The following is a 57,671-nucleotide window of genomic DNA, read 5'->3' on the forward strand; positions in this document are numbered from 1 at the left end:
GCTTTCATTATAGTTTATTTTTTTAGAAAGGTGAAATCGTAGGGTAGCATAACAAAATAGGAAACGGTAAAATAAGAAAGAATAGGAAGGAATTTGCCAAAGAATAGCGAAAATAAATCGTTAAGATATAAGAAGCTTTAAATCTTGTACTTACACAGAAAGGTTGGGAATTATGGAAGGTAAAATTTTAATCGTTGATGATCAATATGGGATTCGTGTGCTATTACATGAAGTGTTCCAAAAAGAAGGTTATCAGACATTCCAAGCAGCAAATGGATTTCAAGCTTTAGATATCGTGAAAAAAGATAATCCAGATTTAGTAGTGTTAGATATGAAAATTCCAGGCATGGATGGTATAGAGATTTTAAAGCATGTAAAAGAAATTGATGAGAGTATTAAAGTAATTTTAATGACTGCTTATGGAGAGCTTGATATGATCCAAGAAGCAAAAGATTTAGGTGCTTTAATGCATTTTGCTAAACCATTTGATATTGATGAAATTCGTCAAGCTGTGAGAAATGAGCTCGCTGTAGAGGCGTAAAAATGAATTTTTTATAAAAAATATGGAAAAAAGCGTTTACATGGACTATTGTGCAGGTGAATACGGTTGAGTTTTTGAGTACAAGTTGTTATCCTATTGAGTGTAGAAAAAAGTCCGGTATGTAGATATACATATTTTACCTTATTCTGGTCATACTACCAGCGATAAGAACTTATCGGATACAAAAAACGTTTTTTAGGAGGATTCACCATGCCTTTAGTTTCTATGAAAGAAATGCTAAACAAAGCACTAGAAGGAAAATACGCAGTTGGTCAATTCAACATGAACAACTTAGAGTGGACTCAAGCTATCTTAGCTGCTGCGGAAGAAGAAAAATCTCCTGTAATCCTAGGTGTATCTGAGGGTGCAGCTCGTCATATGACTGGTTTCAAAACAGTTGTAGCTATGGTTAAAGCTTTAATCGAAGAAATGAACATCACTGTTCCTGTAGCGATTCACCTTGATCATGGTTCAAGCTTCGAAAAATGTAAAGAAGCAATCGATGCAGGTTTCACATCTGTAATGATCGACGCTTCTCACCACCCATTCGAAGAAAACGTTGAAACTACTAAACAAGTAGTAGAATACGCACACGCTCGTAACGTATCTGTTGAAGCTGAGCTTGGAACAGTTGGCGGACAAGAAGACGACGTAATCGCTGAAGGCGTAATTTACGCTGACCCAGCAGAGTGTAAGCACCTTGTTGAAGCAACAGGTATCGATTGCCTAGCTCCAGCTTTAGGTTCTGTACACGGTCCTTACAAAGGTGAGCCTAACTTAGGATTCGCTGAAATGGAACAAGTTCGTGACTTCACTGGCGTACCTTTAGTATTACATGGTGGTACTGGTATCCCAACTGCTGATATCGAAAAAGCTATCTCTTTAGGTACTTCAAAAATCAACGTAAACACTGAGAACCAAATCGAGTTTACAAAAGCTGTTCGTGAAGTATTAAACAAAGACCAAGAAGTTTACGATCCTCGTAAATTTATCGGACCTGGCCGCGACGCTATCAAAGCAACTGTTATTGGTAAAATTCGCGAATTCGGTTCTAACGGTAAAGCGTAAGAATAAAATTCCGTTTTGGAAACCGTCTAGTCTTTTAGACGGTTTCCTTTCGTTGTATAATGAAAGCGTGAACAAGTCTAAAGATTTTATCATTTTTGTTTTTAAATAGAAAATAATGTGCATAGTCCTATTAATAAATGTGATAACGTATCTAAATTGATAAAGTGAATTCGATGAATAGTTGATCTTTATCTATTCGTGCTATAGGAGAAATGAAGATAATGGTTTCCTATTTATTGAGTTTTGGGATGGAAAGAGTAATTGAGATTCTTAAGGGGAGCTTTCTATAAAAAGATAGAAAGTAAATACATTCACAAGAAGGGAGCTCAATATGGAAAAATTGCTAATTGAAGGCGGAAGAGCTTTAAATGGAACAATTCGAGTAAGTGGTGCAAAGAACAGCGCCGTTGCATTAATTCCAGCGACAATTTTAGCAGATACTCCAGTAACTATTGGTGGTGTCCCTAATATTTCGGACGTAAAAATGTTAGGAGACTTACTAGAGGAAATTGGAGGGAAAGTAACTTATGGACAGGAGGAAGAGATGGTAGTCGATCCTTCTAACATGGTTGCAATGCCTTTGCCAAATGGAAAAGTGAAAAAATTGCGCGCTTCTTATTATTTAATGGGTGCAATGCTTGGCCGTTTTAAAAAAGCTGTTATTGGGCTTCCGGGTGGATGTCATTTAGGACCGAGGCCGATTGATCAGCATATTAAAGGGTTTGAAGCGCTAGGTGCACATGTTACGAATGAACAAGGTGCCATCTATTTAAGAGCAGATGAGCTACGCGGGGCACGTATTTATTTAGATGTTGTTAGTGTAGGAGCTACGATTAATATTATGCTAGCAGCTGTACGAGCAAAAGGTAGAACTGTTATTGAAAATGCAGCGAAAGAGCCCGAGATTATTGATGTAGCTACATTGTTAACAAGCATGGGGGCACGTATTAAAGGTGCTGGTACAGATGTAATCCGAATAGATGGTGTGGACTCTTTACATGGTTGTCACCATACTATCATCCCAGATCGTATTGAAGCTGGTACGTATATGATTCTAGGAGCTGCATCAGGAGGAGAAGTAACGGTTGATAACGTTATTCCTCAGCATTTAGAATCAGTTACTGCAAAGCTAAGAGAAGCTGGTGTTCAAGTTGAAACGAACGATGATCAAATTACGGTGAACGGTAATAGAAAGTTAAAAGTAGTTGATATCAAAACGCTTGTATATCCAGGTTTTCCAACGGATTTACAACAGCCGTTTACGACGCTTTTAACAAAGGCGCACGGGACGGGAGTTGTAACAGATACAATTTACGGTGCCCGTTTCAAACACATTGATGAATTACGTCGTATGAATGCTCAAATTAAAGTAGAGGGTCGTTCGGCAATTGTAACTGGTCCTGTGTTACTGCAAGGTGCAAAAGTGAAGGCGAGTGATTTACGAGCGGGAGCGGCACTTGTTATTGCAGGATTAATGGCAGATGGAATTACAGAAGTAACAGGACTTGAGCATATTGATCGAGGTTATGAGAATATAGTGGACAAGCTTAAAGGGCTTGGAGCAAACATTTGGCGAGAACAAATGACAAAGCAAGAAATTGAAGAAATGAAGAACGCATAAGTGATACTTCCGCAAGGGGGAAGCGAAGCATCACTACTTGCGGAAGTACACTTTATAGAAAAACACGGTTCACAAAATACGGCAGAAATATAAAGACTTAAAGGAGAGGGATTATCGTGGAGAGAAGTTTATCTATGGAGTTAGTACGTGTAACAGAGGCTGCAGCTTTATCATCAGCGCGTTGGATGGGGCGCGGGAAAAAGGACGAGGCAGACGGTGCAGCAACATCAGCTATGCGTGATGTATTTGATACAATTCCGATGAAAGGTACAGTTGTAATTGGTGAAGGTGAGATGGATGAAGCACCAATGCTATATATCGGAGAGAAATTAGGTACAGGATATGGACCACGTGTAGACGTTGCGGTTGATCCTTTAGAAGGGACAAACATCGTAGCAGCTGGTGGCTGGAATGCTCTTGCTGTTATTGCAATTGCAGACCACGGTAATTTGTTACATGCCCCTGACATGTACATGGATAAAATCGCGGTTGGCCCAGAAGCAGTCGGGGCGGTCGACATTGATGCGCCTATTATTGATAACTTACGTGCAGTTGCGAAAGCAAAAAATAAAGATATTGAAGATGTTGTAGCGACAGTTTTAAATCGTCCACGTCATCAAGAAATTATCGAAGAAATTCGTAAAGCTGGTGCTCGCATTAAATTAATTAATGATGGAGATGTAGCTGGAGCGATTAATACAGCGTTTGATCGTACAGGTGTAGATATTTTATTTGGATCTGGTGGAGCACCTGAAGGTGTATTAGCAGCAGTTGCTTTAAAATGTTTAGGTGGAGAAATTCACGGAAAACTATTGCCACAAAACGAAGCTGAATTAGCACGTTGTAAAAAAATGGGCATAGAAGACATTAATCGTATCCTTCGTATGGAGGACTTAGTAAAAGGTGACGATGCAATCTTTGCAGCAACAGGCGTAACAGATGGAGAACTATTACGCGGTGTTCAATTTAAAGGTAGCGTAGGAACAACGCAATCCCTTGTTATGCGCGCAAAATCAGGCACAGTTCGCTTCGTGGATGGACGTCATAGCTTGAATAAAAAACCAAACTTGGTTATTAAATAAAAAGCGTAAGCAGCTCGTTCAGAAAGGTTAAAATGGTCGACTTTTCTAACTATCGGAGCTGGAACTAAATTAAATAAGAAGCGAAGACAAATTTTCTTGTCTTCGCTTCTTGTATTTGTGTTCCAACGTATTGATTAAAACTAGATAAAAGGGTTACAATAGTGAATATTACCCTACTTGAACTTATTGCCTTTCATTATTAATTATTTGCCTTCCGTATTTTTTCCCTTTACCCATGAAAAAAGAGAATAACGTTAAAGTGTGGTGTCTGAATGAATTTGTCAATTGCAGCATTAGAAAACATGAAATTAAAAGAGTTATACGAGCTTGCGAAAGAATTTAAGATTTCGTATTATAGCAAATTAACGAAAAAAGAGTTAATTTTTTCTATTTTGAAAGCTCGAGCAGAAAAAGAAGGTTTCTTTTTCATGGAAGGCGTATTAGAAATTATTCAATCAGAAGGATTTGGATTCCTACGTCCTATCAACTATTCTCCAAGCTCAGAAGATATTTATATCTCAGCTTCGCAAATTCGTCGTTTCGATTTACGTAATGGAGATAAGGTTTCTGGTAAAGTACGACCTCCGAAAGAAAATGAACGCTATTTTGGGTTATTACAAGTTGAAGCTGTAAACGGAGATGATCCAGATTCAGCAAAAGAGCGTGTGCATTTCCCTGCATTAACACCATTATACCCAGATCGCCAAATGAAATTGGAAACGGAACCTAAAAAGTTACCGACACGCATCATGGATTTAATCGCACCAGTTGGATTTGGACAACGTGGTTTAATTGTTGCGCCTCCAAAGGCTGGTAAAACAAGTCTATTAAAAGAAATCGCGCATAGTGTTACAACAAATCATCCGGAAGCAGAATTAATTGTACTTTTAATTGATGAGCGTCCAGAGGAAGTAACAGACATTGAACGTTCTGTTAAAGGAGATGTTGTAAGTTCTACTTTTGATGAAGTGCCAGAAAATCATATTAAAGTAGCTGAGCTTGTGTTAGAACGTGCGATGCGTCTTGTAGAGCACAAGAAAGATGTTATCATTTTAATGGATAGTATTACCCGTTTAGCTCGAGCTTACAACCTCGTTATTCCACCAAGTGGTAGAACATTATCAGGTGGTATCGATCCAGCTGCCTTCCATAGACCGAAGCGTTTCTTTGGAGCTGCGCGTAATATTGAAGAAGGCGGTAGCTTAACAATTTTAGCGACAGCCCTTGTTGATACAGGATCACGTATGGACGATGTTATTTACGAGGAATTTAAAGGAACTGGAAATATGGAACTTCACTTAGATCGTTCATTAGCTGAACGTCGTATCTTCCCGGCGATCGATATTCGTCGTTCTGGTACACGTAAAGAAGATCTATTAATTCCAAAAGAACATTTAGACAAGTTATGGGGCATTCGTAAAACAATGCGTGATACACCAGACTTCGTTGAAAGTTTCTTACGTAAGCTTCGTCAAACGAAGACAAATGAAGAGTTTTTACAAAACATTGTTGCAGACTCAAAAAGGTATGTAACAACTAAGTAAAGGGAAAAAATCAGGACTCGCTTATTTTATAGTAAGCGAGTTTTTTATGCTGTTTAGGTGATATTAAAGAGAGAAATAAGTGAGAGAACCTTAGCCAGTCAGAGCTAAACGAGCCGCGTGCGCTTTAAGGTGATATCCAGCTCCAGCGGTTAGAATCTCCGGTCATTTCACTCTCTCGCTCGAAGCAAAAAGCGCTTCAAGGTCGAGAGCTCCAAATAGCCTGCGATTTTGAACGAGCCGTCTCCACTTTAAGATAATATCCAGTTCCGGTGGCTAGCTCTTCGCATCTAAGAACCTTCCGCCCAAAAGGTAAAAAGCACCTTTAGGGCGAAAGAACCTTAGCTGGTCAGAGCTGAGCGAGCCACCTCCACTTTCAATTTAATATCCAGCTCCAGCGGCTAGAATGGTCGGTGGCTTCGCGTCTTCCTACGAGGCAAAAAGCGCCTCTACGTCAGAAGCTCCATCCCCCTCCCATTCTGAACGAGCCGCGTGCGCTTTAAGGTGATATCGAGCTCTAGCGGCTAAAATCTCCGGTCATTTTGCTCTCTCGCATGAAGCAAAAAGCGCTTCAGGGTCGAGAGCTCCAAATAGCCTGCGATTTTGAAAGAGCCGTCTCCACTTTAAGATAATATCCAGTTCCGGTGGCTAGCTCTTCGCATCTAAGAACCTTCCGCCCGAAAGGTAAAAAGCACCTCTACGTCAGAAGCTCCATCCCCCTCCCATTCTGAAAGAGCCGCTTGCGCTTTTAAAATTAAAAAGACAAAAACAGGTAGTTGCAAAATGAAGTTAGCCTTGTTATAATTTCATCATATGTGTTTCATCAATATAGTTGTGTATGCAGCTGAAGATGAAAAACTCTGTTTCGAAAATGATTCAGGGCGGAAGGAGATGAAAAGAATGAAAGCAGGAATTCACCCAGATTACAAGAAAGTTGTATTCATGGACACAAACACAGGCTTCAAATTCTTAAGCGGATCTACTAAAGGATCTAACGAAACTGTTGAGTGGGAAGATGGTAACACTTATCCATTACTAAAAGTTGAGATCAGTTCTGATTCTCACCCATTCTACACTGGACGTCAGAAGTTTGCTACTGCAGACGGACGCGTTGACCGCTTCAATAAGAAATACGGTCTTAAGTAATAAAAACATAAAACAGGCAAGTGTATGTATTCGCTTGTCTGTTTTTTTTGCGAAAATATTATACCTTTACCCTACTTTTAACTGAAAAGTAGATGAAAGGAGAGCTTCATGTACTTAATAAATCAAAATGGCTGGATTGAAGTGATTTGCGGTAGTATGTTTTCTGGCAAGTCAGAAGAGCTAATCCGCCGTGTGCGCCGTACACAATTTGCAAAACAACATGCAATTGTATTTAAACCATGTATTGATAATCGATATAGTGAAGAAGATGTAGTATCACATAACGGATTAAAGGTAAAAGCAGTTCCTGTTTCAGCTTCAAAGGATATATTTGAACATATTACAGAAGAGCTGGATGTTATTGCAATCGATGAGGTGCAATTTTTTGATGGGGACATTGTGGAAGTGGTGCAAGTATTGGCAAATCGTGGCTATCGTGTCATTGTAGCTGGTTTAGACCAAGATTTCCGTGGTCTACCATTTGGACAAGTTCCTCAGCTGATGGCGATTGCTGAACATGTGACAAAACTACAAGCAGTATGTTCTGTATGTGGATCTCCAGCAAGTCGTACACAACGATTAATTGATGGAGAACCAGCGGCATTTGATGATCCAATTATTTTAGTTGGAGCTTCAGAATCGTATGAACCGCGTTGTCGTCATTGTCATGCAGTACCTGCAAACAAAGATAAGTAAAACTCGCTGCGCAAGGCGGGTTTTTTTCAAAATAGAGAGAATGAGCGGTGTGATCCGCTTACGCTTTTAAATATATCTAGTTCTGGTGGCTAGCTCTTTGCATCTAAGAACCTTCCGCCCGAAAGGTAAAAAGCACCTTTAGGTCGAAAGAACCTTAGCTGGTCAGAGCTGAAAGAGCCACCGCCACTTTTAAATATAATTTGCGTTTTTTTGAGTAAGTACCATATACTATTTGTATTAGATACTAGGATGTAGAGGTGAATGATGTGTTAGATCGTTTGCAAGCTGTAGAAAATCGTTATGAGAAGTTAAATGAATTGTTAAGTGATCCAGCGATTATTAGTGATTCAAATAAGCTTCGTGAATATTCAAAGGAACAGTCTGATATACAGGAAACGGTAGAGGTGTATCGTGAGTATAAGGATGTTCGTGAGCAATTAAAAGATGCGAAAGCAATGTTAGAAGATAAGTTAGACGCAGAAATGCGTGAAATGGTAAAAGAAGAAGTTTCTGAGTTAGAATCACAAGATAAAACATTATCAGAGCGTCTGAAAATTTTACTTGTTCCAAAAGACCCTAATGATGATAAGAACGTTATCGTTGAGGTTCGTGGAGCTGCTGGTGGAGACGAGGCAGCTTTATTTGCTGGTGACTTATACCGTATGTATAGCCGTTACGCTGAGGTACAGGGCTGGAAAACGGAGATTATTGAGGCTAGCTATACAGAGTTAGGTGGATATAAAGAGATTATCTTTATGATTAATGGTAAAGGTGCTTTCGCGAAGCTGAAATTCGAGAATGGTGCTCACCGTGTACAACGTGTTCCTGAAACGGAATCTGGTGGACGTATTCATACATCTACAGCAACTGTAGCTGTATTACCAGAGGCAGAAGAAGTAGAAATTGATATTCACGAGAAAGATGTTCGTGTTGATACATTCGCTTCTAGTGGACCTGGTGGACAGAGCGTTAATACAACGATGTCAGCGGTGCGTTTAACGCATTTACCGACTGGTGTAGTTGTATCTTGTCAGGATGAGAAATCACAGATCAAGAATAAAGAAAAAGCGATGAAAGTATTACGCGCACGTGTTTATGATAAGTTTAGACAAGAAGCGCAAGCTGAGTATGATCAAAACCGTAAACAAGCTGTTGGTACGGGAGATCGTTCAGAGCGTATTCGTACGTATAACTTCCCGCAAAACCGTGTTACAGACCATCGAATCGGTTTAACGATTCAAAAGCTAGATCAAATCTTACAAGGTAAGTTAGATGATTTCATCAATGCCTTAGTGATGGAAGATCAGGCTCAAAAGATGGAGGCAGCTGAGTAATGCGTGTCTATGAAGCCCTGAAATGGGCTTCTTCTTTTTTACAGGAAAATGGACGAGATGAAAATGCGGGAGAAATTGTCCTTTGTCATGTATTAAAGGTGAACAGAACAGGATTACTTATGAATATGCGTGAAGAAATAACTGAGGATCAAGAGAAAAGCTTTACGGAGTTTATCCACAAGCATGTAGAAGGTATTCCTATTCAATATATGATTGGTTATGAAATGTTTTATGGACGGTCTTTCTTTGTGAATGAAGAAGTATTAATACCAAGGCCGGAAACAGAAGAGCTTATAGTGGGAGTATTAGAAAGAATCGAGCGCCATTTTGGTGATGAGAAACTACATGTAGCAGATATAGGTACAGGTAGTGGAGCGATTTCTATTACGCTTGCTTTAGAAAATGAAAATCTTCATGTGTATACAGTAGATATTGCACAAGAGTCGATTGAAGTTGCAAAAGAAAATGCAAAAGCTTTAGGTGCAGAAGTAACGTTCTATCACGGTGATTTATTGTCACCATTTCATAAAACGGGTCAAAAGCTAGATGTTGTTGTTTCAAATCCTCCATATATACCGGAAGAGGATTGGCGTGGTCTTTCTCCTGTTGTGAAAGAGCATGAGCCGAAGAGAGCACTTGTTGGTGGTGAAGACGGATTAGATTTCTATCGCCGTTTTATGGAAGAATTGCCGAATGTGTTGCAGAAGAAAGCGATTGTGGCGTTTGAAATTGGAGTAGGACAAGGTGAGGATGTAAAAAGATTGTTACAACAAGCTTTTCCACATGCTCATGTTGAGGTTGTTTTCGATATTAACGGAAAAGATCGTATGGTATTTGCAGAGATGGAGTAAGGTTCACACCTTACTCTATTTTTTTGTGGAAAAATTCATATAGATTTTGAATTTAATAGTTTAGAAAGATGAAAGTCTGTCCACACTGTTTGTAGAAGGGACGGTGGAGGAAATGAAAAAACAAGTTATTGCTTATCTTCTTATACTATTAATTGGTGCACAGTTACTTGTGCAGTTTGGATATATGAAAGCTGATGCGAAAGGGCCTTCAGTTATTCCGAAAGAGGCCGTTCGATTACGAATTTTAGCAAATAGTGATTCAGATAAAGACCAGGCATTAAAGCGTAAAGTGCGTGATGAAGTAAAAGCACAAATTGATGGGTGGGTAGCGGATTTAACTTCATTTGAAGAGGCACGCAAAGTAATTCAAAGTCATATTCCAGAAATCGAGAAAACGGTGGAAAATACGTTAAAAAGAGAAGGAAGTAAAGATTCATTTCAAGTGAAATTTAGTAAGAATGTAAAGTTTCCTACAAAGGTATACGGGAATTTTATTTATCCAGCAGGAGAATATGAAGCAGTATTAATCACAATTGGAGAAGGTGAAGGGGCGAACTGGTGGTGTGTATTATTTCCACCAATGTGTTTCTTAGATTTTTCGAGCGGGACAGCTGTAAGAAAAGAAGAGCACGTTGTGAAGGCGGAATCTCCTGAAGAGGAGCAGGTGAAACAACTAGATGAGGAAGTAATAGATAAAGAAGAGAAGAAAGTAGATAAGGTAAAAGAAACGAAAGCTGTAAAGCAGGAAGTAGTAAAAAAAGTAACAGCTTCTGAAAAGAAAGTAGTAAAAAATGAAACAAAAGTCGAAGAGCAGCCTGTAAGTAAAGAAGAAATAAAAACTGTGGAAAAAGTGGAGAAACCTGTGGAGAAAAAACAAGAAAAGCAAAATGAGTATGTAAAAGTAGAAGAGGAAGAAGAAAAGCCAGAAGTTAAATTGTTTATTGTAGAAGCTTTTACATCTTTATTCTCTAAATAGTACTATTAATAAATCCCTCTTCATATATAAAAATGAGGAGGGATTTATTATGAAGAAAGTGTATTTTGCTACGAAAGCAGATGTGGAAAGATTACATTCTTTTTTCGGACAAGCTAATAAAAAAGATGATAAAATAAATGAGTTGTACGCACAATTTATGATTTTGGAAGAGGCGGAAGAAATACGAGCTGTAATTGGTTATGAACAAAGTGGGGAAGATGTGCTTATTCGTTCTTGTTTATTCACACCTCATGTGGATAAACAGACTTTCTTATATTTTTTTGAAATGTTTTTGCAGTATATGAAAGAAAAAAGTGTTCAACAATTGTACTTACTAACAAATCATCCACAATCTGTACCGATCTTTCAGTTTTTTGACTTTTTTACTATAGAAAAGGATGAGGTTCCAGAGGGAATTCAACAACTAGAACATTTTTGTAAAAATATAAAAGAGCAGAATGCAATAATACTAAATTGTCAGCTATTCACAAAGTTATCCACGGATTAATTAGGTTTATCCACATTTTGTGGATAAACCTTGTTTGTCTTTTGGATAAATCTCATAGTAAACTAAAAATATACAAGTATTTAAGGGTAGAAAAGGACGTGGAAAAAAATGCATACAAACATGTGGGTTGTGGATAATGTTGTGGAAAGAAAAAAATATTATCCACAGTTACAAGAAGCAGCAAAATTATTAAGAGAAAATGAGGCGGTTGCTTTCCCTACGGAAACAGTATATGGGTTAGGTGCAAATGCGATGGATGATGAAGCAATCGCGAAAATTTTCCAAGCGAAAGGAAGACCGAGTGATAATCCACTTATTGTCCATATAGGTACAAAATCTCAGTTAGATGGGATTGTGAAAGAAATTCCACCAGTTGCAGAGAAGTTAATGGCGCATTTTTGGCCAGGACCATTAACAATTATTTTGCCGAGAAAAGAAGGGATTTCAGAGAAGGTGACGGCAGGACTTAATACGGTTGGAGTAAGAATGCCTGATCATCCAATTGCACTTGCTCTTATTGAAGAGGCGAATGTACCTGTTGCGGCACCAAGTGCGAATCGTTCAGGGCGTCCAAGTCCAACATTAGCTTCTCACGTATATGAAGATTTGAATGGGAAGATTGCAGGTATTGTTGATGGTGGTGCAACTGGAGTAGGCGTTGAATCAACTGTAATTGATTGTACAAGCGCGGTTCCAACAATATTACGTCCAGGTGGGATTACGAAAGAACAATTAGAAGCGGTGATAGGTACTGTTTCTTTAGATCCAGCTTTAAAGGATGAGAAGGAAAAACCGAAATCGCCTGGAATGAAATACACACATTATGCCCCGAAAGCACCACTTAGTATTGTTGAGGGCTCACGTGAGTTTATTCAGCATCTTGTGGATGAGAAAAAGGAAGAAGGATTTAAAGTAGGCGTATTAACGACAGAAGAGTATCAGAATGTATATAGTGCTGATGTTATATTATCTTGTGGTGTTAGAAGTGACTTAGCTAGTGTTGCGACTAAATTATATGATGTACTTAGAACATTTGATGCAAGTGAAGTGGATGTTATTTTTAGTGAGTCATTCCCTAATGAAGGAATAGGGAATGCAATTATGAATCGTTTAACAAAAGCGGCAGGACATCATATTATTATTGAATGATAAGGTAAGATTAGCAAACAGAATATTTCTCCTTGGATAAGCATATTGTGAAGTAGCACGTCCAAGGAGGGGCATGAATGACGTTTGAACAGCTAATACCTTTAATAATTATGGCATTCGCCTTAGGGATGGATGCGTTCTCGGTGAGTCTTGGTATGGGGATGATACCCCTAAAGTTAAGACAAATCCTGTATATTGGTATGACGATAGGGATATTTCATATTATTATGCCGTTTATAGGAATGGTACTAGGTCGTTTTTTATCAGAGAAGTATGGAGATATCGCACATTTTGCGGGTGCTATTTTATTAATCGGACTAGGGTTTTATATCGTATATTCGAGCATTTTACAAAATGAAGAGACTAGAACAGCCCCTATTGGAATTAGTTTATTCGTATTTGCATTTGGCGTCAGTATAGATAGTTTCTCAGTAGGACTTAGTCTTGGTATTTATGGAGCACAAACAATTATTACGATTTTACTTTTTGGATTTGTTAGCATGTTATTAGCGTGGATGGGTTTATTAATTGGGAGACATGCGAAAGATATGCTCGGTACATATGGTGAGATAGTAGGGGGTATCATTTTAGTTGGGTTTGGATTATATATCCTTTTTCCTATATAATTTTATGGAGGAGGGAATTATGAACAAGCTATTGGAATGGTATGTTAAATTTTTAACCTTCTATCCTCGATGGCTAAGAAGACTTATAATTTGGGGTATTATTTTGCAAATTTTGATGTTAGGTTGGATTAAGTTAATTCGTGAATGGTGAGATAGTTCCTTTCTGTGAATATTTTGTTTGTACTATATTTATTGCGCTAAAAATTACAGATATAGAAAGGATGAGATGAATGACGAGATTGAAGCAAGTTTTTGGTATTATTATTAGTTTTTTTGTTTTTTGGTTTAGTATGCTCGGTGTACAAATGTTTGCTGAGTTTTTAGATATTGAGTCATTGAAATTTGTTGCGGGAAAGACTGAGGCGGCGCGTGCCTTTTACTCTCCGTACCCGTTTTTAATTGTTTTTCTTATTACATTGCTTTCCCTATACTTCTTCGTAATTAAGCTAGGGAAGCCGAAAAAAGAGAAAATGCCTACTTTAGAGGAAAAGAAGGAAGAATTACAATGAGAAAATCCCCTGCTAAAAAGCAGGGGATTTTATATTTGAGTGATGGGAGGAATCTAGCCGCCTTGTTTTTAAATATATCCAGCTCCAGCGACAAGCTCACTCGCATGAAGCAAAAAGCGCTTCAAGGTCGAGAGCTTGAAGTGTCCTGCGATTCTGAACGAGCCGCTTCCGCTTTTAGATATTATCCAGTTCCAGTGGCCAGCTCTTCGCATCTAAGAACCTCCCGCACGAAAGGTAAAAAGCACCTTTTGTGCGAGAGAACCTTAGCTGGTCAGAGCTAAACGGGCCACTTCCACTTTTAGATATTATCCAGCTTCAGCGGCTAGAATCTCCGGTCATTTCGCTCTCTCGCATGAAGCAAAAAGCGCTTTCAGGTCGAGAGCTTGAAGTGCCCTGCGATTCTGAACGAGCCGCTTCCGCTTTTAGATTGGCCTAACCAATTCAAATTGTTCTCCTAATTTTGCATAGTTGTGTCCTGCTAGGCGGCTTATTGGTTTGAGTCCTTCGGCGTGAATGCGCCCTTTTTCATATAGATGTTCGGCAACGTGGAAACGAACGACGCGTCCAATTAGTAGATCACAAGCTGGTGAGTCTTCCGTTCCGCCAAGTGGAATTGCACGTTCTAATACGCATTCCATTCGAATATTTGCTTCTTTTACACCTGGAACAGAGATGACTTCACTTTCAATTGGTGTTAGTTTTGCTAGTTCAATTTCACTTTCATTTGGCGGGAGGTTAGCTGCTGTTTCGTTAATTGCTGCTACATATGATTCGTCAGAAATATGTACGACAAATTCTCCTTTTTCAATTGCGTTTCGGGAAGTGTCCTTTCTTTCTCCGGCTTTTCGTTGTACAGATACTGAGATAAGTGGTGGATTAGCAGCGACAATATTGAAATAACTATATGGTGCTCCGTTTAGTACGCCTTCTTTTGTTACAGAAGTAACGAATGCGACAGGACGAGGGATGATACTTCCAGTAAGTAATTTGTAATTATCTTTTTCAGTTTGTTCATTTGGATTAATGGATAACATGCTTGTAATCCCCTTTCTAAATATGAATACTTATTGTTTGTTTACAAGATAACGATGAGAAAATCCTGCTGGAAATAATATTTTGTTTCATAAAAAGAACTTACTTCAATTGTAATGAAGTAAGTTCTTTTTTCAAGAATCTCAAATTTGAGATAAAAACTAAAGTAAAACGTATGCCCCAGGTCCGATTAAAGCTACACCAACAGCGACAGCGATTAACATTAAGTTATATTCATATCCGTTTTGTGTTACCCAGTAACCATTTTTTCCGTGAACAGTGAAGATAGCCATTAACATTGTTCCAACGATAAATAATGAACCAACTACAATGAAAATACCTGATGCAAATAAGAAACCACCTAGTAATTCAGTTGCGCCAGCCATAAATGCCATAAATACACCAGGACGTAAACCGATTGACTCCATCCAGCCACCTGTTCCTTTTAAACCGTAACCGCCGAACCAACCAAATAATTTTTGAGCGCCATGACCCATGAATGTAATTCCTATAATAAGACGAATAATAAGTAGACCGAAATCCATCATTTTTAAAAACCTCCTGAAAGTTATTAACTTATCTTACGTAAGTAATAATAAAATAGTTACTTACTTTAGTCAAGTGGATTTTGAAAAAAGTTTGAATTAAATTTTACAAATTAACAACAAAAAATAAAATGTAGTAAAGACCTCTAGACAAGTTGGGCAAAAAAAGAGAAAATATAAATAGAAGTTAACTTCTAATTGTTATTCAGACAATCAGAATTGACTGGAATTTTGTGAAGCGCTACAATAAGAGTCTATTAGTAATGACGTAATTTATTTCGAAAGCGTTTTTACAGTATAATATTCGAAGTATGAAGTCTTACATGTATCCCGAGCTTTACTAGGGATTGCCCTATAAACTTTTAGGTAAATTATAAGGAGGACTATCCTATGTTTAAAAAATTATTCGGTCTTGGTTCAAAAACAAATGAAGAAACAATCGTAGCTCCATTAACTGGAGCAGTGAAAAATATTGAAGAAGTACCAGATCCAGTATTTGCTGGTCGTATGATGGGTGACGGTGTTGCAATCGATCCTACTGAAGGTGTAGTTGTATCTCCAGTTGATGGTGAAATCGTACAATTATTCCACACAAAACATGCTATCGGAATTAAAGCGAAAAACGGTACAGAAATTTTAATCCACGTTGGATTAGAAACTGTAAAAATGGAAGGCGAAGGTTTCGAAGCTCACGTTTCTGAAGGCCAAGCTGTAAAAGCTGGAGATAAATTAATCTCATTCGACTTAGAATTAATCCGTGAAAAAGCGAAAAGCACAATTACTCCAATTGTTATTACAAACACAGATGCAGCTGAGTCTATTAAGACAACTGTAGGCGTAGCAGCTACAAAAGGTTCAACAGAAGTAATGAAAGTTACAATGAAATAATTGCAATATAAGAGGGATCCGTTTCGTATGAAATGGATTCCTTATTTTTGTTGCATGTTCAGCATGTATGTTAAAATACTCTAGGCACTTGGAAATAGGGTTTCACATATATGTGGATAAGGCGCATTTTTCTTAGAAAAAATATAAGAGAAGTGCGCCTTTTGTATATTCACATTTCTTTTGTTCTATTCTAATGTAAGTTATGATGAATGGTAAGAAATCGAATATAGGGGTGGGTTTGAATGAAACGAGTGTTATTTGTTTGTACTGGCAATACATGTCGTAGTCCAATGGCTGAGGCGTTGCTTCGTCATCACGGAGGAGATAAGTTTGAAGTGCAATCTGCTGGTGTTTTCGCCTATCCTGGGAGCGATGCATCGGTACATGCGAAGGAAGCTTTAGCTGAAAAAGGAATTTTAATTGATCATGCGGCGCAGCAAATAAATGAAACTTTGCTTGATTGGGCTGATATTGTCGTAACGATGACAGAAAACCATAAGCAAATTGTACTTGGGCATTATCCGAGCGTTGAAAAGAAATTAAATACGTTATATGGATTAACTGAAGGTATAGGCAAGGACATTTCAGATCCATTTGGAGGCTCGCTTTCTATTTATAAAGAAACGTTAGATGAGATGGAAAAACTTGTACAAACTTTACTGAAAAAACATTCAGTAGGTTGATGTTTCGTGTATAATACGATATTGGAGATCACTTCTTCCTATGTGAGGTAGCGAGTGTGAAATGAAGATAATTGATTGAAACTTTGGAGGGGTAAAAATGAAAGTAGTAATAGCATCTGATCACGGCGGTATGAATATCCGCAAAGAACTTGTAAGTTTATTAGAAGAGTTAAATATTGAATATATTGATTTAGGTTGTGAATGTGAAGCTGGTTCTGTTGATTACCCTGACTTTGCGTTTCCAGCAGCTGAAATGGTAGCGAATGGTGAAGTAGATCGTGGTATTTTAGTTTGTGGGACAGGCATTGGTATGTCAATCGCAGCAAACAAAGTAAATGGTATCCGTTGTGCGTTAGTTCATGATACTTTCAGCGCGAGAGCAACGAGAGAGCATAATGACACTAACATGCTAGCGATGGGTGAGCGTGTAATTGGTGCTGGTCTAGCGCGTGATATCGCGAAAATCTGGTTAACAACTGACTATGAAGGTGGTCGTCACGAAAACCGCGTAGGAAAAATTAAAACATACGAAACAAAGTAATAGATTCTAACTATCAGTAGTGTGAAATATAATTTGGTGAACCAACCTGTGAAAGGAAGAGGCGTAATGACAGAAATCGTAAAGGTAAGAGAACAGCTACAAATGTCGCTTTCTGATTTCCAAGAACAAGCTTCATTACAAAGCGGTCAAATTTTTGTAGTGGGTTGTAGCACGAGCGAAGTGCTAGGCGAAAGAATTGGAACATCAGGAACGATGGAAGTAGCAGAGGCGATTTTCTCTGAGTTAAAACAATTTCAAGAGCAAACAGGTATTGAATTAGCGTTTCAATGTTGTGAGCATTTAAACCGTGCTTTAGTAGTTGAGAGAGAAGTAGCGATAAAATATCAATTTGAAATTGTAACAGTTACGCCTGTTAGATCAGCAGGTGGTGCATTGGGGACATACGCGTATCACAATTTGAAAGATCCGGTAGTAGTTGAGTTTATTAAAGCTGATGCAGGAATGGATATTGGTGATACATTTATCGGTATGCATTTAAAGCATGTAGCTGTTCCGGTTCGTACAAGTGTGAAGGCAATTGGAAGTGCGCATGTAACGATGGCCAAAACACGTGGAAAACTAATTGGTGGAGCGCGTGCTGTCTATGCGGCAGTGGAAGAGACTACCACTTGCCGTTAAATATGAGAAATTAGGAAGTCATATAGTAACTGTTTATCATAAGATAAAAGGTATGTTGTCTGACTTTATAATAGAAGAAAGAAAAGACCGATTTTCGGTCTTTTTTTTCTTTTATGATATAGAAAGTCATGTTAGAATGTAGTTGAAAACATGAAGGTTCGAAAGAATTACAACCTGAATTTTCGTTTTTTCTGAATAAATAAGAAAAAACTGTTGGGAATCGATGTAATTCGTTCAGAAAAGGGGGATTTTGGTGGATCATTTAAAACGTCAAGATGAAAAGGTATTTGCTGCAATTGAGGCAGAACTAGGAAGACAGCGTTCAAAGATTGAGTTAATTGCTTCGGAAAACTTCGTAAGTGAAGCAGTAATGGAGGCACAAGGTTCTGTTTTAACGAATAAGTATGCTGAAGGATATCCTGGAAAACGTTACTATGGTGGCTGTGAACACGTAGACGTAGTAGAAGATATCGCACGTGATCGCGTGAAAGAAATTTTCGGCGCAGAGCACGTAAATGTTCAACCACACTCTGGTGCACAAGCGAACATGGCAGTATACTTCACGATTTTAGAGCAAGGCGATACAGTACTTGGTATGAACTTATCTCATGGTGGTCACTTAACACACGGAAGCCCTGTTAACTTCAGTGGAGTACAATATAATTTCGTAGAATATGGCGTGGATGCTGACTCTCACCGTATTAATTACGATGATGTATTAGCAAAAGCGAAAGAACATAAACCAAAATTAATCGTTGCAGGTGCAAGTGCATACCCTCGTGTTATCGATTTCAAGCGATTCCGTGAGATTGCAGATGAAGTGGGCGCTTATTTAATGGTTGATATGGCACATATCGCTGGTTTAGTAGCTGCTGGTTTACACCCAAATCCAGTACCACATGCACATTTCGTTACAACGACAACACATAAAACGTTACGTGGTCCGCGTGGTGGTATGATTTTATGTGAAGAGCAATTTGCAAAACAAATTGATAAATCAATCTTCCCTGGTATTCAAGGTGGTCCACTTATGCATGTAATCGCTGCAAAAGCTGTTGCATTTGGTGAAGCACTTCAAGATGATTTCAAAACATATGCACAAAATATCATTAACAATGCGAACCGCTTAGCTGAAGGTCTTCAAAAAGAAGGACTTACACTTGTTTCTGGAGGAACAGACAATCACTTAATCTTGATTGATGTTCGTAACTTAGAAATCACAGGTAAAGTAGCAGAGCACGTATTAGATGAAGTTGGTATTACAGTGAACAAAAATACAATTCCATTTGAAACAGCAAGCCCATTTGTAACAAGTGGTGTACGTATCGGTACAGCAGCTGTAACATCTCGTGGTTTCGGTTTAGAAGAAATGGATGAAATTGCGTCACTTATTGCTTATACATTAAAAAATCATGAAAATGAAGCTGCATTAGAAGAAGTACGTAAGCGTGTAGAAGCGTTAACTAGCAAATTCACAATGTATCCAAATCTATAATAGATTGAAGAAGACTGCCGAGACTTAATTGTTTTGGCGGTCTTTTTTGTGGACATATATTATTTTTAAAGTATGTATACAAATGATGAATAAATTTTGGCGATATAATGAAGGATACAGCTCCCATAATTGGTAAAGATACTAGATAGATTCATCGTAAAATCATGATTTTGCCAAATTTGCCCTTGAATATTAGTAGCGTTTTCTTTACAATCGTAAATAGTGTAAAAAAGCGTGCAAACGCATGAATATCATCTAAAGGAGAGATTCACATGGGAAAACTGTATGTATTTGATCACCCGTTAATTCAACATAAGATTACATATATTCGCGATAAGAATACAGGTACGAAAGATTTTCGTGAATTAGTGGACGAAGTAGCAAGTTTAATGGCTTTCGAAATTACTCGCGACCTTCCACTTAAGGACATTGAAATTGAAACACCTGTAAGCAAAGCGACAACAAAAGTGATCGCTGGTAAAAAACTTGGTTTAATTCCGATTTTACGTGCAGGTTTAGGAATGGTTGATGGAATTCTGAAATTAATTCCAGCAGCAAAAGTAGGACACGTTGGTTTATACCGTGACCCTAAAACATTGCAACCGGTAGAATACTATGTGAAACTTCCAACGGATGTAGAAGAGCGTGACTTTATCGTACTAGATCCGATGCTAGCAACAGGTGGTTCTGCGGCTGAAGCAATTAACTCTCTGAAAAAGCGCGGTGCGAAACAAATTAAATTAATGTGTATCGTTGCAGCTCCAGAAGGGGTAAAAGTAGTACAAGAAGAACATCCTGATGTTGATATTTATGTAGCAGCATTAGATGAGAAATTAAATGACCACGGATATGTAGTACCAGGTCTTGGTGATGCTGGTGACCGTTTATTCGGAACGAAGTAAGACAACTGACGAGCAGGGGAGATTCCCCAGCTCGTCTTTTTTGTTGTAAGCAAGTAGGGGAGGGGGAGAGGATAAATATACATCGTATATACAACATAAGTTGCATACACCTCACATATAATATAGAAGTCTTACGTCTGAGGAACACTATATTATGGAAGAAAAGCGTTATATCTCGAAAATATAATAGTGACAAACTTGTGAACATTTCCTTCTATTATAAAGAGAAAACTGTTAGAAATTGCATATATGTAACCAGTATTTAGAAGGGGAACGTTTTCATTTTTGGGAGGAAATGCCTAATACTCAAATTTTTAGATTTTTTACGATTTCTCGTTGACACTGTTAATACCCTATTGTATGCTAACAACGGGGATAGATGGTAGGGCTTTCAGTGACAAAATTACATCTATTCCGTGACGAAAATGTAAACTTTTTGTTTTGTATAGGATTTATGCAAAAAAATGAGTTATTATTAACACATCGTGAATGAGGGTTACATATTGGAGGGATGAATCCTTGCAAAAAAACGATCGCAGCCATATAAAAGCTTATGCTTTAATGTCAGGTATTCTTGCTCAATTAGTCGGTTCTATTCTTGTTGGAATCTTTGGTGGGCAGTGGATTGATAATAAGGTTGGAACGTTTCCGTTGTTTCTTATTATAGGGTTATTACTCGGACTAGGAACAGGGGTATACGCAATGATTCGACTCATTCGACATTACTATTCGGGAGAGCAATGATGATAGACGTACATGGACTTGTCCAAAGACAAAAGAAATATATGTACTACTTGCTTGCGCTTCTAGTGCTAGGATGGGGATTTACCTCTTACAAGGATGTATTTCTTGGACTGATTATCGGGACGATTTTCAGTTTTCTTAGTTTGCGCATCATTGCACGTAGAACAGACAAGCTGCTAGATCGCGTAACAAATGGAGAAAACGTGAAGTTCAAGGCAACAGCGGTAAGTACATATTCAAGATTCGCCACGATTGGGTTATTAATTTTATTTGCAGCCAAATATCAAGAGTTAATCGCGATGTGGGGCCTAGGTGTAGGATTGCTGACAGGATACCTTGTCATGATCATAGATTTTCTTTATTTAGAGTATAAGAGCAGGGAAGAGAGGTGAATTACTAGTGGAACACGGTAAATTAGTTGAATTTCTAGGTTTAACGTTCGATTTGTCATCAGTTATGATGGTTACTGTAGCAGCAGTTATTGTTTTCTTAATCGCTGTTATTGGAACTCGCAGCTTAGCTCTTCGCCCAACCGGAATGCAAAACTTCATGGAATGGGTGTTTGACTTCGTGAAAGGGATTATCAATAGTACGATGGACTGGAAAACAGGTGGACGTTTCTTAACGCTTGGCGTTACGCTTATCATGTTTATCATCGTATCGAACTTCCTTGGTTTACCATTCATGTATTCAGCAACTGAAGCTGGCGAACATATTGCATGGTGGAGATCACCAACGTCTGATCCAGCAGTTACATTAACATTAGCCGTGATGGTAGTTACCCTCACCCATTATTATGGAATTAAGATGAAGGGTACGAAAGAGTACGTAAAAGGTTATTTCCAACCTATGAAATTCTTATTCCCATTAAAGGTTATTGAGGAGTTTGCTAACACATTAACGTTAGGTCTTCGTTTATTTGGTAACATTTATGCAGGTGAGATCTTATTAGGATTACTTGCTAAGTTGGGCGGAGCATCAGTCCTTGGGGCATTAGGTGCGCTTGTACCAATGTTAGCATGGATGGGATTCAGTGTATTCGTTGGATCAATCCAAGCATTTATTTTCGTTATGTTAACGATGGTTTATATGGCTCATAAAGTAAGCCATGACCATTAATATAATTTAAGTAAGAAAAAATTTATTTTTTTATAATACAAAGGAGGACAAATTAAATGAGTTTAGGTGTAATCGCAGCTGCAATTGCAATTGGTTTATCAGCATTAGGTGCAGGTATTGGTAACGGTCTTATCGTATCACGTACAATCGAAGGTGTTGCTCGTCAACCAGAATTAAAAGGCGCACTTCAAACAATTATGTTCATCGGGGTTGCTTTAGTTGAGGCACTTCCAATCATCGGTGTAGTTATTGCATTCATCGTAATGAACAAATAAGGGAGACTCCCCTTACATAGATGGCGAAGAGTGTTTTTCCGAACTTTCTTCGCCATTGCTTTATGAATGAAACGTATGTCTTTTTTTTTCATATGATCAATTTAGATATTTTGAAGGGAGTGAATCCTTGTGCCAACTTTATTATTAGGTGCTGCCATTCCATTTGGAACGATTGCTTATACATTGTTCATTTTCTTACTTCTATTAGTAATGCTACGCAAATTTGCGTGGGGTCCTTTAATGGGAATTATGAAAGAACGTGAAGAGCATGTTACTAATGAAATCGACGCTGCAGAAAGAAGTAATGCTGAGGCGAAGAAGTTAGTAGAAGAACAACGTGAAATGTTAAAACAATCACGTGTTGAAGCACAAGAGTTAATCGAAAGAGCGAAAAAGCAAGCTGTAGATCAAAAAGATGTTATTGTTGCTGCTGCGAAAGAAGAAGCAGAATCAATTAAAGCATCTGCTGTACAAGAAATTCAACGCGAAAAAGAGCAAGCAATTGCTGCTTTACAAGAACAAGTTGCTTCTTTATCTGTTCAAATTGCTTCTAAAGTAATTGAAAAAGAGTTAAAAGAAGAAGATCAAGTGAAGTTAATTCGCGATTATATTAAAGAAGTAGGAGAAGCGCGATGAGCAATGGGATTGTAGCAAAACGTTATGCTGTCGCTCTTTTTAAAATTGCTAAAGAAAAACACGTATTAGAAATGTTTGAAGAGGAATTACGCCTTGTACAAAACGTTTATGTAAAGAACGGAGAACTACATAGCTTTTTAACGCAACCGAACATTTCAAAGGAACAAAAGAAAACGTTTCTTGCAAACGTATTCGGATCTGTTTCTGAATCTATTTTAAATACGTTATATATTTTAATTGATAACAAACGCATTGATATCTTACCTGAAATTGCAGATGAATATGTTGTTCTTGCTAATGAAGAACGTAACGTAGCGGATGCAACTGTATATTCTACTCGTCTTCTATCAGAAGAAGAGAAGCTTAACATTGCTGAAGCATTTGCAAAGAGAACGGGAAAAGATGCAATTCGCGTGAAAAATGTTGTAGATGAAGATTTACTAGGCGGAATTAAAGTACGTATTGGAAATCGCATTTATGACGGAAGTTTACAAGGAAAATTAGCACGTATTCAGCGTGAATTAATGAAGAATAGATAGGGGTGAAGCACATGAGCATCAGAGCTGAAGAAATTAGCGCACTGATAAAGCAACAAATCGAGAACTATCAGTCTGAAATCGAAGTTAGTGATGTTGGTACAGTTATCCAAGTTGGTGACGGTATCGCGCGTGCTCATGGTCTTGATAACGTTATGGCTGGTGAACTTGTAGAGTTCTCTAACGGCGTTATGGGACTAGCACAAAACTTAGAGGAAAACAACGTAGGTATTATCATTTTAGGACCTTACACAGAAATTCGTGAAGGTGACGAAGTTCGTCGTACTGGTCGCATCATGCAAGTACCGGTAGGAAAAGAACTAATTGGTCGTGTTGTAAACCCATTAGGTCAACCAGTTGATGGTTTAGGCCCAATCAATACAACAAACACTCGTCCAATTGAAAGTCCAGCACCAGGTGTAATGGATCGTAAATCTGTTCATGAGCCACTTCAAACAGGTATTAAAGCGATCGATGCTCTTGTACCAATTGGCCGTGGTCAACGTGAGTTAATCATTGGTGACCGTCAAACTGGTAAAACAGCAGTTGCACTTGATACAATCATTAACCAAAAAGATGAAGACATGATTTGTATCTACGTAGCAATTGGACAAAAAGAATCAACTGTACGTAACGTAGTAGAAACACTACGTAAGCACGGTGCATTAGAGTACACAATCGTTGTAACTGCATCTGCTTCTCAACCAGCTCCATTATTATACCTAGCTCCTTACGCTGGTGTAACAATGGGTGAAGAGTTCATGTACAATGGTAAACACGTATTAGTAGTATATGATGACTTATCAAAACAAGCAGCGGCTTACCGTGAGCTGTCATTACTATTACGTCGTCCTCCAGGTCGTGAAGCTTACCCAGGGGATGTATTCTACTTACATTCTCGCTTATTAGAGCGTGCAGCAAAATTAAGTGATGCAAAAGGCGGCGGTTCTTTAACTGCACTACCTTTCATCGAAACACAAGCAGGGGACGTATCAGCATACATCCCAACAAACGTAATTTCTATTACGGATGGACAAATCTTCTTACAATCTGACCTATTCTTCTCTGGCGTACGTCCAGCGATCGATGCGGGTACTTCTGTATCTCGTGTAGGTGGATCTGCTCAGATTAAAGCAATGAGTAAAGTATCAGGTACACTTCGTCTTGACCTTGCATCTTACCGTGAGTTAGAAGCGTTCGCTCAGTTCGGTTCTGACCTTGATAAAGCAACTCAAGCGAAATTAAACCGTGGTGCTCGTACTGTTGAGGTATTAAAACAAGGATTACACAAACCATTACGTGTAGAGAAACAAGTTATCATTCTTTACGCTTTAACACGTGGATTCCTAGATGATATCCCAGTAGTAGATATCACTCGTTTTGAAGAAGAATTCCATGCTTGGTTAGATTCTAATGCGACTGACTTATTAGAAGAAATCCGCACAACTAAGAAACTTGCGGATGACGACAAATTTGCAGCAGCAATCAATGGATTTAAAAAAGTATTTGTAGCTTCTGAATAATAAAAGCGGAAGCGGCTCGTTGTGAATGTGAGGGGGATGGAGCTTCTGACGAAGAGGCGGTGTTTGCCCTCGTAGGAAGAAGTGAAGCCACCGAGCATTCAAGCCGCTGGAGCTAGATAGTATATATAAAAGGCATCTCGGGCTCTGAGATTGCTAAAGGTCATGTAAAGGAAAAGAGTAGGTGCACCTATTCTTTTCCTTCAATCATGAGCAAGAATATCTTGCAACGTAGATTAGGAAGAGGATTCTTACTAATCGTGCCAACTTCCGGAAAAAAGGTGGTGAAAACCTGTGGCATCTTTACGCGATATAAAAGCGAAGATTAACTCGACAAAGAAAACGAGTCAAATTACGAAAGCGATGGAGATGGTATCTGCATCTAAGTTAAACCGTGCAGAGCAAAATGCTAAATCTTTCGTTCCGTATATGGAAAAGATTCAAGAAGTAGTAGCGAGCATTGCGCAAGGAAGCAAAGGGATTAATCATCCAATGCTAAATGCGCGTCCTGTAAAGCGTACAGGATACATCGTTATTACGTCTGATCGCGGACTAGCAGGTGGTTATAACAGTAACGTATTACGTACAGTAAGTAACGTAATTCGTGAACGTCATAATATGGATTCAAACCAATATTCTATTATTGTGCTTGGACGACTAGGACGTGATTATTTAAAACGTCGCGGCTTTAACATTATTGATGAAGTAGTTGGATTATCTGACCACCCATCATTTACTGATATTAAAGACCTTGCTTCTCGAGCAATTGCGATGTTTGCAGATGGTGCTTATGATGAGCTGTACATTTACTACAACCATTACGTAAGTAAAATTTCACAAGAGGTAACGGAAAATAAAATTTTACCGCTTACTGATGTGGCGTCTGACAAACCGACGACAGCTTATGAATTCGAACCTTCTGAAGAAGAAATTTTAAAAGTACTATTGCCACAATACGCAGAAAGCTTAGTGTACGGTGCATTACTAGACGGTAAAGCAAGTGAACACGCAGCGCGTATGACAGCAATGAAGAGTGCTACAGACAACGCAATGGAAGTTATCGATTCACTTACACTTTCATTCAACCGTGCGCGTCAGGCAGCGATTACGCAAGAAATTACGGAAATCGTTGGTGGAGCAGCAGCGTTAGAATAGTATTAAAAGGCGGAAGCGGTTCGTTCAGAATGAGAGGGGGATGGAGCTTTTGACGTAGAGGCGATTTGTGCCTCGTAGGAAAAAGCGAAGCCACCGAACATTCTAACCGCTGGAGCTAGATTCAATAAAAAGCGGAAGCGGCTCTGTCAAAAGAGTCGCGTAAGCTATAAACCAATAAAAAATTAAAAGCTAGCTGCTCGTAGAAAGTTGGCTAATTAAAAGAAAGCTAGGAGGGAACCCGATGAATAAAGGGCGCGTTACGCAAATCATGGGTCCGGTTGTAGACGTTAAGTTTGATGGCGGAAAGCTACCAGAAATCTACAACGCCCTTACGGTAAAACAAAGCAACGAAAACGGAAGTATTAACTTAACATTTGAAGTTGCACTTCATTTAGGTGATGATACAGTTCGTACAGTTGCAATGTCTTCCACAGATGGACTTGTTCGTGGCACAGAAGTAGAAGATACTGGTAAACCAATCTCTGTACCAGTTGGTGATGTAACACTTGGTCGCGTATTTAACGTATTAGGTGATGCAATTGACTTAGATGGTGAGGTTCCTGCAGATGTACATCGTGATCCAATTCACCGTCAAGCACCTGCATTCGAAGAATTATCTACTAAAGTAGAAATTCTTGAAACTGGTATTAAAGTAGTAGACTTACTTGCTCCTTACATTAAGGGTGGTAAGATCGGCCTATTCGGTGGTGCCGGCGTAGGTAAAACAGTATTAATTCAGGAATTAATTAACAACATCGCACAAGAGCACGGTGGTATCTCTGTATTCGCTGGTGTAGGTGAGCGTACTCGTGAGGGTAATGACTTATACCACGAAATGAGCGATTCTGGCGTAATCAAGAAAACTGCGATGGTATTCGGACAAATGAACGAGCCACCTGGAGCACGTCAACGTGTTGCATTAACAGGTTTAACAATGGCTGAGCATTTCCGTGATGAGCAAGGACAAGACGTACTTCTGTTCATCGATAACATCTTCCGTTTCACGCAAGCGGGTTCTGAAGTATCTGCCCTTCTTGGTCGTATGCCATCTGCGGTAGGTTACCAACCAACACTTGCAACAGAAATGGGTCAATTACAAGAGCGTATTACATCTACAAATAAAGGGTCTATCACGTCTATCCAAGCGGTATATGTACCAGCCGATGACTATACTGACCCAGCACCAGCTACAACGTTCGCTCACTTAGATGCAACAACAAACTTAGAGCGTCGTTTAACGCAAATGGGTATTTACCCAGCCGTAGATCCATTAGCATCTACATCTCGTGCACTTTCTCCAGAAATCGTAGGAGAAGAACATTATGAAGTAGCTCGTCAAGTACAGCAAACTTTACAACGTTATAAAGAGCTTCAAGATATCATCGCTATCTTAGGTATGGATGAGTTATCTGAAGAAGATAAGTTAGTTGTACATCGTGCTCGTCGTATTCAATTCTTCTTATCTCAAAACTTCCACGTAGCTGAGCAGTTTACAGGTCAAAAAGGTTCTTACGTACCTGTAAAGAATACAGTTAGTGGTTTCAAAGAAATTCTAGAAGGAAAATATGATGACCTTCCAGAAGATGCATTCCGCTTAGTAGGTGGCATTGAAGAAGTTATTGAAAACGCGAAGAAAATGATGGCGTAAGGCCTTAGGAGGGACGAAGTATGAAGACATTTCCAGTCAGTATTGTAACTCCTGATGGACCGGTTTACGAAAAAGAAGTAGAAATGGTAAGTGTAAAAGCAGAGAGTGGGGAAATGGGGATCTTACCAGGTCACATTCCAACTGTTGCACCATTAAAAATTAGTGCAGTTCGTCTGAAAAATGGTGGACATACTGATTATGTAGCAGTAAGCGGTGGCTTTATCGAAGTTCGTCCAGATAAAGTGACTGTATTATCATCATCTGCTGAAGAAGCAAACCATATCGATATCCATCGCGCAAATGAAGCGAAGCGTCGCGCTGAGCAACGTCTGCAAGATAAACAAGCGCATGTTGACTTTAAACGTGCAGAAATGGCATTACAACGTGCCGTGAACCGTTTAAACGTTTCCGATATGAAGTAAAAAAATCCGTAAGGGCTTTGCCTTTACGGATTTTTTTTGTGTATTTTATGGATAATTTTACAAAACTGGTATAATTATATTGATGCTTGTATAAGTAGAAGTGTACAACAATTTATATTTCATAAAGGGGATGAATCAATGATTGGTGAAATGAAGCGAGAAGCATTGTACTCTTTAAAGGGAAAATGGGGACTAGGTGTTGGATCAACAATTTTATATTTTATTTTAAGTTATGTCGTTTCGATGGCTGCAATGCTTATACTATTAATTCCAGGAATTATTATATTTCTCTCAGTTGCAAGCTTAACTGGATCATTTGAAGAGGAAACGATGTCAATTGGAGCAGGTATTACCTTTGGAATTTTTTATTGCATTATAATAATTTTGAGTAACGCATCGTATGGGATCACGTCATATGGTTATACAAATGTATTTTTACAGATTAGTAAACGAGAAGATGCTAAAGTAGATTACTTATTTGAAGGATTTCGTGGCTTTAAAAGAATGATGAAAACAATGTGGGCAATGCTTGCGATTTTGTTATATACAGGTACATGGATTCCGATGCTGTTAATAGGCTTATTTGCATTGTTAGGTGAAGAAGGGAATACGTCATTTGCAATAGCTTTCTTCGTACTATTAGCAATTTCAATTGTTGGTATGATTGTGATGTATTTTTCTTATGCACTGACGTACTATGTGATGATTGAAAATCCAGAATATAGTGTTTCGCAGGCGATGAAGGAAAGTAAGAATCTTATGAAGGGTCATAAGTTAGATTTGTTTCTTTTATGGCTGAGCTTCATAGGATGGGCTATTTTAGCGCTTCTTACTTTTGGAATAGGATTTCTTTGGTTTAGTCCGTATATGAGTACGACGACAGCACACTTTTATCGCTATATTTCAAAAGGTGAATTTCAATAGGAACATGCTATACTAATAGAATTATTGTGTATAGGAGGCGAGGCTACGCATGATTAGTGATTTAAAAGGAGAAGCACTAGATTCATTAGAAGGGAAATGGGGATTAGCTGTTGGAGCTACACTACTCATTTCAATTCTTATCACGGCTTTTAGTTTTAGTGTTGATTGGGGATTTTCTTTAATTTTCGGTTGGCAAAAAACAAACGGTTCACTTTCAACGAATATTCTTACATTTTTTGTTACTGGACCGTTAACTTTAGGTGGATATTACCTTGGTTTAAATATCCTTCGTGAAAAGCAAGCTAGTATTGGTAATATATTCATTTGGTTTTCAGAGGGAAAGAGATTTCTAAAATCATTTTTATTATATTTATTAGTAAATCTTTATCTTTTCTTATGGACGTTATTGTTCATTATTCCAGGTATTATTAAATCTTTTTCTTATGCGATGACATACTTTATTATAAACGATCATCCTGAGTATTCACTGAACCAAGCTATTACAGAAAGTCGTCGTATGATGGATGGACATAAGATGGAGTATTTCATTTTATGTTTAAGTTTTATTGGCTGGTTTATATTAAGTTGTATTACATTAGGAATTGGATTCCTGTGGTTAATTCCATATTTCTATACGACATCTGCAGCTTTTTACGAAGAGATCGCAGAAGAATATTATGAAAAAAATATTTAGCATTATAAAATCCCCAGTATGAATTATTTGTTCATACTGGGGGTTTTTTGTAGAAATTTTATAAACTGATTACTAGTAAGTGGTTTACTGAAATAGTAACCTTGCATATATTTACAGTTATGTTTTTGCAGAAACTTAAGCTGTTTTTCGGTTTCAATTCCTTCGGCAACGACTGAAAGATTTAAAGTATTTGCGAGGGAAAGTATTGTAGAAACGATGGCTCGTTCTTCAGGACGATGATCAGCTAATTGTGTAAATTCTCTCGGTACTTTTAATGTGTCGATTGGAAAAATTGATAAATAAGCAAGAGAAGAATACCCAGTACCGAAGTCATCAATGGAAGTTTGGATACCGTATTCTTTTAATTGCTTCAGTCTCAATAACGTTTCTTTCTCGTCAATCATTGCAATTCTTTCTGTTAACTCAAGTGTTACATATTTTGGATCGACTTGCACGTCGTTTAATATTTGTGAAATGTTTTCGATTAATTGATCTTGCCGGAATTCTTTTGCGGATAAATTAACACTTATTTTTAAATTTTGGTAGCCAAAGGTATGCCATATTTTTAATTGGAGACAAGCTTCTTGTAATACCCAATGTCCAAGTGGGACTACTTGTGGCGTCTCTTCTACAATTGGAATAAACTCACATGGTGAAATGTCACCTAATAGTGGGTGTTTCCAACGTATTAAAGCTTCAGCACCGATAATTTTATTTGTTGTCGTATCAATTTGTGGTTGATAAACGAGATAAAATTCTTTGTTTACTAAAGCGATTGGCAAATCTTTTTCAATTCGAGCTTTTCGTTCCATTTTTTTATATAGTTCTTTCGTGTAAAGAGAGCTACCGTTTTTTCCTTTATTCTTTGCTTCGTACATGGCCATATCAGCATGCTGCAAAATGGATAGCGCATCTTCACCTGCTTCAGGATATATTGCAATTCCGATGCTCGGTGAGATTTGTAAATGTTGATTTTCGATTTCAAATGGCTCATTCATGGCCGCTACAATCCTATCAGCTATTTTTTGGACATCTGGCTTTTTTTTGTAATTCTCGATAAGGATTGTGAACTCATCCCCAGCTAGCCGCGCGAGTTTCATATTTGATGTTGCTATTCTTTCGAGCCTTTTTGCTACTGCGATGAGCAATAGGTCTCCTACTCGATGACCGAGGGTATCATTAATAACTTTAAAACGGTCTAGGTCGAGAAACATAACAGCAAAAGGCTTTTTCGATATTTTTGCTCGCGCAATTGCCTGTTCTAAATGTTGATGAAATGCACGTCGATTTGCAAGCTCTGTTAAAGTATCATGGTATGCTAGGAAATTAATTTGTTCTTGTTGTTGTTTGCTTTCCGTAATATCTTTAATCATTAAATAAACCCCAGAAATTTTCTCCTTTAAAAAGATCGGTACGGCGGTAACGTGCAAGTAGTAAATATCTCTGTTTTTATGGTACGCCCGTATTTCTAAAGAGATAGAATCCCCCTTTTTCACGCGATGAAAGGCGTTAATCATTTCTTCTAAATCTTCTTCGTATATGAGTGAATAGTAAGGCTGGTTTAATAATTCATTCGTTTGATAACCGAGTAAAGTAGTACCAGCGTTATTTACTTTGAGAAAATTACCGTACAAATCTAATGTGAAGATTGGATCTGGATGATGCTCGTATAAAGATTTAAACATTTGTTGATTATGATAGAGTTCATTTTTCTGTTCTACTAAATCTTCTGTACGTAGTTTAATTTGTTTCTCGAGTTCTGAGTTGAATTGCATTTGAGCTAGCAATAAGATTTTATTTTGTTTTCGAACTAAACTATGACGTATGAGCACGAAAGAGAAAGTTATTATAAGTCCGATTACTATAATAGGCGCAAAAACGTATTCAACTAATATGAAAACAATAAGCATTACTACCGAAATATACGGTAATGATAATCGGATTGATTCACCAATTTTAGGTGTTAGTAGTACTTGTTCTTGTTTTTCAGGCTTTTTTGTATGGAGAATACAGGCGATTGCTACTAGTACTAAGGTTACTTGATAGAAAGGAGTAACTGTAAACATAGAATACTCTGGTATGAAGTATTTTATATACGCATAAATCGCATCTGTAGTAGCATATAAAATTAAAGCACTGCCAAGAAGTGCACCGACCTTTTTAGGTAATAAGGATAGTGGTTTGAATAAAAGGTTGATTCCTATTAAGAGAAAGAGTAAATCAGCCATTGGATAGGTAAGTTGAACAAATATGTCGATATAGGATGTTGTAAAGATATGAATAGTTCGTTCAATAAGTAAGTAGTAACTTAAAGTAAATTGGGCTGTAACGATAATACAAATATCACATAGCATAAAAAGTTTTTCTAATAAATCTCGGTTATAAATGATTTCGTATAGAAAGGCAAACGTAAAGCTAACTAAAAAAAGTAAGTAAAAAAAGTCAGATGGATCAGCGAACGTATAGAAGTCCTTTACAATTAAACGCTGATAGGCAACGACTATATCACCGATAAAATAAGAGAGAGCTCCAACAGATAATATGATCCAAAATAAACGAGATAGCCCTTCTTTCATGTTTGAAAAATAAAGTATATAACTACAAGCGATAATATCAATTAATAGGGTACTCGTTCCGATTAATAGCTGAAAAGAAAATGAGTATTCATATAGAAAAGGCATCGCTACATAGTGAAGCGTTATAGACAGCAATACAATGCTTATAAGAATACTTACATGTGTTTGTTTTTTCATTTATATCACCTACGGTTTCTTGAAAAGCATATATAAGTTTTATATTTATTTTGCACAATTATAGTAAGTTGTAAAGATAGATTTTAATAATTCTTGTTTCTGCCTCCCAACATATCGACATAGGAATTTGAAGTTTGCTATAATGATTAGAATAGTTGCATTATTTAGAAAAATTTAAAAATAATAATTACTGCAACTAGGACATATTGTTTACTATGTGAACTTGTTCTTAATTTAGGGGGGAGGGTTTCACAATGGCAAGTGTATATGAAAATAGTTATATGATCGTTTTGATTTTCTTGCTATTAGGTATATTGCTGCCGGTAGTGGCTCTTACATTAGGAAGGATGCTGCGCCCAAATAAACCAAGTGCAGCAAAGGCGACGACGTATGAGAGTGGAATTGAGCCTTTTCATGATGCAAATATTCGGTTTCATGCTCGTTATTATATTTTTGCTTTATTGTTTGTGATCTTTGATGTAGAAACTTTATTTTTATATCCTTGGGCTGTTGCGTATGACAAGCTAGGTTTATTTGCATTAATTGAAATGCTCATCTTTGTTGTAATGTTGCTAGTTGGATTAGCGTATGCTTGGAAAAAGAAGGTGTTACAATGGTTATAAATTTTGAGGAATTACATCCAAATGAGCGAGCAGAATTAGAACGAAATATCTTTTTTTCTACATTGGAACAGTTGAAAGGATGGGCGAGGAGCAATTCTTTATGGCCGATGACATTCGGACTGGCGTGCTGTGCAATTGAAATGATGGGAGTAGGCTCATCACATTATGATTTAGATCGATTTGGGTCATTTTTTCGGACTTCACCAAGGCAATCGGACGTCATGATTGTATCGGGAACGGTAACGAAGAAGATGGCTCCTATTGTTCGGCGCTTATATGATCAAATGCCCGAACCGAAATGGGTTATTGCGATGGGATCTTGTGCAACAGCAGGTGGTCCGTATGTAAATTCATATGCTGTTGTGAAAGGTGTAGACCAAATTGTACCAGTTGATGTGTATATTCCTGGTTGTCCCCCAAATCCAGCTGCTTTAATTTATGGAATTAATAAATTAAAAGAAAAAATTCGTTACGAAGCAAAGACCGGGAAGCAGGTGACGAATAAATGAGCAATCCAAATAAAGATTTAGAGGAGCTGAAAAAAGAAGCAGCTAGGCGTGCAAAAGAAGAAGCGAGAAAACGCCTTGTAGCGAAACACGAGGCGGAAATAAGTGAGCTTGAGGAAGAAGATCAAGAAAAAGAGAAAGCGCTACCAAAAAACGGTGATATTACTATAGAAGAAGCAAAAGCGGCAGCGTTAGCGAAGCAGAAAAGAGAAGGAACCGAAGAAGTGACGGAAGAAGAAAAAGCGAAAGCCAAGGCGAAGGCAGCAGCGGCTGCAAAAGCAAAAGCGGCGGCGTTAGCGAAGCAGAAAAGAGAAGGAATAGAAGAAGTAACGGAAGAAGAAAAAGCGAAAGCCAAGGCGAAGGCAGCAGCGGCTGCAAAAGCAAAAGCGGCGGCGTTAGCGAAGCAGAAAAGAGAAGGGACAGAAGAAGTAACGGAAGAAGAAAAAGCGAAAGCCAAGGCGAAGGCAGCAGCAGCTGCAAAAGCAAAAGCGGCAGCATTGGCGAAGCAGAAAAGAGAAGGAACCGAAGAAGTAACGGAAGAAGAAAAAGCGAAAGCCAAGGCGAAGGCAGCGGCAGCTGCCAAGGCAAAAGCGGCGGCGTTAGCGAAGCAGAAAAGAGAAGGAACCGAAGAAGTAACGGAAGAAGAAAAAGCGAAAGCCAAGGCGAAGGCAGCGGCAGCTGCCAAGGCAAAAGCGGCGGCGTTAGCGAAGCAGAAAAGAGAAGGAACCGAAGAAGTAACGGAAGAAGAAAAAGCGAAAGCCAAGGCGAAGGCGGTGGCAGCTGCCAAGGCAAAAGCGGCAGCATTGGCGAAGCAGAAAGCCTCGCAAGGTGATGGGGATTCGGGAGATGAAAAGGCAAAGGCAATTGCAGCGGCAAAAGCGAAAGCAGCAGCGGCTGCAAGAGCGAAGACAAAGGGGGCTGAAGGTAAGAAAGAGGATGAGCCGAAGCAGGAAGAACTGTCCGTAAATCAGCCGTATTTAAATCAGTATGTTGAGGCTATTAGGGAGAAGTTAGGAGAGGGTGCATTAGTAGATTCCTACATTAATAAACTGTCAAAGGATGTGCCAACTCTTGTGGTGGATCCCGAAAAATATTATGAAGTGATGGAGTCACTGCGATTCCATGAGGGACTTGCTTTTGATTATATGTCAGAGCTACATGCGACGGATTTTGTGACACATATGGAAGTGTATGTTCATTTGTTTTCATATAGTAAGAAACAATCGGTAGCGGTGAAGGTAAAGCTAGACCGGGAAACGCCGCAAGTCGAATCTGTGACAGCGCTTTGGAAAGGGGCTGACTGGCCGGAGCGAGAAGCATACGATTTGCTCGGCATTATATTTAAAGGGCATCCGAATTTAACACGTATTTTAATGCCAGAGGATTGGGTAGGATATCCGCTTAGAAAAGACTATGAACCGTATGATGTGGAGGTGTAGCTATGATCCGCACGGAAGAGATGCTTTTGAATGTAGGACCTCAGCATCCGAGTACACATGGTGTGTTCAGGCTCGTAATTAAGATTGACGGGGAAATTATTAAAGAAGCTACACCTGTTATTGGGTATTTACATCGCGGGACGGAAAAGATCGCTGAGAGCTTACAGTATACGCAAATTATCCCTTATACAGATCGAATGGACTATTTATCAGCTATGACGAATAATTACGTCATTTGCCATGCTGTAGAGACGATGATGGGGCTTGAAATTCCAGAGCGTGCCGAATACTTGCGAGTACTTGCGATGGAGCTAGGAAGAATTGCGAGCCATCTCGTTTGGTGGGGGACGAATCTTCTTGATATAGGAGCGGTTAGCCCGTTTTTGTACGCGTTTCGTGAACGAGAGATGATTATAAATTTATTAAATGAATTATGCGGGGCACGGCTTACTTTTAACTATATGAGAGTTGGTGGTGTGAAGTGGGATGCGCCAGATGGTTGGATTGAAAAGGTGGAAGAGTTTGTTCCGTATATGAGGGAGCAACTGGCAGGTTATCATGATCTTGTTAGCGGTAATGAGATTTTCTTAAATCGTGTGAAAGGCGTTGGTATATATAGCGCGGAAGAAGCGATTTCGTATTCTTTAAGCGGAGCAAATTTGCGGTGCACTGGAGTAAACTGGGATCTTCGCAAAGATGAGCCGTATTCGATTTATGATCGTTTTGATTTTGATATTCCTGTTGGAAGCGTGGGAGATGCTTGGGATCGCTACGTTTGCCGAATGCAAGAAATCGAGGAGTCTTTAAAGATTGTTGAGCAAGCGGTTCAGCAGTTCCCGAAAGATGGAGCTGTGCTGGCAAAAGTACCAAAAATTATTAAGGCACCTAAGGGAGAAGCATTTGTACGTATCGAATCGCCGCGCGGAGAGATTGGGTGTTATATCGCTAGTGACGGAAAGAAAGAGCCGTACCGTTTGAAGTTTCGTAGGCCATCTTTTTATAACTTGCAAATTTTACCGAAGTTATTGAAAGGTGAAAACATCGCTAATTTAATTACGATTTTAGGTGGAGTTGATATTGTACTTGGGGAGGTTGATGGCTAATGATTGAGACGCTCTTACAATCACCTTCAAGCTGGACGAATTTCTTCATTTTTTTCGGATTAGCGGTACTTCTACTATTTGCAGTCCTTGGCTTCGTTACATATGGAATCTTGGCAGAACGGAAAGTGATGGGGTTTATGCAAGGGCGGATTGGCCCAAACCAGGTTGGAGGCCGATTTGGTTTACTGCAAACGGTAGCTGATGTTTTAAAACTATTATTGAAAGAAGATAGTATTCCGAAAGCAGCAGATAAACCGCTGTTTATATTAGCACCTGTCATTGCATTTGCACCAGCATTTATGGTGCTTGCAGTTATCCCGTTCACTGATAAATTTCAATTTGCAGATATTGGAGTCGGGTTACTTTATTATATCGCTGTTTCCGGTATTACGACGATAGGTGTTGTAACTGGGGGATGGGCATCGAATAATAAATATTCCCTTTTAGGAGGGATGCGTGCGGCGGCGCAAATGATTTCTTATGAGATTCCGCTCGTAATGAGTGTAATTGGTATCGTTTTGCTAGCTGGTAGCCTGAATTTAAATGAGATTGTAGCGGCGCAGGAGAAGGTTTGGTACATTTTCGTACAGCCAATTGGCTTCGTCGTTTTCTTAATCGCAGCAGTTGCAGAGTTAAATAGAACGCCATTCGATTTGCCAGAAGCGGAGTCAGAACTTGTTTCTGGATATCATACGGAATACTCAGGTTTTCGCTGGGCGTTTTTCATGCTTTCAGAGTACGTATATTTCTTCGGGATGGCATCGTTAATTACAGTGCTCTTTTTAGGCGGATGGAATCCAGTCATGTTTCTTGGATTTATCCCAGGTGCCGTATGGTTTGCTTTGAAATTTAGCAGTGTAGTCTTTCTATTAATTTGGTTCCGCGTTACGTTCCCGCGTATAAGAGGTGACCAGTTAATGGAGTTTGGTTGGAAAGTATTATTGCCGATTGCACTTGCAAATATTTTCTTAACGGCATTGATTAAGGAGTTATTCTTCTAATCTATGAGGGGGGTGCCAGTAAGAGATGAAAGGACTATTTAAAGGATTAAAATATACATTAAGTAATTTGAGCAAGAAGAAGGTAACGTATGATTATCCAAATCAACCGTTGCCGTTGCCAGACCGTTTTCGTGGAATTCAAAAATTTTATCCGGAGAAATGTATTGTTTGTAATCAGTGCTCTAACATTTGTCCGACAGACTGTATTCAGTTAACAGGAAAGAAACATCCGGATCCTACGAAAAAAGGGAAAATTATCGACACGTATGATATTAATTTTGAAATTTGTATTCTTTGTGATTTATGTACAGAAGTTTGTCCGACAGAGGCAATTGTCATGACAAATAACTTTGAACTCGCGGAATATTCACGTGATGACTTATTTAAAAATTTGCAGTGGCTTGACGAAAACGACGAAAACGTCAGGAAGGAGAACAAGGCATGAATGGCGAGTTTGTAGCATTCTTTATACTATCCTTGTCTGCAATTATCGGCGGTGTTCTTATGTTGAACTTAACGAAAGTTATGCACATGATGCTAGCTCTCGTTCTGACATTTCTCAGCATTGCAGGTTTGTATTTTCTTTTATCAGCTGAATTTATAGGCGTTGCACAAATTTTACTTTACTCTGGTGCAATCACAATTATTATGATTTTCGGCATTATGTTAACGAAACATAACGCGGAAAATGAATCGCGTCTTACTCTTCGAAAATGGATTATCTTCTTTGCAGTTGTAGCATTTGGAGCGGTTATGTATTTCGCTGTTAATAATGTTGATTTTGCAAATGAAAGCACACAAGGAAGTTTACCTCTCCATGAAAACAACACACTTCAAATCGGTACGCTTCTCTATTCAAAATATATTATCCCATTTGAACTAACTTCAGTTATTTTACTTGTAGCACTCGTTGGCGCGATTGTACTTGCGAAAAAGGATGAGAAAGAGGAGGATTCCAATGAGTAGCGTTCCAGCTTCTGCATATTTAACACTTGCGATTATTTTGTTTTGCATCGGTCTATTTGGAGCTTTAACAAAGCGGAATACAGTAATCGTATTAGTTTGTATCGAATTAATGCTGAATGCTGCCAATTTAAACTTAGTGGCGTTTAGTAAATTAGGCTTATTTCCGAATTTAACAGGTCAAATTTTCTCACTGTTTACGATGGCTGTAGCGGCAGCGGAAGCGGCGGTAGGACTCGCTATTTTAATTGCTTTATATCGTAATCGTACAACAGTTCAGGTGGATGAAATGGATACGCTTAAAGGATAACATTGTGACCGAAAAAGGGGGAAGGAAACAATGATCGATTATGCATGGCTCATACCGCTTTTCCCACTCGTTTCGTTTTTGTTACTTATTATATTCGGGAAGAAAATTAGAGAAGGAAGCAGCGTACTTAGTATTTTTTTCGTCTTTCTCTCCTTTATACTTGCGGTACTTGTGTTAATAGAAAGGTTTTCAGAAGCAAGCGTGAAGCATAAGTGGGTGTGGCTTAGAGCTGGAGATGTGGATATATCATTCGGCTTTGAAGTGACTGCATTAGGAGCTTTAATGTTATTTATCGTGACGCTTGTGAGTCTACTTGTACATGTGTATTCGAAAGGTTATATGAAAGGTGATGAACGATTACCAACCTTTTACGCATATTTAGGACTCTTTACATTTGCGATGTTAGGGCTTGTTATATCAACGAATTTATTACAGCTTTATATATTTTGGGAATTAGTTGGCCTTGGTTCATTTTTACTTATCGGTTTTTATTTCTTTAAAGAAGAAGCGAAGGCTGCTGCAAAAAAGGCTTTTATTATGACCCGTATTGGGGATGTTGGTTTATTTATCGGGATGATTTTAATTTTTTGGTACGCAGGTAGTTTTGAATATGACGCAATATTTAGGGCGATTTATACAGGGGATCTACCTCCTTACATGATTACAATAACAGCGATATTAATTTTTATCGGGGCGATGGGAAAATCAGGTCAGTTCCCGCTTCATACGTGGTTGCCAGATGCAATGGAGGGGCCAACGCCCGTTTCGGCACTTATTCACGCGGCGACGATGGTCGCAGCTGGCGTATATTTAGTAGCGACGATGTTTCCTCTGTTTTCAGCAAGTACAGTGGCGATGCAGACAGTGGCAATCGTTGGAGCTTTCACTGCAATCTTTGCGGCCTCTATCGGTCTTGTGCAAACAGATATAAAGAGGGTGCTTGCTTATTCTACAGTTAGCCAGCTCGGGTATATGATGCTCGCGTTAGGTTCTGCCGGTTATGTAGCTGGTATATTCCATTTAACGACACACGCTTTTTTTAAAGCACTACTATTTTTGGCAGCAGGAAGTGTAATTCATGCTGTGCATACGCAAAACATTAATAAAATGGGCGGTTTACAGAAGAAGATGAAAGTAACTGGTACGCTATTTTTAATAGGTACCCTTGCCATTAGCGGTGTTCCGTTGCTTTCCGGTTTTTTCAGCAAAGATGAAATTTTAGCGGCGACGTGGATGAATGGCAATTACGTTTTATTTACTTTAGCAGTAATTGCGGCGTTTTTAACAGCGTTTTATATGTTCCGCCTATACTTTCTTGTCTTTACTGGAGAAACGAAGACGAAGGAAGAAGTGCATGAATCGCCTCGCGTTATGACGTATCCAATGATTGTTCTCGGCGTTCTTGCGGTAGTGGCAGGATATATAAATACACCGTGGTTTGGGACGTTTCTCGGAGATTGGTTGACGAAAGATGTAGGGTTTAAGGTTGAAGAAGCGCATGGACCAGTTTGGATTATGATTGTTGCGACACTCGTTTCATTTGCGGGAATCGCTCTTGCATATTTCATATATGGCAAGAAATCAATTTCTAGAAATTGGGCTGGGGGTACGGAAACATCTCTTTATAATCTTTTGAAAGAAAAATATTATGTGGATGAACTATACAACATGACGGTGATCCCTATTACGAAAGGAATCGCTCATGTGCTTCGCTTATTTGAAGTGTATGTAGTCGAAGGAATTGCAGTTTTAATTGGAAGTGTAGTTAAAGGCACAAGTAATCTTGGATCGAAACTTCAAAACGGGAATGTACAAGTGTACGGTACTGTAACGGCGGTTTCGCTCGCTGTACTCGTCATTATTTTGCTCTATACGGGAGGGGATTTACGATGAATGATTTGTTGTTAACGTTCTTCATTTTTTCCCCGCTTTTAGGAATTTTATTGCTTGTATTAACACCGAAAAAGGAATTGCGTACAGTGCGAGCGCTTGGCTTATTTGGGACGGCACTTCCATTTGGAATCGCTATCGTCCTCGCTTGTACATATGCTTCTGGAAAGAATTTGTCCCTATTTGATGAGAAGATGAAATGGATTAAGTTCGGCGATTTCACAGCGGTAGATAAAAGGTGGTTTTCTATTTATTACGAGCTCGGTATTGATGGTTTGTCGCTTGTCATGATGGTACTGACGGCTCTTCTAGCGATGCTTGCAGCAATTGCAGCCTTTTCTATTAAAAGAAATTTAAAAGCATTTTATATGCTGTTACTTATGCTAGAAATAGGAATGCTCGGCGTCTTTGCTGCTCAAAACTTAATGTTGTTTTTTATCTTCTTTGAAATTACGTTGCCACCAATGTTCTTATTAATTGGAAAGTGGGGAAAATTGTCGAGTGAAAAGGCTGCGTATAGTTATTTAATATATAACGGTATTGGCTCAGCTATTTTGCTCATTGTTTTCTCAATTTTGTTCGCGAAAACAGGTACAACAAATATTGTGGAGCTGAAAGAGATATTAAGAAGCGTAAGTGCAGAGGGAGCACTCGTCATCCCAAGTAGTTTGCAGCTTAGTGTATTTATTACCATAATGATTGCTTTTGCAATTAAACTACCTGTTTTTCCGTTGCACCGCTGGATGGTCAATGTACACATAGAAGCGCATCCAGCTGTAGTTATGCTTCATGCGGGTGTTTTGCTGAAGATTGGAGCGTACGGTATTATTCGCTTCGGGAAAGGGCTATTCCCGGAATATTTTCACGATGTTGCAACACTAATTGCGATATTAGGCGTAATTAATTTATTATACGGTGCCTTTTTAGCGCTCATCCAAACGGACTTTAGGAAAGTACTGGCTTACTCTAGTATTTCGCATATGGGAATTGTGTTAATGGGACTTGCGTCACTTAATGCACTTGGTACACAAGGAGCGTTATTCCAAGTTGTATCACATGGTTTAATTGCAGCCTTGCTCTTCTTCCTACTGGGTGTTATAGAACAACGATTTGGAACTTCGGATATTACGGTGCTAGGCGGACTTGCGAAAAGTGTACCGATACTTAGCGGATTCTTTTTAGCAGGAGGAATGGCCTCGCTTGGATTACCAGGGATGTCTGGGTTTGTCAGTGAATTTCTTGCCTTTCTCGGTTTATTTCAAGGAGAGCCCGTCATTGCTGCAGTCGGTGTGATTGGCATCATTTTAACCGCTGTATATGTATTAAGGGCGACACTTCAAGTGACATTTGGAAAGAAAGAGTGGGAAGCAAAAACTGATATACACGGATGGGAGTATGTCCCTGTTTTACTACTTATCTTTTGTATTATTGCAATTGGAGTTATGCCAGAAATACTAGGGGATCCGCTTCAAAATACATTGAAAACATTGGGGGTGAAGTAGGATGGATATGAATACGTTACTTAGCTTATCGTGGCATCTAATGGTGCCAGAATTTATTATTCTCGGCGCCGCCATCCTTCTTTCCATATGTGATTTGTTTTTTAAGCTGAATCATAGATATGTAGCTCTTGGTGCGATTGCTGCTATCGTATTAGCAATCGTGTCATTAATTATGCTATATAGCGAACCAGCTGGAGATATTTTAAACGGATCGTTTGTGTTAGATGGATTTTCAAAAGGGTTTAAAACATTGCTATTAGGTGCCTCAGCTCTTATTTTATGCACCGCAATGAGCGATGATAAGAAGAATCCAATTGAAGATAAGGGTGAATATTATTACTTATTTTTAATGGCACTTCTTGGTGCGATGTTCATGGCTTCTAGTGTTGATTTCATTACCCTTTTCGTTGGTTTGGAGTTACTTTCACTTTCTTCTTATATTTTAGTAGGAATACGAAAAAAGAGCCGTGCATCAAATGAAGGGGCAATGAAATACGTCATTAGCGGAGGAATTGGAACGGCGATTACGCTCTTCGGAATGAGTTATTTATACGGTATTACAGGTTCAACTAACATTGTAGATATGCAAAAGGTACTCACTGGGGAACTCGCTAGTGGTATTCAGTTATTGTTAGCTCTCGCATTTCTTTTATTGCTAGTCGGTCTCTCATTTAAAATTGCCACAGTGCCGTTTCATATGTGGGCACCTGATGTATATGAAGGAGCGGCTACACCAGTTACTGCTTTTCTTGGAACGATTTCTAAAATTGCTGGTTTCCTACTCATTATTCGTTTGTTCCTTATGGTTTTTGCAAGTGTATTAATACAAGGAGATATGCAATCTTTATATGGGCATATGAGTATATATATTGCGGTGCTAGCAAGTATTACGATGATTGTTGGGAATGTAGTCGCGTTAAAACAATACAATATAAAGCGTTTATTTGCTTATTCGGGCATTGCTCATGCAGGGTATTTACTCGTTCCACTTGTGGCATTATCACCATTTACGATGGATAGCATGTGGTTTTATATGCTGGCATACATGCTTATGAATATAGGTGCATTTGCTATCATCCACGGCTTAATCTTACAAAATGATGAGGAAAATATAACGATTTTCACAGGTTTATATAAAAGGTCACCATTTGCAGCGATTATGATGACAATTTTTATTTTATCGTTGGCTGGGATACCAGGAACGGCTGGCTTCATTGGAAAGATTAATATCTTTTTAGGCGCGCTTCATGTAGAGCCAGCACATTACGTACTAGCTTCGATTATGATGGGTACGACAGTCGTTTCATTCGTATATTATTTCCGTATTTTACAACAAATGTTTTTCCGCACAGGAGAGACAGAAGAGAGAATACGGTTACCGTTAAATATAAAGGTTGTTATGAGTCTTTGTGCAATTTCGATTGTAATACTAGGGATTATGCCGATGATTGGGTACAATTTCTTTTATGAATATTTTCCATTAATGAAAGATTTCTTCTTCTTAGGGAACGTGGTACAATAGTGAAAATAAAAGGTGTGGAGTCAGTACTCTGCGCTTTTTATTTTGTGTTAACTTGTAATGTAGATATACGTTTTTGGAAAGAAAATCACGATGTAAAATGTAAGATGTCTATGTGCATTTGAAAAAGTGTAGCTCCTACTTATTATGGTATCGTTTTTATATTCTTTCATAAGTAGTAGCTGAGTAAAAAGGGGTCGATTTTTTGGCACAACTTTTAGGGCAACAAGCACTGATTGCCATTGTTTCGCATTTATTGTTTATTACCATTACGTGGTGGGCCTTACAAGGCATTCACATTGAGCGTTTAATGAAGTCCGGAAAAGTGCTGCAGACGCGAGTATTACTCATCTTAATTACAATTGCAATTGGGACATCTGTAAGTAACTTTTTCCTTGATTATTTAGGCTATTCGAAGAGTTTAACGTATTTAGTAAAGTAAGTGTATAGAACCTCAAATCTCCGTTAACAATGGGGATAGGAGGGGATGAAATTGAAGCTTAAAGCCATTCTTATTGTTGCACTTAGTGTTGTTTTATTTTTGGTTGGATATAGAGAGATGAAACCGATAAGCGATGAACAGAAAATGGAGAGCATGATCAAGGCTTTAGAGAAAAATGATGCTAAAGTAGAAAAATGGTCATGGTTAGCGAGAGAAACAAAAACAATTTCTAACATACATACGTTTCAAAAGTTGTTAAACGATGTGAAGGAAAAGGCAAATATTCAAAAGTGGGAAGTAGAGCAATCTCCAGATGGATATAAAGCTACATCCTATAAAAAGCTTTCTTCTTATGAAGAACGAGTAGTAGTAACTTGGAGTAAAGAAAATACTAAAGAAAACACTTTCATTATCTTTGAAGTAAGTGGGGCGAAATGGGACCCGAAGTATGTTCAAAACATGAATAAAATTTTTAGTGAAAAACCTATAATTTACACTTGTGTTCAAGGTGTACTGAATGATAAGATTGAAGGTGTTTTGCAAAATAAAACCAATCAGGTTTTGAAAGATCTTTCAGCAAGAGCGATCGAACAAGTAGAAGAAAGAGCATTTGTGTCAGTCTCCGCATACAATAAAAAGTGGGATGACGCTCTTTCAACAAATAGAGAGAAAATAAATGTGCAAATAGCAATACGTTCTACAGACAACAAAGATACAATTGTGGTTGGCACACCGATCATAACTTCTGAGTATTGAGTGAATAGATACTGAAAAAAGGACACGGAGGGGAATAATTTGGAAAAGATCATCGTCCGTGGCGGAAAGCGGTTAAACGGCACAGTGCGTGTTGAGGGCGCAAAAAATGCTGTATTACCTATAATCGCTGCAGCCCTATTAGCGAGTGATGGAAAGAATGTACTATCTGAAGTACCAGTTTTGTCTGATGTATACACAATTAATGAGGTATTACGTCATTTAAATGCTGAAGTCGTATTTGAAAATAATCAAGTAACAATCGATTCTTCTAAAGAACTAAACATTGAAGCACCATTTGAATATGTACGTAAAATGCGTGCATCTGTTCAAGTAATGGGACCATTATTAGCACGTAACGGTCGTGCTCGTATTGCACTTCCTGGTGGATGTGCAATTGGTTCACGTCCAATTGACCAACATTTAAAAGGCTTCGAAGCAATGGGAGCAAAAGTACAGGTTGGTAACGGTTTTGTTGAGGCATATGTTGAGGGAGAACTAAAAGGAGCTAAAATCTACTTAGACTTCCCAAGCGTAGGCGCGACAGAAAACATTATGTCTGCAGCTACATTAGCAAAAGGGACAACAATTCTTGAAAACGCAGCGAAAGAACCAGAAATCGTTGACTTAGCTAACTTCTTAAATGCGATGGGAGCAAAAGTACGCGGAGCTGGAACTGGAACGATTCGTATCGAAGGCGTTGATAAATTATATGGTGCAAACCACTCTATTATTCCTGACCGTATTGAAGCGGGAACATTCATGGTTGCAGCAGCAATTACTGGTGGAGACATCTTAATTGAAAATGCTGTACCTGAACATTTACGCTCAATTACAGCGAAAATGGAAGAAATGGGTGTTAAAATTATTGAGGAAAACGAAGGTGTACGTGTTATCGGCCCAGATAAGTTAAAAGCGGTTGATATTAAAACTATGCCTCACCCAGGTTTCCCAACAGACATGCAATCACAAATGATGGCATTATTACTACAAGCTGATGGAACAAGCATGATTACAGAAACGGTATTCGAAAACCGCTTTATGCACGTTGAAGAATTCCGTCGTATGAATGCTGATATTAAAATTGAAGGTCGTTCTGTTATTATGAACGGTCCAAACAGCTTACAAGGTGCTGAAGTAGCAGCAACTGACTTACGTGCTGCAGCTGCATTAATCTTAGCTGGTTTAGTATCAGAAGGTTATACTCGTGTAACTGAGTTAAAACATCTTGACCGTGGCTATGTAAACTTCCATAAGAAATTAGCTGCATTAGGTGCAACTATTGAACGTGTAAACGAAAAAGTAGAAGAAGTGAAAGAACAAGAAGTTTCTGATCTTCACGCTTAATTGAAATAGTCTCTATGTCTTTTGACATAGGGGCTATTTTTTTGGGTTATTACTGTTATAGTCAATAAATTCTATACTTATGCACGTACCAGTAAAAATATTTAGAAAATTTCTGTTTTATACTCTTCCCCTTAAGTATGTTCTAAAAGAAAGAGTTGTTCCATAAGAATGAATGGAGTAAAGCTTTTATATTGGGGGAAAATAGGATGAAATTTTCAAAGCCACTTTTTATTACAGTAGCGCTCTTAATAGCGCTCGTTATCATTGTACCTGCAGCCCTTGTTATTCCATTTGCGAAAGCAAAAGTAGGGGAAGAAACGGCCTCTAAAACTCCTCCAGCGATAGAAAGCATACCAGCTCCAGGAAAAGTAGATACAGCTGTTCAAGTTGCTGTATATCGCGAAAAACAGAAGAAGGTAGAAACATTACCAGTGGAGGAGTATGTGACAGGTGTAGTAGCTTCTGAGATGAATGCCAGTTTTGAAATAGAGGCACTAAAGGCACAGGCATTAGCAGCGAGAACATTTGTAGTACAACGTATGCTAAGCGGAGGAAAGAAAAATAATGCGGACGTGACAGATACGGTGAAAGATCAAGTGTACAAAAGCAAAGATGAATTGAAGAAGCAATGGGGCAATAACTACGAAAATAATTTGAAGAAAATCGAAGAAGCCGTTTCGAAAACAGCAGGACAAGTTTTAACGTATGATGGAAAACCAATTTCAGCATCCTTCTTTTCAACGAGTAATGGCCGAACAGAAAATGCAGCTGACTATTGGGGAAATGATTATCCGTACTTGAAAAGTGTAGATAGTCCGTGGGATCAAGCCTCTCCAAAGTTTACGAGCGAGCAAACATTTACAGTAGCTGATTTTCAAAAACGTCTCGGTGTGAAAGTGCTAGCAGACGGGAAGGTTGGAAATATTAAAGACCTTACGGAAGGAAAGCGCGTAAAGGATGTAGCTTTTCAAGGAAAAACATTAACAGGAAAAGAAGTTCGTGAAAAGTTAGATTTACGTTCTTCTGATTTCACGTGGAAACAACAAGGAGATAAAATCATCGTTACGACGAAAGGCTTCGGTCACGGCGTTGGTATGAGTCAATACGGGGCGAACGGCATGGCAGCGGAAGGAAAGAAATATACAGATATCGTCGCTCATTACTATAAAGGCGTTGAAATAAAGACGATGAATGATTATGAAGGAAAACTGATGGTGAAGAAATAGGTGTCAGAACTCTGGCACCTATTTTTTCTGTTTAAAATATCATAATTTTCCATTAACTGTTTGATATAATAGGATAAAAAGGCATTTGGGGGAGATGAAATGGCGTTACTAGAGTTGAAACAGTTAGGGAAGACGAACCAGTTACCGGAAATTGAGCTAAAGGTTGAAAAAGGACAATGTATTGTTTTGCAATGCAATAATCATACAGCTAAAGTGTTACACCGCATTATTATTGGTGAAGAAGAAGCTTCAACTGGCAACGTACTGTTTGAAGGGGAAGCAATTGGAAAGAAAAATTATTTCCGCATCGGCTTTTGTTTTTTGAAAGATGAAGCATATGATCGTTTGAAGGTGAAGGAATACTTTAAGTTTCTATTAGGACTTTATGAATCAAAGGTAAGTATAGAAGAAGTCGTACAGTATGTTGGTCTCCTAGATAAACTAAACGTTAAAATAGAAAAATTGTCATTTTCAGAGAAGCGCCGTCTTCATATAGGACGAATTATGATTCATAATCCAGATTTAGTCATTTTGGAAGAGCCAGAGCAAAATGTAGATACAGAGAGTACGATTATTATTCGAAAAGCAATTATGAAAATGAAAGAGCAAGGAAAGGCAATCTTTATTACGTCATCTTTCCTATCGGATGCCCTTTCGTTAACAGAGGATGTATACATATTAAACAACGATGGTGTGAAAAAAGTAGAAATTGAACAAGAGGAAGTGGAAGAAGTCGGTGAAGAAAAAGTCATTCAAATGATTCCGCAAATGAAGTTAGAAAGAATACCTGCGAAAGTGAACGATAAAATCATTTTACTTGATCCGATGGAAATCCATTTCATTGAAACGCAAAACGGAGTAACGCATATTCACGTTCGTGAAGGCGATTTCGTATGTGCATTAACATTAAGTGAACTAGAAGCGAGATTAACAGGTTTTGGTTTCTTTAGATGTCATCGCTCGTACCTTGTGAATTTACAAAGAGTGCGAGAAGTGATTACTTGGACTCGTAACAGTTTTAGCTTAATTTTAGACGACGAAAGAAAAAGTTCAATCCCGCTTTCAAAAGGACGAATGGATGAATTAAAAGGTGTTATTGGACTATAAAAGTGCTCCAATAAGCTCAACATGCGATTCATTCACCGGTAAAAATACTCCTTTTACGGGTATTTTAATGCGCCTATCCTTTGTTTTTCATATGATTGAGTCAAGAAAAGCGAAACAAACGAACGAAAAGCGCTAAAGCGACTTTCATCTATAAAGAAGAAAAACAAAGGGGATGAAGAAATGACATTGGCAATTGAAATGAAAGATGTAATGAAAAGTTTCAACGAAAAAACGGCACTTCGAAATGTAAATATTGAGGTGAAGAAAGGAGAGATATTCGGATTCCTTGGACCGAGTGGATCTGGTAAGACGACAACAGTAAAAATTTTAACTTCTCAATTGCTTCATAGTGTTGGAACGGTAAGAGTATTAGGGAAAGATATTACAGGACCAAGTAGCATCGATTACAAACGAATTGGTATTTTAACAGATAACAGCGGCTTATATGAAAGACTTAGCATTTATGATAACTTACTATTATTTTGTGACTTATATGATTGCAAAAAAGAACGAATCGATGAAGTACTAGCACAAGTGAATTTATTAGATGATAAAAAAACACCAGTAAAAAAATTATCAAAGGGAATGAAGCAACGCGTCACACTAGCAAGAGCAATCCTTCATAAACCAGATATCCTCTTCTTAGACGAACCAACATCTGCACTTGATCCAGTAAACGTACAAAATATTCATAAAATCTTAAAAGACTTAAATAAAGAAGGAACGACGATTTTCTTAACGACTCACAACATGGACGAAGCAGAAACGCTTTGTAACCGCATTGCCTTCCTGTGTGGCGGAGAGATTGTAGCACTTGATACACCGGAGAACCTTCGCTTACAATACGCGAAAGATCAAATACAAGTCGTGTTAAAGGATAAGAAGAAAGAAACGGTACAAAAAGATGAATTAGGTGCAAAACGTATTTCAGAATGGATGAACAAAGGAGAATTACTATCCATTCATTCACACGAACCAACTTTAGGCGATATCTTTATTGAAGTTACTGGGAGGGGATTATAATGACATTTTCAATGAGACGTGTATCAGCTATTTTTAGAAAAGAAGTACAAGATTTTAAGACAAATTCACAAGTGCTGTTAATGGCATTTTTACCAATTATACTTTCATTTTTGTTTAGCAGATTTGGAGCGGGAAAGGAAATGTTAGGCATTACTACTATAACGGCCTTCCTATTTGTCGCAGGCTTTGTTCAATCTATGGTAATTGCAGAAGAAAAAGAAAAACATACATTGCGTGTATTAATGCTATCACCGGCATCTTCGGTTGAAGTTCTACTTGGAAAAAGTATATTAACAGCATGTTTGACATTGGGCATTTGTATTGTGAACTTATTCATTTTGGATCAATTCAGTGGAAATCTATTATTGCTAGGATTTATTTTCTTATGTGGAACAATTCTATTTATTGTGATTGGAACAATGATTGGATTGTTAGCTGCATCTGTACCACAAACATCAATAATTGGAATGCCGATATTAATGACGATGTATTTGGCTGTACAGTTTGAGCCAATGGTTGAAAATAAAGTAATTAAGACGATGATTGGATATCTTCCAACATCTCATATTGTGAAAGCACTTAACAGCTTAGTAGGTGGGGCGGGATTTAGTAGTATTAGTGGGCATGTATTAAATGTTGCAGTTTGGCTTATTATATCGCTCTTTGTATGTTTAATCGTATATAAAAAGAAACAATTAGACTAAAAACTGAGCCGAAACGCTCAGTTTTTTCTTTTTTCTATCATTTCCTCGGAAATTTTACAATTATTATACATATTTTTACAGATTTTGTCGAAAAGTAATTAGTTATACGTTGTATAGGATACGTGAATATTGTTCAAAATGATTGCTGAGGTGATGATGGAATGCGAGGAAGAAATAATAAAAAGTCGCAAAAGGTAGTACATTTATTTCAAAAAAGATGGGTGTTTCCGGCACTATACATTGCTTGTGCAGCGGTAATCTTAATGGTTGCGCTATGGTTCCAAGGAGCTAATCCGAAGAAGACTCCAAACCACGATCAAGCAACACCGTATACACAATCGGAAGATCCAGCAGTACCAGTAACAAAATCTTCAGAAGTAGTGAAAATGCCAGCTGCCGCGAATGCGGAAGTAGTCGTACAGAAGAAATTCTATGAAGATGCAGCAACTGAGGCGGAACAAGAAAAAGCACTTGTCTTTTATAACAACACATATTCCCCGAACAAAGGAATTGACATTGCTGCGAAGAATGGAAAAGAATTCAATGTTGCTGCTGCTTTAAGTGGTACAGTAACGAAAGCTGAAAAAGATTCACTTCTTGGTTATGTTGTAACAGTTGATAGTGGAAATGGTGTAGCGGTATCTTATCAAAGCTTAGGCAGTGTGAAAGTAGAAAAAGGTGCAAGAGTTGCACAAGGTGAAGTATTAGGAACATCCGGTCTAAGTGCAATGAATAAAGAGGCAGGTTCTCACGTTCACTTTGAAGTACGTAAAGACAATGTGGCTGTGAACCCTGAACGTTACTTAAATAAATCAGTAACAGAAATTAAAGCTGATGCAGGTGCTGCAAAGGCTACGAATGCTTCTGGTAAAAAAGCTGATGACAAATCTCAAAAAGAAGAGAAGTCAACGAGCACGAAACCAGAAAGTAAAACAGAAGACAAGTCTCAAAAAGAAGAGAAATCAACAAGCGGTTCAACTAGTGACAAAAAAGAAGAACCGAAGAAAGAAGAAAAATCAACAAATGGTTCTACAGAATCATCTAACGATTCTTCTTCACAAGAATAATAAAGTGAAAAAATCAGTTCCCACTAGGGGAGCTGATTTTTTTATTTTTATATAAAAATACTCAATTTCGAGAAAAAAGTTGCAATAACAAGGAAAAATGACGAGATTCTCGAATATATATTACAAAAGGGAGGGGATACTGTGTCATTTTTGTTTGTTCTGTCGACTGCTATTATTTTATTGTTTGTTTTATTCACTTTATATTATTATATTGCCGGTAAGAAAGAGGTTCCCCACCATCAATTATTAGAAGAAGAGTTTGAAAGAGAAGAATGACGCCTTATATATAAGGTGTCATTTTTTTTTCGCCAAAATAGTTACTGTTAACGTATTTCTCACAAAAAAATATAATTTTTCTTAACTTAGTCCGCAAAAATAGTGAACATGTAGCATATATCAGTAGTGCGGGCAATACAATGGTATAAACCAAAGCAAAGAGAGTGTTTGAGGTGAGAAATCGTGAATCATTTCATTATAAATCCAAGAATGTTTAACGCTTACAAACAGCACTCACACTTACTTCTTAGTCGTATGCAGCGAGGCTCATTTCACCCTTCTCACATCCAAATTAGGGAGGCGAGTGGTGTGCACGATTACATCAAAGAGAGAACTATCAAGATTGGTAAGTATATCGTGGAGACAAGAAAGACAGTGCGTGTCATTGCAAAGGAATTTGGGGTATCAAAGAGTACAGTCCATAAAGATTTAACAGAACGTCTACCAGAAATTAATCCAGAGCTCGCAAATGAAGTGAAAGAAATTCTTGATTATCATAAGTCTATTCGTCATTTAAGAGGGGGAGAAGCAACAAAACAAAAGTATAGAAAAGAAGATGTAGAGAAGCCTGTACGTCAATAATGTTACAGTAGCAAACATTCCGTTCACATTCGGTAATATTTTTCAGAAGAATTCTTTTTGCGAATATTACGTTTCTGTTAAATTTATGATAAAATCAGAAATTAGGTGAAAAGAATTCGGGTGTAACCTGATTTTGAATATCGAGGAGGAAAAAACGGGAATGTTTGCGCGAGATATCGGAATTGACCTAGGTACGGCTAACGTATTAATTCATGTTAAAGGTAAGGGTATTGTATTAAATGAGCCATCTGTTGTGGCGATTGATCGTAATAGTGGTAAAGTATTAGCAGTAGGTGAAGAAGCGAGAAGCATGGTGGGACGTACGCCTGGTAATATTGTAGCAATTCGTCCACTTAAAGATGGTGTAATCGCAGACTTCGAAATTACAGAAGCAATGTTAAAGTATTTCATTAACAAATTGGACGTAAAGAGCTTCTTTTCAAAACCTCGTATTTTAATTTGTTGTCCAACAAATATTACATCAGTAGAACAAAAAGCAATTCGTGAAGCTGCTGAACGTTCAGGTGGTAAAACAGTATTTTTAGAAGAAGAACCAAAAGTAGCCGCAGTTGGTGCTGGTATGGAAATCTTCCAACCAAGCGGTAACATGGTTGTTGATATTGGTGGAGGTACAACAGATATCGCTGTACTATCTATGGGTGATATTGTTACCTCTTCCTCTATCAAAATGGCTGGCGATAAGTTTGATATGGAGATCTTAAACTATATTAAACGTAAGTATAAGCTATTAATCGGAGAACGTACTTCAGAAGATATTAAAATTAAAGTTGGTACAGTATTCCCAGGTGCACGTAGTGAAGAACTTGAAATTCGCGGACGTGACATGGTAACAGGCTTACCACGTACAATTACAGTATGCTCTGAAGAAATTACAGAAGCATTAAAAGAAAATGCAGCTGTTATTGTACAAGCTGCAAAAGGCGTATTAGAGCGCACACCACCAGAACTATCTGCAGATATCATCGACCGCGGTGTTATTCTAACAGGCGGTGGAGCTTTACTACACGGTATCGACATGCTTCTAGCAGAAGAACTAAAAGTACCAGTATTAATTGCTGAAAACCCAATGCACTGCGTTGCGGTTGGTACAGGTATTATGTTAGAGAATATCGACAGATTACCAAAGCGTGCTTTGAGATGATTTGAAAGAACTAAGGCTAATGCCTTAGTTCTTTTTTCGTTTTTATATTTTTTTATTTTGTTTTTTTGCGAAAATGGAAGGAAAATAGAGAAATATGAAGGAAACAGGTAAAATATTCATATATATGGTTAAATTTAATATTTCCTTAATTGAAAACGTTTATAATATAATGAGTCGAATACGACATTAAGGCAAATAATGTTTCAATACATATTGCCTTTCCCTAATTTGGGCATACACTCTTTTCCACCTCCGTGTCAGTTGCAAAAATGTGCAACTATTTTAATGGAATAGAGTGTGTGCATTTTTTTTAGGAAGTTGTGCTAAATATAAAATGTTACTTTGTAATGACAAACAATAAACAAAATGGGATAATAGCAATATGTCCAAGTGGTAAGACCAATATTACAAAAGGGGCGATTGTTACATGCTAAATATAGAACAAATTAAAGAAATCATTCCTCACCGCTATCCATTTTTACTTGTTGATAAAATATTAGAAGTAGATGAAGGGAAAAGAGCGGTCGGAATTAAAAATGTATCCGCAAATGAAGAATTCTTTAACGGACACTTCCCTGACTATGCAGTTATGCCTGGTGTACTTATTGTAGAAGCATTAGCACAAGTTGGAGCAGTTGCAGTATTAAAGAAAGAAGAAAACCGCGGAAGACTTGCTTTCTTTGCAGGTATCGACAATTGCCGTTTCAAAAAACAAGTACGCCCAGGTGATCAGCTTCTTCTAGAAGTAGAAATGACACGCGTACGCGGCCCAATTGGAAAAGGAAAAGCAATCGCAACAGTAGATGGTGAAGTTGCATGTGAGGCAGAAATTACATTTGCGATTGGTGCTAAAAAAGAATAGATAGTACTAAAAAATCTCCTTGTGAAAAGACAAGGGGATTTTTTAATTTCTGCTATATAACGATGAAACAATAATATACAAACTAATCAGAAAATTACTTGTAAATAGATGGTAATTGCCATATACTTACTTTATTATTTATCTAGAAAACAGGATAAGTGATAAAGGTAATAAAGAAATAGGGGCATTGTCATATTGTTAAGGTACTTAAATAAGACAAAGTAGAATGTTATTGATTATGATGAAATGTGGGGAACTCAGCACAAATATTAATTAGACGTATGAAATCGAGCATAAGAGAGAGAAAAGGGAAATGTCGCATTTCACAAAAGGAGATTATGAATATGTTCGGGAGAAAGAAAAGAAAACCATTACGACAATTAATTACACATAAAGAGCCTAAATCGCGTATTACAGAACAATACCGTAACATTCGTACAAACATTGAGTTTACATCTGTAGATAATCATGTTCGTTCTATTATTGTTACTTCAGCCGACCCAGGTGATGGGAAAACAACAACAATAGCAAACTTAGCAGTTGTTTTCGGACAACAAGGAAAGAAAGTTTTATTAATTGGAGCTGACTTGCGTAAGCCGACGATACAAAACTTATTTGCTATTCATAGTTCAAATGGATTAACGAACTTATTATCAGGACAAGCAAAACTTATGCAATGCATTCAAAAAACAGATATAGAGAACGTATACTTAATGGCAGCAGGTCCAATCCCGCCAAACCCAGCAGAACTATTAGGGAGCCGGGCAATGGACGAGGCGTTGCTAGAAGCATATAACATGTTTGATATTATATTAATCGACACACCACCTGTCCTTGCGGTTACAGATGCACAAATACTAGCGAATAAATGTGATGGAATCGTACTCGTTGTACGAAGTGAAAAGACAGAAAAAGATAAAATCGTAAAAGCGAAACAAATATTAGATAAAGCATCAGGAAAACTACTAGGTGTTGTTTTGAATGATAAAAGAGAAGAAAAAGAGCAGTATGGTTATTACTAAAATATGAAAAAGCCAACAAAATTTTTGTTGGCTTTTTTTGATTTCTGAAAATTATTTATCAAGTTATACAATGTAAAAAGCATGATATAATAAAATTTTTGGGAAATCATTGGAATGTGTTGTCATATTTAAGATTATTTTGTAAGATTAAACTTGTTTCTTGTGAACAAATATAGAACTGAATTATTAAAAATAAAAAATGTAAGATTTATATGTTATAATTTTTCCTATGTGTAAATTTTAGAAAGTTGGAGGAACCTATGGAAGAAACAATTAGTTTAAAAGAGTTATTTCATATCTTAAAAAAACGTTTAGCAATGATCCTCGTAATCGCCTTTGGTGCAGCTATTGTAAGTGCTATCATTAGCTTTTTCTTCATGACGCCAATCTATCAATCTTCGACGCAAATTCTTGTTAATCAGAAGAAGCAAGAAGGGGCGGCAATTCAGTACAATGAAGTGCAAACAAATATTCAATTAACAAATACATATAAGATTATTGTTAAAAGTCCAGTAATCTTAGAACAAGTGAATGAAAAATTAAATTTAAATATGACAGCGCAAGCTTTAACAAAGAAAATTAATGTTATGAATGAAAAGGATTCTCAAGTTATTTCTGTAACAGCTGAGGATAAAGATCCAAAACTAGCTCGTGATATTGCGAATGCAACGGCAGATGTATTTAAAAATGAAGCTGCAAAAATTATGAACGTTGATAACGTAACAGTATTATCTAAAGCAGAAGTGGCAGAAAATCAATCTCCGATTAAGCCGCTCCCGATGTTAAATGTGGCAATCGCTTTCGTTGTTGGTTTAATGGCTTCAGTTGGTCTTGCATTTTTACTAGAATACTTAGATAACACAGTGAAAAAAGAAGAAGATGTAGAAAATTTACTTGGCTTACCAGTATTAGGAATTGTAGCTCGTATGGATGAAGAAACAATGAACGTGAAATCACACGCTCCATCATCAAGGAAAGTGAGGGGACAAACAATTGGCTCTTAATTTATTTAAAAAGAAAAAAAATCATCGTCAACGTCGTCAATTAATTGCTCATCAGCAACCGAAATCACCAATTTCAGAACAATATCGTAATATTCGAACGAATATTGAATTTGCAGCTGTTGATACGAATTTACATTCATTAATGGTCACGTCTGCAAACCCAAGTGAAGGGAAAACGACAACGACAGCGAATATGGCAGTTGTGTTTGCTCAACAAGGAAAAAAAGTATTATTAATTGATGCAGATATGCGTAAACCAGCAATGCATCAAATGTTCCAAGTAGATAACATTTTTGGACTCACGAACGTACTAACACAGAGTGAACGTTTAGAAAAATGTGTGCAAACAACATCTGTAGATAATTTACACTTTTTAGCTTGTGGTCCAATCCCGCCAAACCCGGCCGAATTGTTAGGTTCGAAATCAATGAAAGAACTTCTTGGACAAGCATACAGCATGTACGACTTAGTTATTTTTGATATGCCACCAATTTTAGCTGTTACCGACGCACAAATTATGGCAAATGTATGTGATGCTTCTATTCTTGTTGTTCGTAGTGAATCAACAGAGAAAGAAACAGCAGTAAAAGCAAAAGGATTATTGGAGTCTGCAAAAGGTAAATTGTTAGGCGTTGTTCTAAATGACCGTGAACGTGAAGAAGGCTTATATTATTACTACGGTGCAAACTAGTTTTAAAGTGAGATATGGTAAAAACATATCTCCTTTTTTCCCTTGAATATGAGCGATATCTCATATTCAAGGGAAAAAAGAATTTTATATGAGAGAGGGAGGATGAAACAAATGATAGATTTACATTGTCACATTTTACCTGGTATCGATGACGGTGCACAGACAGTAACAGATAGTTTAGCAATGGCACAACAAGCCGTGTCAGAAGGAATACATACAATTGTCGCAACGCCGCACCATCAAAATGGAAAATATGTAAATGAACGTACCTCAATTATTCATCACGTAAAACAATTAAATGATGAACTACAACAATATAATATCCCACTTACTATTTTACCGGGACAAGAAGTCAGGTTATATGGCGATTTATTAGAAGACTATGAAGCTGGTAAAATTGTTACTTTAAACGAAACAAATAAATACATATTTATTGAATTTCCATCTAATCACGTACCACGTTATGCCGAACAATTATTATACGAATTACGTGTAAAGGGAATGATTCCGATTATCGTTCATCCGGAACGTAATGCCGAGTTAATCGAGCGGCCAGATAAGTTATATAACCTTGTAAATAAAGGGGCATTAACGCAAGTAACAGCAGGGAGTTTACTAGGGAATTTTGGTAAAAAAATTAAAAAATTCTCACTTCAACTTGTGGAACATAATTTAACACATATGATCGCATCAGATGCGCATAACACGACATCGAGAGGATTTCATTTAGCAGAAAGCTATGAACTAA

Annotated in this window: 64 protein-coding genes (1 of these 64 cut by a window edge); 61 read left to right on the top strand and 3 right to left on the bottom strand. The window is 37.9% G+C overall.

Features of this window, described 5'->3' with window-relative positions:
- The first annotated feature begins 172 nt into the window (after window positions 1–172).
- The 15 genes from spo0F (at window position 173) to B9A45_RS02585 (ending at window position 13,648) form a co-directional block, all read left to right on the top strand.
- Window positions 173–541 (top strand): sporulation initiation phosphotransferase Spo0F, encoded by a 369-nt coding sequence (gene spo0F, locus B9A45_RS02515; protein ID WP_000398594.1) that lies wholly within the window; start codon window positions 173–175, stop codon window positions 539–541.
- Window positions 542–751: 210 nt separating this feature from the next.
- Complete coding sequence (locus tag B9A45_RS02520) at window positions 752–1,609, top strand: class II fructose-bisphosphate aldolase (RefSeq protein ID WP_001131855.1); 858 nt, start codon at window positions 752–754, stop codon at window positions 1,607–1,609.
- A gap of 331 nt (window positions 1,610–1,940) precedes the next feature.
- Window positions 1,941–3,230: a UDP-N-acetylglucosamine 1-carboxyvinyltransferase gene (gene murA, locus B9A45_RS02525; protein WP_000413254.1), complete on the top strand. Its 1,290-nt coding sequence runs from the start codon at window positions 1,941–1,943 to the stop codon at window positions 3,228–3,230.
- Window positions 3,231–3,346: 116 nt separating this feature from the next.
- A complete protein-coding gene (glpX, locus tag B9A45_RS02535) occupies window positions 3,347–4,312 on the top strand; it encodes a class II fructose-bisphosphatase (RefSeq protein WP_000442340.1) in 966 nt (321 codons plus the stop codon).
- 272 nt (window positions 4,313–4,584) lie between these two features.
- Window positions 4,585–5,856, top strand: a complete 1,272-nt coding sequence (rho, locus tag B9A45_RS02540) for a transcription termination factor Rho (protein WP_001053903.1) — start codon at window positions 4,585–4,587, stop codon at window positions 5,854–5,856.
- Window positions 5,857–6,753: 897 nt separating this feature from the next.
- A complete protein-coding gene (locus B9A45_RS02545; RefSeq protein WP_000643433.1) occupies window positions 6,754–6,999 on the top strand; it encodes a type B 50S ribosomal protein L31 in 246 nt (81 codons plus the stop codon).
- Between the two features lie 108 nt (window positions 7,000–7,107).
- Window positions 7,108–7,695, top strand: coding sequence for a thymidine kinase (locus B9A45_RS02550; RefSeq protein WP_000280859.1), 588 nt, complete (start codon window positions 7,108–7,110; stop codon window positions 7,693–7,695).
- A 266-nt stretch (window positions 7,696–7,961) separates the two neighbouring features.
- Window positions 7,962–9,029, top strand: a complete 1,068-nt coding sequence (gene prfA, locus B9A45_RS02555) for a peptide chain release factor 1 (protein WP_000887064.1) — start codon at window positions 7,962–7,964, stop codon at window positions 9,027–9,029.
- Complete coding sequence (gene prmC, locus B9A45_RS02560; RefSeq protein WP_001267055.1) at window positions 9,029–9,880, top strand: peptide chain release factor N(5)-glutamine methyltransferase; 852 nt, start codon at window positions 9,029–9,031, stop codon at window positions 9,878–9,880. Before prfA ends, prmC begins: the two co-directional genes overlap by 1 nt.
- 112 nt (window positions 9,881–9,992) lie before the next feature.
- Window positions 9,993–10,856 carry a stage II sporulation protein R gene (gene spoIIR, locus B9A45_RS02565; RefSeq protein ID WP_000745063.1) on the top strand — a complete coding sequence of 288 codons (864 nt, stop codon included), beginning with the start codon at window positions 9,993–9,995 and terminating at the stop codon, window positions 10,854–10,856.
- Window positions 10,857–10,905: 49 nt separating this feature from the next.
- On the top strand, window positions 10,906–11,364 hold the full coding sequence (locus B9A45_RS02570) for a GNAT family N-acetyltransferase (protein WP_000758437.1): 459 nt from the start codon (window positions 10,906–10,908) through the stop codon (window positions 11,362–11,364).
- A 108-nt stretch (window positions 11,365–11,472) separates the two neighbouring features.
- Window positions 11,473–12,513: an L-threonylcarbamoyladenylate synthase gene (locus B9A45_RS02575; protein ID WP_084063837.1), complete on the top strand. Its 1,041-nt coding sequence runs from the start codon at window positions 11,473–11,475 to the stop codon at window positions 12,511–12,513.
- A gap of 77 nt (window positions 12,514–12,590) precedes the next feature.
- Window positions 12,591–13,139, top strand: a complete 549-nt coding sequence (locus B9A45_RS02580) for a manganese efflux pump MntP (RefSeq protein WP_000142463.1) — start codon at window positions 12,591–12,593, stop codon at window positions 13,137–13,139.
- Window positions 13,140–13,158: 19 nt separating this feature from the next.
- On the top strand, window positions 13,159–13,290 hold the full coding sequence (locus B9A45_RS32535) for a hypothetical protein (protein WP_256891701.1): 132 nt from the start codon (window positions 13,159–13,161) through the stop codon (window positions 13,288–13,290).
- A gap of 79 nt (window positions 13,291–13,369) precedes the next feature.
- Window positions 13,370–13,648: a DUF3935 domain-containing protein gene (locus tag B9A45_RS02585; protein ID WP_000197472.1), complete on the top strand. Its 279-nt coding sequence runs from the start codon at window positions 13,370–13,372 to the stop codon at window positions 13,646–13,648.
- A gap of 422 nt (window positions 13,649–14,070) precedes the next feature.
- Here the strand turns inward: B9A45_RS02585 and B9A45_RS02590 are convergent, their stop codons facing one another.
- Window positions 14,071–14,682 carry a flavin reductase family protein gene (locus tag B9A45_RS02590; RefSeq protein ID WP_000949054.1) on the bottom strand — a complete coding sequence of 204 codons (612 nt, stop codon included), beginning with the start codon at window positions 14,680–14,682 and terminating at the stop codon, window positions 14,071–14,073.
- A gap of 159 nt (window positions 14,683–14,841) precedes the next feature.
- Window positions 14,842–15,228 carry a DoxX family protein gene (locus B9A45_RS02595; protein ID WP_000968616.1) on the bottom strand — a complete coding sequence of 129 codons (387 nt, stop codon included), beginning with the start codon at window positions 15,226–15,228 and terminating at the stop codon, window positions 14,842–14,844.
- A 387-nt stretch (window positions 15,229–15,615) separates the two neighbouring features.
- On the opposite strand from B9A45_RS02595, the gene B9A45_RS02600 reads away from it, so the two are divergent.
- The 19 genes from B9A45_RS02600 (at window position 15,616) to B9A45_RS02695 (ending at window position 30,046) form a co-directional block, all read left to right on the top strand.
- Window positions 15,616–16,113 (top strand): PTS sugar transporter subunit IIA, encoded by a 498-nt coding sequence (locus B9A45_RS02600; protein ID WP_000473665.1) that lies wholly within the window; start codon window positions 15,616–15,618, stop codon window positions 16,111–16,113.
- 242 nt (window positions 16,114–16,355) lie between these two features.
- Complete coding sequence (locus B9A45_RS02610) at window positions 16,356–16,796, top strand: low molecular weight protein arginine phosphatase (RefSeq protein ID WP_000832368.1); 441 nt, start codon at window positions 16,356–16,358, stop codon at window positions 16,794–16,796.
- A 97-nt stretch (window positions 16,797–16,893) separates the two neighbouring features.
- Window positions 16,894–17,337 (top strand): ribose 5-phosphate isomerase B, encoded by a 444-nt coding sequence (rpiB, locus tag B9A45_RS02615; protein ID WP_058839686.1) that lies wholly within the window; start codon window positions 16,894–16,896, stop codon window positions 17,335–17,337.
- Between the two features lie 66 nt (window positions 17,338–17,403).
- Entirely contained in the window at window positions 17,404–17,976 is a 573-nt protein-coding gene (locus B9A45_RS02620) for a TIGR01440 family protein (protein WP_000136376.1), read from the top strand.
- Between the two features lie 253 nt (window positions 17,977–18,229).
- Entirely contained in the window at window positions 18,230–19,471 is a 1,242-nt protein-coding gene (glyA, locus tag B9A45_RS02625; RefSeq protein ID WP_000349807.1) for a serine hydroxymethyltransferase, read from the top strand.
- 272 nt (window positions 19,472–19,743) lie between these two features.
- On the top strand, window positions 19,744–20,373 hold the full coding sequence (upp, locus tag B9A45_RS02630) for a uracil phosphoribosyltransferase (RefSeq protein WP_000517539.1): 630 nt from the start codon (window positions 19,744–19,746) through the stop codon (window positions 20,371–20,373).
- 379 nt (window positions 20,374–20,752) lie between these two features.
- Window positions 20,753–20,866 carry a DUF4024 domain-containing protein gene (locus tag B9A45_RS02635; RefSeq protein WP_000232962.1) on the top strand — a complete coding sequence of 38 codons (114 nt, stop codon included), beginning with the start codon at window positions 20,753–20,755 and terminating at the stop codon, window positions 20,864–20,866.
- A gap of 26 nt (window positions 20,867–20,892) precedes the next feature.
- Window positions 20,893–21,117: an AtpZ/AtpI family protein gene (locus tag B9A45_RS02640; RefSeq protein WP_001171223.1), complete on the top strand. Its 225-nt coding sequence runs from the start codon at window positions 20,893–20,895 to the stop codon at window positions 21,115–21,117.
- Window positions 21,117–21,509: an ATP synthase subunit I gene (locus B9A45_RS02645; RefSeq protein WP_000567600.1), complete on the top strand. Its 393-nt coding sequence runs from the start codon at window positions 21,117–21,119 to the stop codon at window positions 21,507–21,509. The genes B9A45_RS02640 and B9A45_RS02645 overlap by 1 nt, the downstream gene beginning before the upstream one ends.
- A 7-nt stretch (window positions 21,510–21,516) precedes the next feature.
- Window positions 21,517–22,236 (top strand): F0F1 ATP synthase subunit A, encoded by a 720-nt coding sequence (gene atpB, locus B9A45_RS02650; RefSeq protein WP_000399871.1) that lies wholly within the window; start codon window positions 21,517–21,519, stop codon window positions 22,234–22,236.
- 56 nt (window positions 22,237–22,292) lie between these two features.
- Complete coding sequence (gene atpE, locus B9A45_RS02655) at window positions 22,293–22,511, top strand: F0F1 ATP synthase subunit C (RefSeq protein WP_000052064.1); 219 nt, start codon at window positions 22,293–22,295, stop codon at window positions 22,509–22,511.
- Between the two features lie 129 nt (window positions 22,512–22,640).
- Complete coding sequence (gene atpF, locus B9A45_RS02660) at window positions 22,641–23,147, top strand: F0F1 ATP synthase subunit B (protein WP_001142618.1); 507 nt, start codon at window positions 22,641–22,643, stop codon at window positions 23,145–23,147.
- Window positions 23,144–23,686 carry a F0F1 ATP synthase subunit delta gene (gene atpH / locus B9A45_RS02665; protein ID WP_000064683.1) on the top strand — a complete coding sequence of 181 codons (543 nt, stop codon included), beginning with the start codon at window positions 23,144–23,146 and terminating at the stop codon, window positions 23,684–23,686. The genes atpF and atpH overlap by 4 nt, the downstream gene beginning before the upstream one ends.
- Window positions 23,687–23,697: 11 nt before the next feature.
- Entirely contained in the window at window positions 23,698–25,206 is a 1,509-nt protein-coding gene (atpA, locus tag B9A45_RS02670; RefSeq protein ID WP_000027518.1) for a F0F1 ATP synthase subunit alpha, read from the top strand.
- Between the two features lie 291 nt (window positions 25,207–25,497).
- Window positions 25,498–26,358, top strand: a complete 861-nt coding sequence (gene atpG, locus B9A45_RS02675) for a F0F1 ATP synthase subunit gamma (protein WP_000157696.1) — start codon at window positions 25,498–25,500, stop codon at window positions 26,356–26,358.
- Between the two features lie 241 nt (window positions 26,359–26,599).
- Window positions 26,600–28,006, top strand: a complete 1,407-nt coding sequence (gene atpD, locus B9A45_RS02680; RefSeq protein ID WP_001032593.1) for a F0F1 ATP synthase subunit beta — start codon at window positions 26,600–26,602, stop codon at window positions 28,004–28,006.
- 20 nt (window positions 28,007–28,026) lie between these two features.
- A complete protein-coding gene (gene atpC, locus B9A45_RS02685; protein ID WP_000847211.1) occupies window positions 28,027–28,428 on the top strand; it encodes a F0F1 ATP synthase subunit epsilon in 402 nt (133 codons plus the stop codon).
- Window positions 28,429–28,566: 138 nt separating this feature from the next.
- Window positions 28,567–29,352 carry a DUF975 family protein gene (locus B9A45_RS02690; protein ID WP_000578829.1) on the top strand — a complete coding sequence of 262 codons (786 nt, stop codon included), beginning with the start codon at window positions 28,567–28,569 and terminating at the stop codon, window positions 29,350–29,352.
- A 49-nt stretch (window positions 29,353–29,401) separates the two neighbouring features.
- Window positions 29,402–30,046 carry a DUF975 family protein gene (locus B9A45_RS02695; protein WP_000622463.1) on the top strand — a complete coding sequence of 215 codons (645 nt, stop codon included), beginning with the start codon at window positions 29,402–29,404 and terminating at the stop codon, window positions 30,044–30,046.
- Between the two features lie 23 nt (window positions 30,047–30,069).
- On the opposite strand, the gene B9A45_RS02700 is transcribed toward B9A45_RS02695, so the two are convergent.
- Entirely contained in the window at window positions 30,070–32,799 is a 2,730-nt protein-coding gene (locus tag B9A45_RS02700; protein WP_084063838.1) for an EAL domain-containing protein, read from the bottom strand.
- 254 nt (window positions 32,800–33,053) lie between these two features.
- On the opposite strand from B9A45_RS02700, the gene nuoA reads away from it, so the two are divergent.
- The 27 genes from nuoA to B9A45_RS02835 form a co-directional block, all read left to right on the top strand.
- The gene (gene nuoA / locus B9A45_RS02705; RefSeq protein ID WP_000179273.1) at window positions 33,054–33,422 is read left to right on the top strand and encodes an NADH-quinone oxidoreductase subunit NuoA; all 369 of its coding nucleotides are present in this window, start codon (window positions 33,054–33,056) and stop codon (window positions 33,420–33,422) included.
- Window positions 33,413–33,931: an NADH-quinone oxidoreductase subunit NuoB gene (gene nuoB, locus B9A45_RS02710; RefSeq protein WP_000236331.1), complete on the top strand. Its 519-nt coding sequence runs from the start codon at window positions 33,413–33,415 to the stop codon at window positions 33,929–33,931. The genes nuoA and nuoB overlap by 10 nt, the downstream gene beginning before the upstream one ends.
- Window positions 33,928–35,367, top strand: a complete 1,440-nt coding sequence (locus tag B9A45_RS02715) for an NADH-quinone oxidoreductase subunit C (protein ID WP_084063839.1) — start codon at window positions 33,928–33,930, stop codon at window positions 35,365–35,367. Before nuoB ends, B9A45_RS02715 begins: the two co-directional genes overlap by 4 nt.
- 2 nt (window positions 35,368–35,369) lie before the next feature.
- A complete protein-coding gene (gene nuoD / locus B9A45_RS02720) occupies window positions 35,370–36,470 on the top strand; it encodes an NADH-quinone oxidoreductase subunit NuoD (RefSeq protein WP_000621434.1) in 1,101 nt (366 codons plus the stop codon).
- Window positions 36,470–37,471, top strand: a complete 1,002-nt coding sequence (nuoH, locus tag B9A45_RS02725; protein ID WP_000573426.1) for an NADH-quinone oxidoreductase subunit NuoH — start codon at window positions 36,470–36,472, stop codon at window positions 37,469–37,471. Before nuoD ends, nuoH begins: the two co-directional genes overlap by 1 nt.
- 25 nt (window positions 37,472–37,496) lie before the next feature.
- Window positions 37,497–37,916 (top strand): NADH-quinone oxidoreductase subunit NuoI, encoded by a 420-nt coding sequence (gene nuoI / locus B9A45_RS02730; protein ID WP_000677191.1) that lies wholly within the window; start codon window positions 37,497–37,499, stop codon window positions 37,914–37,916.
- Entirely contained in the window at window positions 37,913–38,437 is a 525-nt protein-coding gene (locus B9A45_RS02735; protein WP_001012814.1) for an NADH-quinone oxidoreductase subunit J, read from the top strand. The genes nuoI and B9A45_RS02735 overlap by 4 nt, the downstream gene beginning before the upstream one ends.
- Window positions 38,430–38,744: an NADH-quinone oxidoreductase subunit NuoK gene (gene nuoK / locus B9A45_RS02740; RefSeq protein WP_000100079.1), complete on the top strand. Its 315-nt coding sequence runs from the start codon at window positions 38,430–38,432 to the stop codon at window positions 38,742–38,744. Before B9A45_RS02735 ends, nuoK begins: the two co-directional genes overlap by 8 nt.
- Before the next feature lie 30 nt (window positions 38,745–38,774).
- Window positions 38,775–40,637 carry an NADH-quinone oxidoreductase subunit L gene (gene nuoL / locus B9A45_RS02745; RefSeq protein WP_000568227.1) on the top strand — a complete coding sequence of 621 codons (1,863 nt, stop codon included), beginning with the start codon at window positions 38,775–38,777 and terminating at the stop codon, window positions 40,635–40,637.
- Window positions 40,634–42,136, top strand: coding sequence for an NADH-quinone oxidoreductase subunit M (locus B9A45_RS02750; protein ID WP_084063840.1), 1,503 nt, complete (start codon window positions 40,634–40,636; stop codon window positions 42,134–42,136). Before nuoL ends, B9A45_RS02750 begins: the two co-directional genes overlap by 4 nt.
- Before the next feature lie 7 nt (window positions 42,137–42,143).
- On the top strand, window positions 42,144–43,658 hold the full coding sequence (gene nuoN, locus B9A45_RS02755; RefSeq protein WP_340637577.1) for an NADH-quinone oxidoreductase subunit NuoN: 1,515 nt from the start codon (window positions 42,144–42,146) through the stop codon (window positions 43,656–43,658).
- A 202-nt stretch (window positions 43,659–43,860) separates the two neighbouring features.
- Window positions 43,861–44,097 carry a DUF1146 family protein gene (locus B9A45_RS02760; protein WP_000057889.1) on the top strand — a complete coding sequence of 79 codons (237 nt, stop codon included), beginning with the start codon at window positions 43,861–43,863 and terminating at the stop codon, window positions 44,095–44,097.
- Between the two features lie 45 nt (window positions 44,098–44,142).
- Window positions 44,143–44,853, top strand: coding sequence for a YwmB family TATA-box binding protein (locus B9A45_RS02765; protein WP_002005985.1), 711 nt, complete (start codon window positions 44,143–44,145; stop codon window positions 44,851–44,853).
- Between the two features lie 39 nt (window positions 44,854–44,892).
- Window positions 44,893–46,197 carry a UDP-N-acetylglucosamine 1-carboxyvinyltransferase gene (gene murA, locus B9A45_RS02770; protein ID WP_000411274.1) on the top strand — a complete coding sequence of 435 codons (1,305 nt, stop codon included), beginning with the start codon at window positions 44,893–44,895 and terminating at the stop codon, window positions 46,195–46,197.
- A gap of 206 nt (window positions 46,198–46,403) precedes the next feature.
- Window positions 46,404–47,423: a stage II sporulation protein D gene (gene spoIID / locus B9A45_RS02775; RefSeq protein WP_000672663.1), complete on the top strand. Its 1,020-nt coding sequence runs from the start codon at window positions 46,404–46,406 to the stop codon at window positions 47,421–47,423.
- A gap of 99 nt (window positions 47,424–47,522) precedes the next feature.
- Entirely contained in the window at window positions 47,523–48,530 is a 1,008-nt protein-coding gene (locus tag B9A45_RS02780) for a LytTR family transcriptional regulator DNA-binding domain-containing protein (RefSeq protein WP_084063842.1), read from the top strand.
- Between the two features lie 180 nt (window positions 48,531–48,710).
- Window positions 48,711–49,553, top strand: coding sequence for an ABC transporter ATP-binding protein (locus B9A45_RS02785; protein ID WP_084063843.1), 843 nt, complete (start codon window positions 48,711–48,713; stop codon window positions 49,551–49,553).
- Entirely contained in the window at window positions 49,553–50,257 is a 705-nt protein-coding gene (locus B9A45_RS02790; RefSeq protein ID WP_000144442.1) for an ABC transporter permease, read from the top strand. The genes B9A45_RS02785 and B9A45_RS02790 overlap by 1 nt, the downstream gene beginning before the upstream one ends.
- A 161-nt stretch (window positions 50,258–50,418) precedes the next feature.
- Window positions 50,419–51,324 (top strand): M23 family metallopeptidase, encoded by a 906-nt coding sequence (locus B9A45_RS02795; protein ID WP_001214926.1) that lies wholly within the window; start codon window positions 50,419–50,421, stop codon window positions 51,322–51,324.
- Between the two features lie 141 nt (window positions 51,325–51,465).
- Complete coding sequence (locus tag B9A45_RS02800) at window positions 51,466–51,600, top strand: hypothetical protein (protein ID WP_000008901.1); 135 nt, start codon at window positions 51,466–51,468, stop codon at window positions 51,598–51,600.
- Window positions 51,601–51,909: 309 nt separating this feature from the next.
- Window positions 51,910–52,182 carry a sporulation transcriptional regulator SpoIIID gene (gene spoIIID / locus B9A45_RS02805; RefSeq protein ID WP_000544012.1) on the top strand — a complete coding sequence of 91 codons (273 nt, stop codon included), beginning with the start codon at window positions 51,910–51,912 and terminating at the stop codon, window positions 52,180–52,182.
- 160 nt (window positions 52,183–52,342) lie between these two features.
- Window positions 52,343–53,344: a rod shape-determining protein gene (locus tag B9A45_RS02810; protein ID WP_000457978.1), complete on the top strand. Its 1,002-nt coding sequence runs from the start codon at window positions 52,343–52,345 to the stop codon at window positions 53,342–53,344.
- A 427-nt stretch (window positions 53,345–53,771) separates the two neighbouring features.
- Complete coding sequence (fabZ, locus tag B9A45_RS02815) at window positions 53,772–54,206, top strand: 3-hydroxyacyl-ACP dehydratase FabZ (RefSeq protein WP_084063844.1); 435 nt, start codon at window positions 53,772–53,774, stop codon at window positions 54,204–54,206.
- 344 nt (window positions 54,207–54,550) lie between these two features.
- Window positions 54,551–55,228 (top strand): CpsD/CapB family tyrosine-protein kinase, encoded by a 678-nt coding sequence (locus B9A45_RS02820; protein ID WP_000467945.1) that lies wholly within the window; start codon window positions 54,551–54,553, stop codon window positions 55,226–55,228.
- A 260-nt stretch (window positions 55,229–55,488) separates the two neighbouring features.
- Window positions 55,489–56,232: a YveK family protein gene (locus B9A45_RS02825; RefSeq protein WP_016118934.1), complete on the top strand. Its 744-nt coding sequence runs from the start codon at window positions 55,489–55,491 to the stop codon at window positions 56,230–56,232.
- Window positions 56,222–56,923 (top strand): CpsD/CapB family tyrosine-protein kinase, encoded by a 702-nt coding sequence (locus tag B9A45_RS02830; RefSeq protein WP_016118933.1) that lies wholly within the window; start codon window positions 56,222–56,224, stop codon window positions 56,921–56,923. Before B9A45_RS02825 ends, B9A45_RS02830 begins: the two co-directional genes overlap by 11 nt.
- Before the next feature lie 111 nt (window positions 56,924–57,034).
- Window positions 57,035–57,671 carry the 5' portion of a tyrosine-protein phosphatase gene (locus tag B9A45_RS02835; protein ID WP_016118932.1) on the top strand. 131 nt of this gene lie beyond the right edge of the window, so the window shows 637 of its 768 coding nt (coding positions 1–637); its start codon is at window positions 57,035–57,037; its stop codon lies off the right edge, out of view.

The sequence above is a fragment of the Bacillus sp. JKS001846 genome, assembly GCF_900176455.1.
Taxonomy (GTDB): domain Bacteria; phylum Bacillota; class Bacilli; order Bacillales; family Bacillaceae_G; genus Bacillus_A; species Bacillus_A cereus.

Coding starts and splice junctions, on each gene's coding strand:
- spo0F (WP_000398594.1), top strand. CDS start 173: ATGGAAGGTAAAATTTTAATCGTTGATGATCAATATGGGATTCGTGTG.
- B9A45_RS02520 (WP_001131855.1), top strand. CDS start 752: ATGCCTTTAGTTTCTATGAAAGAAATGCTAAACAAAGCACTAGAAGGA.
- murA (WP_000413254.1), top strand. CDS start 1,941: ATGGAAAAATTGCTAATTGAAGGCGGAAGAGCTTTAAATGGAACAATT.
- rho (WP_001053903.1), top strand. CDS start 4,585: ATGAATTTGTCAATTGCAGCATTAGAAAACATGAAATTAAAAGAGTTA.
- B9A45_RS02545 (WP_000643433.1), top strand. CDS start 6,754: ATGAAAGCAGGAATTCACCCAGATTACAAGAAAGTTGTATTCATGGAC.
- B9A45_RS02550 (WP_000280859.1), top strand. CDS start 7,108: ATGTACTTAATAAATCAAAATGGCTGGATTGAAGTGATTTGCGGTAGT.
- prmC (WP_001267055.1), top strand. CDS start 9,029: ATGCGTGTCTATGAAGCCCTGAAATGGGCTTCTTCTTTTTTACAGGAA.
- spoIIR (WP_000745063.1), top strand. CDS start 9,993: ATGAAAAAACAAGTTATTGCTTATCTTCTTATACTATTAATTGGTGCA.
- B9A45_RS02570 (WP_000758437.1), top strand. CDS start 10,906: ATGAAGAAAGTGTATTTTGCTACGAAAGCAGATGTGGAAAGATTACAT.
- B9A45_RS02575 (WP_084063837.1), top strand. CDS start 11,473: ATGCATACAAACATGTGGGTTGTGGATAATGTTGTGGAAAGAAAAAAA.
- B9A45_RS02580 (WP_000142463.1), top strand. CDS start 12,591: ATGACGTTTGAACAGCTAATACCTTTAATAATTATGGCATTCGCCTTA.
- B9A45_RS32535 (WP_256891701.1), top strand. CDS start 13,159: ATGAACAAGCTATTGGAATGGTATGTTAAATTTTTAACCTTCTATCCT.
- B9A45_RS02585 (WP_000197472.1), top strand. CDS start 13,370: ATGACGAGATTGAAGCAAGTTTTTGGTATTATTATTAGTTTTTTTGTT.
- B9A45_RS02590 (WP_000949054.1), bottom strand. CDS start 14,682: ATGTTATCCATTAATCCAAATGAACAAACTGAAAAAGATAATTACAAA.
- B9A45_RS02595 (WP_000968616.1), bottom strand. CDS start 15,228: ATGATGGATTTCGGTCTACTTATTATTCGTCTTATTATAGGAATTACA.
- B9A45_RS02600 (WP_000473665.1), top strand. CDS start 15,616: ATGTTTAAAAAATTATTCGGTCTTGGTTCAAAAACAAATGAAGAAACA.
- B9A45_RS02610 (WP_000832368.1), top strand. CDS start 16,356: ATGAAACGAGTGTTATTTGTTTGTACTGGCAATACATGTCGTAGTCCA.
- rpiB (WP_058839686.1), top strand. CDS start 16,894: ATGAAAGTAGTAATAGCATCTGATCACGGCGGTATGAATATCCGCAAA.
- B9A45_RS02620 (WP_000136376.1), top strand. CDS start 17,404: ATGACAGAAATCGTAAAGGTAAGAGAACAGCTACAAATGTCGCTTTCT.
- upp (WP_000517539.1), top strand. CDS start 19,744: ATGGGAAAACTGTATGTATTTGATCACCCGTTAATTCAACATAAGATT.
- B9A45_RS02635 (WP_000232962.1), top strand. CDS start 20,753: ATGGTAGGGCTTTCAGTGACAAAATTACATCTATTCCGTGACGAAAAT.
- B9A45_RS02645 (WP_000567600.1), top strand. CDS start 21,117: ATGATAGACGTACATGGACTTGTCCAAAGACAAAAGAAATATATGTAC.
- atpE (WP_000052064.1), top strand. CDS start 22,293: ATGAGTTTAGGTGTAATCGCAGCTGCAATTGCAATTGGTTTATCAGCA.
- atpH (WP_000064683.1), top strand. CDS start 23,144: ATGAGCAATGGGATTGTAGCAAAACGTTATGCTGTCGCTCTTTTTAAA.
- atpA (WP_000027518.1), top strand. CDS start 23,698: ATGAGCATCAGAGCTGAAGAAATTAGCGCACTGATAAAGCAACAAATC.
- atpD (WP_001032593.1), top strand. CDS start 26,600: ATGAATAAAGGGCGCGTTACGCAAATCATGGGTCCGGTTGTAGACGTT.
- atpC (WP_000847211.1), top strand. CDS start 28,027: ATGAAGACATTTCCAGTCAGTATTGTAACTCCTGATGGACCGGTTTAC.
- B9A45_RS02690 (WP_000578829.1), top strand. CDS start 28,567: ATGATTGGTGAAATGAAGCGAGAAGCATTGTACTCTTTAAAGGGAAAA.
- B9A45_RS02695 (WP_000622463.1), top strand. CDS start 29,402: ATGATTAGTGATTTAAAAGGAGAAGCACTAGATTCATTAGAAGGGAAA.
- B9A45_RS02700 (WP_084063838.1), bottom strand. CDS start 32,799: ATGAAAAAACAAACACATGTAAGTATTCTTATAAGCATTGTATTGCTG.
- nuoA (WP_000179273.1), top strand. CDS start 33,054: ATGGCAAGTGTATATGAAAATAGTTATATGATCGTTTTGATTTTCTTG.
- nuoB (WP_000236331.1), top strand. CDS start 33,413: ATGGTTATAAATTTTGAGGAATTACATCCAAATGAGCGAGCAGAATTA.
- B9A45_RS02715 (WP_084063839.1), top strand. CDS start 33,928: ATGAGCAATCCAAATAAAGATTTAGAGGAGCTGAAAAAAGAAGCAGCT.
- nuoD (WP_000621434.1), top strand. CDS start 35,370: ATGATCCGCACGGAAGAGATGCTTTTGAATGTAGGACCTCAGCATCCG.
- nuoH (WP_000573426.1), top strand. CDS start 36,470: ATGATTGAGACGCTCTTACAATCACCTTCAAGCTGGACGAATTTCTTC.
- nuoI (WP_000677191.1), top strand. CDS start 37,497: ATGAAAGGACTATTTAAAGGATTAAAATATACATTAAGTAATTTGAGC.
- B9A45_RS02735 (WP_001012814.1), top strand. CDS start 37,913: ATGAATGGCGAGTTTGTAGCATTCTTTATACTATCCTTGTCTGCAATT.
- nuoK (WP_000100079.1), top strand. CDS start 38,430: ATGAGTAGCGTTCCAGCTTCTGCATATTTAACACTTGCGATTATTTTG.
- nuoL (WP_000568227.1), top strand. CDS start 38,775: ATGATCGATTATGCATGGCTCATACCGCTTTTCCCACTCGTTTCGTTT.
- B9A45_RS02750 (WP_084063840.1), top strand. CDS start 40,634: ATGAATGATTTGTTGTTAACGTTCTTCATTTTTTCCCCGCTTTTAGGA.
- nuoN (WP_340637577.1), top strand. CDS start 42,144: ATGAATACGTTACTTAGCTTATCGTGGCATCTAATGGTGCCAGAATTT.
- B9A45_RS02765 (WP_002005985.1), top strand. CDS start 44,143: ATGAAATTGAAGCTTAAAGCCATTCTTATTGTTGCACTTAGTGTTGTT.
- spoIID (WP_000672663.1), top strand. CDS start 46,404: ATGAAATTTTCAAAGCCACTTTTTATTACAGTAGCGCTCTTAATAGCG.
- B9A45_RS02780 (WP_084063842.1), top strand. CDS start 47,523: ATGGCGTTACTAGAGTTGAAACAGTTAGGGAAGACGAACCAGTTACCG.
- B9A45_RS02785 (WP_084063843.1), top strand. CDS start 48,711: ATGACATTGGCAATTGAAATGAAAGATGTAATGAAAAGTTTCAACGAA.
- B9A45_RS02790 (WP_000144442.1), top strand. CDS start 49,553: ATGACATTTTCAATGAGACGTGTATCAGCTATTTTTAGAAAAGAAGTA.
- B9A45_RS02795 (WP_001214926.1), top strand. CDS start 50,419: ATGCGAGGAAGAAATAATAAAAAGTCGCAAAAGGTAGTACATTTATTT.
- B9A45_RS02810 (WP_000457978.1), top strand. CDS start 52,343: ATGTTTGCGCGAGATATCGGAATTGACCTAGGTACGGCTAACGTATTA.
- fabZ (WP_084063844.1), top strand. CDS start 53,772: ATGCTAAATATAGAACAAATTAAAGAAATCATTCCTCACCGCTATCCA.
- B9A45_RS02820 (WP_000467945.1), top strand. CDS start 54,551: ATGTTCGGGAGAAAGAAAAGAAAACCATTACGACAATTAATTACACAT.
- B9A45_RS02825 (WP_016118934.1), top strand. CDS start 55,489: ATGGAAGAAACAATTAGTTTAAAAGAGTTATTTCATATCTTAAAAAAA.